Annotated in this window: 59 protein-coding genes and 1 tRNA gene (2 of these 60 only partly in view); 28 read left to right on the forward strand and 32 right to left on the reverse strand. The window is 70.2% G+C overall.

Annotation, left to right across the window (positions count from 1 at the left end):
• The 6 genes from BST44_RS09710 to BST44_RS09735 form a co-directional block, all read right to left on the reverse strand.
• Positions 1 to 950 carry the 5' portion of a 4Fe-4S dicluster domain-containing protein gene (locus BST44_RS09710; protein WP_083176905.1) on the reverse strand. 175 nt of this gene lie to the left of the window's left edge, so the window shows 950 of its 1125 coding nt (coding positions 1–950); its start codon is at positions 948 to 950; the stop codon falls past the left edge of the window.
• 59 nt (positions 951 to 1009) lie between these two features.
• Entirely contained in the window at positions 1010 to 1570 is a 561-nt protein-coding gene (locus BST44_RS29490) for an Rv1733c family protein (RefSeq protein ID WP_142274436.1), read from the reverse strand.
• A gap of 40 nt (positions 1571 to 1610) precedes the next feature.
• Entirely contained in the window at positions 1611 to 2609 is a 999-nt protein-coding gene (locus BST44_RS09720) for an Acg family FMN-binding oxidoreductase (protein WP_083176906.1), read from the reverse strand.
• A 110-nt stretch (positions 2610 to 2719) separates the two neighbouring features.
• Positions 2720 to 2986, reverse strand: a complete 267-nt coding sequence (locus BST44_RS09725; protein WP_083176980.1) for an Rv2628 protein family — start codon at positions 2984 to 2986, stop codon at positions 2720 to 2722.
• An 86-nt stretch (positions 2987 to 3072) separates the two neighbouring features.
• Entirely contained in the window at positions 3073 to 4257 is a 1185-nt protein-coding gene (locus tag BST44_RS09730; RefSeq protein WP_244184767.1) for a cation:proton antiporter, read from the reverse strand.
• 56 nt (positions 4258 to 4313) lie between these two features.
• Positions 4314 to 5606, reverse strand: a complete 1293-nt coding sequence (locus tag BST44_RS09735) for an MCE family protein (RefSeq protein WP_244184771.1) — start codon at positions 5604 to 5606, stop codon at positions 4314 to 4316.
• Positions 5607 to 5770: 164 nt separating this feature from the next.
• Here BST44_RS09735 and BST44_RS09740 point away from each other — a divergent pair, with 164 nt between their 5' ends.
• From BST44_RS09740 to BST44_RS09750, 3 genes are all read left to right on the forward strand, one after another.
• A complete protein-coding gene (locus BST44_RS09740; protein ID WP_083176981.1) occupies positions 5771 to 6259 on the forward strand; it encodes a glutathione peroxidase in 489 nt (162 codons plus the stop codon).
• 106 nt (positions 6260 to 6365) lie between these two features.
• Positions 6366 to 6872 (forward strand): DUF2267 domain-containing protein, encoded by a 507-nt coding sequence (locus BST44_RS09745; RefSeq protein ID WP_244184768.1) that lies wholly within the window; start codon positions 6366 to 6368, stop codon positions 6870 to 6872.
• Positions 6873 to 6917: 45 nt separating this feature from the next.
• On the forward strand, positions 6918 to 7805 hold the full coding sequence (locus BST44_RS09750; protein ID WP_083176909.1) for a universal stress protein: 888 nt from the start codon (positions 6918 to 6920) through the stop codon (positions 7803 to 7805).
• A 167-nt stretch (positions 7806 to 7972) separates the two neighbouring features.
• Here BST44_RS09750 and BST44_RS09755 read toward each other — a convergent pair whose 3' ends face one another.
• Entirely contained in the window at positions 7973 to 8506 is a 534-nt protein-coding gene (locus BST44_RS09755) for a TetR/AcrR family transcriptional regulator (protein ID WP_244184769.1), read from the reverse strand.
• A 167-nt stretch (positions 8507 to 8673) separates the two neighbouring features.
• Between BST44_RS09755 and BST44_RS09760 the strand changes: the two genes are divergently transcribed.
• The 4 genes from BST44_RS09760 to BST44_RS09775 all read left to right on the forward strand — a co-directional run bounded on the left by BST44_RS09760 (position 8674) and on the right by BST44_RS09775 (position 11751).
• Positions 8674 to 9492: an SDR family NAD(P)-dependent oxidoreductase gene (locus tag BST44_RS09760; RefSeq protein WP_083176911.1), complete on the forward strand. Its 819-nt coding sequence runs from the start codon at positions 8674 to 8676 to the stop codon at positions 9490 to 9492.
• A 60-nt stretch (positions 9493 to 9552) separates the two neighbouring features.
• Positions 9553 to 10491 (forward strand): alpha/beta hydrolase, encoded by a 939-nt coding sequence (locus tag BST44_RS09765; RefSeq protein ID WP_158086648.1) that lies wholly within the window; start codon positions 9553 to 9555, stop codon positions 10489 to 10491.
• A gap of 13 nt (positions 10492 to 10504) precedes the next feature.
• Positions 10505 to 11446: an NADP-dependent oxidoreductase gene (locus tag BST44_RS09770; protein WP_083176913.1), complete on the forward strand. Its 942-nt coding sequence runs from the start codon at positions 10505 to 10507 to the stop codon at positions 11444 to 11446.
• 86 nt (positions 11447 to 11532) lie between these two features.
• Positions 11533 to 11751, forward strand: a complete 219-nt coding sequence (locus BST44_RS09775; RefSeq protein WP_208619764.1) for a hypothetical protein — start codon at positions 11533 to 11535, stop codon at positions 11749 to 11751.
• Between the two features lie 100 nt (positions 11752 to 11851).
• Here the strand turns inward: BST44_RS09775 and BST44_RS09780 are convergent.
• From BST44_RS09780 to BST44_RS09795, 4 genes are all read right to left on the reverse strand, one after another.
• Positions 11852 to 11928, reverse strand: a tRNA-Met gene (locus tag BST44_RS09780).
• Between the two features lie 134 nt (positions 11929 to 12062).
• Complete coding sequence (locus tag BST44_RS09785; RefSeq protein ID WP_083176914.1) at positions 12063 to 12599, reverse strand: cupin domain-containing protein; 537 nt, start codon at positions 12597 to 12599, stop codon at positions 12063 to 12065.
• Positions 12600 to 12621: 22 nt separating this feature from the next.
• The gene (locus tag BST44_RS09790; protein ID WP_083176915.1) at positions 12622 to 13320 is read right to left on the reverse strand and encodes a nitroreductase family protein; all 699 of its coding nucleotides are present in this window, start codon (positions 13318 to 13320) and stop codon (positions 12622 to 12624) included.
• Positions 13321 to 13337: 17 nt separating this feature from the next.
• Complete coding sequence (locus BST44_RS09795) at positions 13338 to 13988, reverse strand: HD domain-containing protein (RefSeq protein ID WP_083176916.1); 651 nt, start codon at positions 13986 to 13988, stop codon at positions 13338 to 13340.
• A gap of 74 nt (positions 13989 to 14062) precedes the next feature.
• On the opposite strand from BST44_RS09795, the gene BST44_RS09800 reads away from it, so the two are divergent.
• The gene (locus tag BST44_RS09800; RefSeq protein ID WP_083176917.1) at positions 14063 to 15043 is read left to right on the forward strand and encodes a GlxA family transcriptional regulator; all 981 of its coding nucleotides are present in this window, start codon (positions 14063 to 14065) and stop codon (positions 15041 to 15043) included.
• Positions 15044 to 15172: 129 nt separating this feature from the next.
• Here BST44_RS09800 and BST44_RS09805 read toward each other — a convergent pair whose 3' ends face one another.
• Positions 15173 to 18163, reverse strand: coding sequence for a UPF0182 family protein (locus BST44_RS09805; RefSeq protein WP_083176918.1), 2991 nt, complete (start codon positions 18161 to 18163; stop codon positions 15173 to 15175).
• Between the two features lie 74 nt (positions 18164 to 18237).
• Entirely contained in the window at positions 18238 to 19260 is a 1023-nt protein-coding gene (locus BST44_RS09810; protein WP_083176919.1) for a YlbL family protein, read from the reverse strand.
• 76 nt (positions 19261 to 19336) lie between these two features.
• Between BST44_RS09810 and BST44_RS09815 the strand changes: the two genes are divergently transcribed.
• From BST44_RS09815 to BST44_RS09825, 3 genes are all read left to right on the forward strand, one after another.
• A complete protein-coding gene (locus BST44_RS09815) occupies positions 19337 to 20698 on the forward strand; it encodes a zinc-dependent metalloprotease (RefSeq protein WP_167380179.1) in 1362 nt (453 codons plus the stop codon).
• Between the two features lie 160 nt (positions 20699 to 20858).
• The gene (locus BST44_RS09820; RefSeq protein ID WP_083176921.1) at positions 20859 to 21086 is read left to right on the forward strand and encodes a hypothetical protein; all 228 of its coding nucleotides are present in this window, start codon (positions 20859 to 20861) and stop codon (positions 21084 to 21086) included.
• Positions 21087 to 21199: 113 nt separating this feature from the next.
• Positions 21200 to 22036: a TOMM precursor leader peptide-binding protein gene (locus BST44_RS09825; RefSeq protein WP_083176983.1), complete on the forward strand. Its 837-nt coding sequence runs from the start codon at positions 21200 to 21202 to the stop codon at positions 22034 to 22036.
• 3 nt (positions 22037 to 22039) lie between these two features.
• Here BST44_RS09825 and BST44_RS30370 read toward each other — a convergent pair whose 3' ends face one another.
• Complete coding sequence (locus tag BST44_RS30370) at positions 22040 to 22213, reverse strand: hypothetical protein (protein ID WP_167380180.1); 174 nt, start codon at positions 22211 to 22213, stop codon at positions 22040 to 22042.
• Positions 22214 to 22295: 82 nt separating this feature from the next.
• On the opposite strand from BST44_RS30370, the gene BST44_RS09830 reads away from it, so the two are divergent.
• On the forward strand, positions 22296 to 23639 hold the full coding sequence (locus tag BST44_RS09830; RefSeq protein WP_083176922.1) for a macrolide-binding ATPase MABP-1: 1344 nt from the start codon (positions 22296 to 22298) through the stop codon (positions 23637 to 23639).
• Here the strand turns inward: BST44_RS09830 and BST44_RS09835 are convergent.
• The 3 genes from BST44_RS09835 to BST44_RS09840 form a co-directional block, all read right to left on the reverse strand.
• Positions 23636 to 23905 (reverse strand): WhiB family transcriptional regulator, encoded by a 270-nt coding sequence (locus tag BST44_RS09835; protein WP_083176923.1) that lies wholly within the window; start codon positions 23903 to 23905, stop codon positions 23636 to 23638. The two genes, BST44_RS09830 and BST44_RS09835, sit on opposite strands and share 4 nt — an antisense overlap.
• A 133-nt stretch (positions 23906 to 24038) precedes the next feature.
• On the reverse strand, positions 24039 to 24203 hold the full coding sequence (locus BST44_RS30375) for a hypothetical protein (RefSeq protein ID WP_167380176.1): 165 nt from the start codon (positions 24201 to 24203) through the stop codon (positions 24039 to 24041).
• A 97-nt stretch (positions 24204 to 24300) separates the two neighbouring features.
• Positions 24301 to 26400, reverse strand: a complete 2100-nt coding sequence (locus BST44_RS09840; RefSeq protein WP_167380183.1) for an ATP-dependent DNA helicase UvrD2 — start codon at positions 26398 to 26400, stop codon at positions 24301 to 24303.
• A gap of 114 nt (positions 26401 to 26514) precedes the next feature.
• On the opposite strand from BST44_RS09840, the gene mrx1 reads away from it, so the two are divergent.
• Positions 26515 to 26772 carry a mycoredoxin Mrx1 gene (gene mrx1 / locus BST44_RS09845; protein ID WP_065445028.1) on the forward strand — a complete coding sequence of 86 codons (258 nt, stop codon included), beginning with the start codon at positions 26515 to 26517 and terminating at the stop codon, positions 26770 to 26772.
• Between the two features lie 75 nt (positions 26773 to 26847).
• On the forward strand, positions 26848 to 27516 hold the full coding sequence (locus tag BST44_RS09850; RefSeq protein ID WP_083176924.1) for a sensor domain-containing protein: 669 nt from the start codon (positions 26848 to 26850) through the stop codon (positions 27514 to 27516).
• A 9-nt stretch (positions 27517 to 27525) separates the two neighbouring features.
• On the opposite strand, the gene nudC is transcribed toward BST44_RS09850, so the two are convergent.
• From nudC to BST44_RS09870, 4 genes are all read right to left on the reverse strand, one after another.
• Complete coding sequence (nudC, locus tag BST44_RS09855) at positions 27526 to 28458, reverse strand: NAD(+) diphosphatase (protein ID WP_083176925.1); 933 nt, start codon at positions 28456 to 28458, stop codon at positions 27526 to 27528.
• A gap of 190 nt (positions 28459 to 28648) precedes the next feature.
• On the reverse strand, positions 28649 to 29719 hold the full coding sequence (locus BST44_RS09860; protein WP_083176926.1) for a potassium channel family protein: 1071 nt from the start codon (positions 29717 to 29719) through the stop codon (positions 28649 to 28651).
• 89 nt (positions 29720 to 29808) lie between these two features.
• Positions 29809 to 33087 (reverse strand): ATP-dependent helicase, encoded by a 3279-nt coding sequence (locus BST44_RS09865; protein ID WP_083176985.1) that lies wholly within the window; start codon positions 33085 to 33087, stop codon positions 29809 to 29811.
• Positions 33084 to 36215, reverse strand: a complete 3132-nt coding sequence (locus tag BST44_RS09870; protein ID WP_083176927.1) for an ATP-dependent helicase — start codon at positions 36213 to 36215, stop codon at positions 33084 to 33086. The genes BST44_RS09865 and BST44_RS09870 overlap by 4 nt, the downstream gene beginning before the upstream one ends.
• 109 nt (positions 36216 to 36324) lie before the next feature.
• Between BST44_RS09870 and BST44_RS09875 the strand changes: the two genes are divergently transcribed.
• From BST44_RS09875 to BST44_RS09885, 3 genes are read left to right on the forward strand one after another with little or no spacing between them, the layout of a single operon-like run.
• Entirely contained in the window at positions 36325 to 36528 is a 204-nt protein-coding gene (locus BST44_RS09875) for an Rv3202a family protein (protein ID WP_083176928.1), read from the forward strand.
• Positions 36529 to 36571: 43 nt separating this feature from the next.
• Positions 36572 to 37354, forward strand: coding sequence for an alpha/beta hydrolase (locus BST44_RS09880; protein ID WP_083176929.1), 783 nt, complete (start codon positions 36572 to 36574; stop codon positions 37352 to 37354).
• 2 nt (positions 37355 to 37356) lie between these two features.
• Complete coding sequence (locus BST44_RS09885) at positions 37357 to 37659, forward strand: MGMT family protein (protein WP_083176930.1); 303 nt, start codon at positions 37357 to 37359, stop codon at positions 37657 to 37659.
• Here the strand turns inward: BST44_RS09885 and BST44_RS09890 are convergent.
• The 3 genes from BST44_RS09890 to BST44_RS09900 form a co-directional block, all read right to left on the reverse strand.
• Positions 37656 to 38510, reverse strand: coding sequence for a TIGR02569 family protein (locus tag BST44_RS09890; protein ID WP_007168154.1), 855 nt, complete (start codon positions 38508 to 38510; stop codon positions 37656 to 37658). The genes BST44_RS09885 and BST44_RS09890 overlap by 4 nt on opposite strands.
• Positions 38511 to 38546: 36 nt before the next feature.
• Entirely contained in the window at positions 38547 to 39734 is a 1188-nt protein-coding gene (gene moeZ / locus BST44_RS09895) for an adenylyltransferase/sulfurtransferase MoeZ (protein WP_083176931.1), read from the reverse strand.
• A 148-nt stretch (positions 39735 to 39882) separates the two neighbouring features.
• Entirely contained in the window at positions 39883 to 40908 is a 1026-nt protein-coding gene (locus tag BST44_RS09900) for a DUF3152 domain-containing protein (protein ID WP_142274437.1), read from the reverse strand.
• Between the two features lie 201 nt (positions 40909 to 41109).
• On the opposite strand from BST44_RS09900, the gene fasR reads away from it, so the two are divergent.
• Entirely contained in the window at positions 41110 to 41796 is a 687-nt protein-coding gene (fasR, locus tag BST44_RS09905; protein WP_083176933.1) for an HTH-type transcriptional activator FasR, read from the forward strand.
• Here fasR and BST44_RS09910 read toward each other — a convergent pair.
• The gene (locus BST44_RS09910; protein WP_083176986.1) at positions 41783 to 42052 is read right to left on the reverse strand and encodes a DUF3107 domain-containing protein; all 270 of its coding nucleotides are present in this window, start codon (positions 42050 to 42052) and stop codon (positions 41783 to 41785) included. The genes fasR and BST44_RS09910 overlap by 14 nt on opposite strands.
• 205 nt (positions 42053 to 42257) lie before the next feature.
• On the opposite strand from BST44_RS09910, the gene BST44_RS09915 reads away from it, so the two are divergent.
• On the forward strand, positions 42258 to 42977 hold the full coding sequence (locus tag BST44_RS09915) for an MmpS family transport accessory protein (protein ID WP_083176934.1): 720 nt from the start codon (positions 42258 to 42260) through the stop codon (positions 42975 to 42977).
• 59 nt (positions 42978 to 43036) lie between these two features.
• Here the strand turns inward: BST44_RS09915 and BST44_RS09920 are convergent, their stop codons facing one another.
• Positions 43037 to 43744 (reverse strand): ferritin-like fold-containing protein, encoded by a 708-nt coding sequence (locus tag BST44_RS09920; RefSeq protein WP_083176935.1) that lies wholly within the window; start codon positions 43742 to 43744, stop codon positions 43037 to 43039.
• A gap of 255 nt (positions 43745 to 43999) precedes the next feature.
• Here BST44_RS09920 and BST44_RS09925 point away from each other — a divergent pair, with 255 nt between their 5' ends.
• Both BST44_RS09925 and BST44_RS09930 read left to right on the forward strand, forming a co-directional pair.
• Positions 44000 to 45496, forward strand: a complete 1497-nt coding sequence (locus BST44_RS09925; RefSeq protein WP_083176936.1) for a DEAD/DEAH box helicase — start codon at positions 44000 to 44002, stop codon at positions 45494 to 45496.
• A 7-nt stretch (positions 45497 to 45503) separates the two neighbouring features.
• Complete coding sequence (locus tag BST44_RS09930) at positions 45504 to 46718, forward strand: Rv3212 family protein (protein WP_083176937.1); 1215 nt, start codon at positions 45504 to 45506, stop codon at positions 46716 to 46718.
• A 45-nt stretch (positions 46719 to 46763) separates the two neighbouring features.
• On the opposite strand, the gene BST44_RS09935 is transcribed toward BST44_RS09930, so the two are convergent.
• The gene (locus tag BST44_RS09935) at positions 46764 to 47564 is read right to left on the reverse strand and encodes a ParA family protein (RefSeq protein WP_083176938.1); all 801 of its coding nucleotides are present in this window, start codon (positions 47562 to 47564) and stop codon (positions 46764 to 46766) included.
• Between the two features lie 133 nt (positions 47565 to 47697).
• On the opposite strand from BST44_RS09935, the gene BST44_RS09940 reads away from it, so the two are divergent.
• The 3 genes from BST44_RS09940 to BST44_RS09950 are packed head-to-tail and all read left to right on the forward strand — an operon-like array spanning position 47698 to position 49876.
• A complete protein-coding gene (locus tag BST44_RS09940; RefSeq protein WP_083176939.1) occupies positions 47698 to 48309 on the forward strand; it encodes an acid phosphatase in 612 nt (203 codons plus the stop codon).
• Positions 48310 to 48350: 41 nt separating this feature from the next.
• A complete protein-coding gene (locus tag BST44_RS09945; protein ID WP_244184772.1) occupies positions 48351 to 49403 on the forward strand; it encodes an isochorismate synthase in 1053 nt (350 codons plus the stop codon).
• Positions 49400 to 49876 carry a GNAT family N-acetyltransferase gene (locus BST44_RS09950; protein WP_083176941.1) on the forward strand — a complete coding sequence of 159 codons (477 nt, stop codon included), beginning with the start codon at positions 49400 to 49402 and terminating at the stop codon, positions 49874 to 49876. Before BST44_RS09945 ends, BST44_RS09950 begins: the two co-directional genes overlap by 4 nt.
• On the opposite strand, the gene BST44_RS09955 is transcribed toward BST44_RS09950, so the two are convergent.
• Entirely contained in the window at positions 49828 to 50298 is a 471-nt protein-coding gene (locus BST44_RS09955; RefSeq protein ID WP_083176942.1) for a hypothetical protein, read from the reverse strand. The two genes, BST44_RS09950 and BST44_RS09955, sit on opposite strands and share 49 nt — an antisense overlap.
• Positions 50299 to 50379: 81 nt before the next feature.
• Here BST44_RS09955 and BST44_RS09960 point away from each other — a divergent pair, with 81 nt between their 5' ends.
• Both BST44_RS09960 and whiB1 read left to right on the forward strand, forming a co-directional pair.
• Entirely contained in the window at positions 50380 to 51345 is a 966-nt protein-coding gene (locus BST44_RS09960; protein ID WP_083176943.1) for a diacylglycerol/lipid kinase family protein, read from the forward strand.
• A 281-nt stretch (positions 51346 to 51626) separates the two neighbouring features.
• On the forward strand, positions 51627 to 51881 hold the full coding sequence (whiB1, locus tag BST44_RS09965) for a transcriptional regulator WhiB1 (protein WP_007168139.1): 255 nt from the start codon (positions 51627 to 51629) through the stop codon (positions 51879 to 51881).
• 100 nt (positions 51882 to 51981) lie between these two features.
• On the opposite strand, the gene BST44_RS09970 is transcribed toward whiB1, so the two are convergent.
• On the reverse strand, positions 51982 to 53481 hold the full coding sequence (locus BST44_RS09970; protein WP_083176944.1) for a sensor histidine kinase: 1500 nt from the start codon (positions 53479 to 53481) through the stop codon (positions 51982 to 51984).
• A 56-nt stretch (positions 53482 to 53537) separates the two neighbouring features.
• On the reverse strand, positions 53538 to 53753 hold the full coding sequence (locus tag BST44_RS09975) for a biotin/lipoyl-binding carrier protein (protein ID WP_083176987.1): 216 nt from the start codon (positions 53751 to 53753) through the stop codon (positions 53538 to 53540).
• Between the two features lie 203 nt (positions 53754 to 53956).
• Here BST44_RS09975 and BST44_RS31680 point away from each other — a divergent pair, with 203 nt between their 5' ends.
• Positions 53957 to 54031 (forward strand): 50S ribosomal protein bL37, encoded by a 75-nt coding sequence (locus BST44_RS31680; protein ID WP_011728008.1) that lies wholly within the window; start codon positions 53957 to 53959, stop codon positions 54029 to 54031.
• A 6-nt stretch (positions 54032 to 54037) separates the two neighbouring features.
• Here the strand turns inward: BST44_RS31680 and rsrA are convergent, their stop codons facing one another.
• Entirely contained in the window at positions 54038 to 54340 is a 303-nt protein-coding gene (rsrA, locus tag BST44_RS09980; RefSeq protein WP_007168135.1) for a mycothiol system anti-sigma-R factor, read from the reverse strand.
• Positions 54337 to 54984 (reverse strand): sigma-70 family RNA polymerase sigma factor, encoded by a 648-nt coding sequence (locus BST44_RS09985; protein WP_167380181.1) that lies wholly within the window; start codon positions 54982 to 54984, stop codon positions 54337 to 54339. Before BST44_RS09985 ends, rsrA begins: the two co-directional genes overlap by 4 nt.
• Positions 54985 to 55288: 304 nt before the next feature.
• Between BST44_RS09985 and BST44_RS09990 the strand changes: the two genes are divergently transcribed.
• A protein-coding gene (locus BST44_RS09990) for an SDR family oxidoreductase (RefSeq protein ID WP_083176946.1) crosses the window boundary here: on the forward strand, positions 55289 to 55312 show its start. The gene runs 825 nt beyond the window's last position; the window shows 24 of its 849 coding nt (coding positions 1–24); its start codon is at positions 55289 to 55291; its stop codon lies off the right edge, out of view.

Below are 55312 nucleotides of genomic sequence, written 5' to 3' on the forward strand. Positions count from 1 at the left end.
CCGCCGCCGTGGATGTAGGTGAAATCGGGCTCGAAGCACGACGCCCAGTGCTGCCAGCGTTCCGCGTGGTCGCCGGTCAGGTCGCTGACGTCTTCGGTGCTGGTGCAGAAGCAGGTTGGACACACCATCGTGCAGTTGCCGCACGTCAGGCACCGGCCGGCGACCTCCTCCCACTGCGGCGACTCGCGCGAACGAAACAGCAAGTCACGCAGGTCCATGTCCGGCATCTGGCGACCCATCCGATGCGACGCATCCTGCACCGCGGCGCGCGCGGAACCGATCTCCGCGTCGTCGGCGGCGCGGTGCGGAACGGCCGCGAGCACGTCGGCGCCCTCTTGGGTGCCCACGTCGACCACGTAGGTCACGCTGTCGGCGTCGAGTCGCTCGGTCAGCGCCAGGTCGTACCCCGGACCGGCGGCGGGGCCGGTGCCCATCGAGGCGCAGAAGCACAGCCCGCCGGGCTCCGTGCAATTGACCGCCACCACGAAGATCTGCCGGTGCCGGCGCACGAAGGAGGTGTCGGGGAACTGGCCGCGGCCGAGCACCCGGTCCAGCGTCGCGATCGCGGCCAAGTCGCACCCGCGCACCCCGAGGAAGGCGTACCGGGGGGCCGGCTCGTCCGCCTCGGCGTCGCCGAAACCGTCCCGGGTGCCGGACCACACCCGGCGCCGCGGCGGGTGCAGGAACTGCTTCCATGACTGCGGCCCGGCCGAGTGCCCGAACACCGCGTCGTCATCGCGGCGGCGCACCCGATAGTGGCCGGGGGCGACGTCGACGCCCCACCCCCGCGGCAGGTCCGCGGCCGACTGAAGTTCGTCGAGGACGATCGCGCTGTCCCGCAGCGTCGGACCGATGACGCGGTATCCGCGCTCGATGAGCACCTCGACGAGGCGGTGTAATCCGGCGGTGCCGAACCGGGCGGCACCGGGGCTTCCGCCGTCTCCGCTCATCGACACATCATCCGCCGGTTCGACTGTGCTGTATAGGGGTTGGGCCGCGGGGTCACCGGTCACGAGGCCTCCGCGAGGAACTCGATGTCGCGTTCCCACAGCGCGTCACGGTTCCGGTCCAGCTGCGACCGGACGAGCGCGACGACCGCCGCCATCGCCATCGCCACCCCCAGCGCCGCCACCACCGCCACCCCGACCGCCTCGCCGGCGGCGAGCCACGTCGGGGTGGGCGGCACCACCGGGTTGCCGGCGGCGTCCACCCAGATTTCGACGGTTCCGCCCACCTTGGCGTGTTCGGCGGTCTCCAATGTTCCGCCCCGTTCGCCGCGCGGTCCCGGCCACTTCGCCTGCACCACAGTCACGCCCAAGTCCTCGGGCCGCGCGTCGACGACGGTGGCCATCAACCGGTGCCGTTGGTGCGCCTCTTGCGTGTACGCGCGTTCGCGCGCGCCGTAGGTGACCGCGCCGACGATGCCGGCGACGGGAACGGCGAGCAGCGACACGGCGACCGCGACCAGCACGACCAAGGCTTCGATGCGGTCTGCGCGACGGAGCAACGGGTTACGGCCGAATACGCGGGCGACCCGCCAGCAGCGCGGGTCCCAGATGAAGGTCTCCATGATGTCCTTTGCGCCGCAACCGTTTCAGGATTTCACCGTCTCAGTGGGCGACCTGGTGCTCGCGGTCGCCCATCCACTCCACGAAGTCGGCGAGGTCACGCCGCGGCGTCGCCGGCAACGGGTCCGCGTTGATCGGCGCCCAGCCGACGCGCAACAGCATCTGCGGATAGTTGCTGTCGCCGAAGATGTCGGCCTGGACCGCCGCGCGCGTTCCCGGCGTCTCCAGCGGCTCGGTGACCGGGCAACTGACCAGGCCCAGTGAGGTCGCGGTGAGGAGCACCACGCTGGTGGCCTCACCGGCACGAAGCTGGGCCAGGCGGTCGTCGTTGCGGGTGCCCAGCGCCAGGACGACCGCGTTGTCGTCGGCCGATGACGAGTCCGGCGGCATCGGCAGCACCGGGCCGGCGAAGTGCCGACCCGGAATCTTGGCCGTCGGATCGGGGGCGGGCGTGTTGCGCGCGGGAACGCCGGCCACCGACGCGTAGCGGCCGCTCCACGCCGTCAGCTCGGCGAGGTAGTCCTGGTTCAAGTGGTCCCGCACGGATTTGGCCACGATCTTGCGCAGGTTGTCGAGGTCTTCCACCTGGCACAGCGTGACCCCGCTGCGGGCGGCCCGGACCGCCATCAGGGCGACATCGCCCACGGGCACCGGCCAGGAGCTGTAGTAGCGCCGGTCGGTTCGCCGCCGCGGTATGGCCGCGGCCAGCGCGATGTCGACCGAATCGGCGCGGTGCGGCGAGAGTTCGATGGCCGCCAGGTGGCTGGGGTCGGCGGGGTTCGGCAGTCGGGTCACCTTGGAAAGCCACCCAACCGCCGCCAGCGCGACGACGCAGTGATGCAGGGCCGCACCGCAACTCAACATCAGATCCCGGCCGTCCGGGTCGATGTGGGGCAGTTGCCGGCTGTCGTCGGAGTAGAGGTGCAGGCTCGCCGCACCCACCCGCCACCGCCAGGGCTGGCTGTTGTGCACCGAAGGCGCCCGCGATGCCAAACTCAGGACCGTTCGGACGGTGCCGGCATCCGGAAAGCGGGTGTTCATGGCGGTCGTTCCCTTCGGTGTTGCGTCGTCTTGTCCACGATTGCGGATTGCGCACTGCCCCACGAGAGCACGACGGCTCTAGCCCGAGGGACTTTGGGCCAATCGCGCAGCTAAGCGGCCACCGCGATGACCACGTCGACGGAGAGCTGATCGCCGATGGCGTAGGCCGCCGACCAGTCGCCGACGCACGCCGCCCGCGCCAGCTCGTCGACCAGGGGGCTGTGGGCGCCCAGCTCCGCCAGCCACGCCGAGACGATGGGTGCGATCTCGTGGCCGGGCACCCGGACGGTGCGCCCGCCGTGCAGCCGATCGGTGACGCGGTACATCGTCGCGGCCGGCACGGCTCGCAGGTGGTGGCGTCGTGTGGCGAACCTCATCACGGCCTCCTCGATCGAGCGTGACCTCCATCCGACCACCCTGACGACCCGGACCACAGGGCCGAACGCAACGGGCGGCGAGTGCTTCAGTCGTGCTTTGGGGGATGCGGAGGTCCCGACGCGGGAGGGCCATTGGTCACCTGGCTCCGCGACGCCAGCACGCCCGCGGCCGAGGTGGCGGCGATGGTCAGCAGGGCGCCGAACATCAACGCGGACGCCTCGCCCGCGACCAGGAGGTGCTCCTCGGTGCCGATGGTGGCCGCGGCGACCGGCACCCCGAGCTGCGCGGCCGACAGCACCGCCAGGGAGATCGGCTGGCCGAGCAGCCTGCCGGCGCAATGCGCCAGCACCGCCCCGAAACCGAGTCCCACGCCCAACAGGATGAGTTTCGGGTGCGCGCCCAGTTCGCGCACCTGCAGTGAAGCGCCCAGCCAGACGAAGAACAGCGGGCTGAAAAACCCTTCGGTGATCCCGAACAGCTGGCGCGCCAGCCGGCGCGGTTCGCCGACCATGCCGACCACCAGACCCACCGCGAAGCCCGCCAGCATGACGGACACGTGCGTGCTGACGGCGAGCGCCGCCAGGGCGAACAGCACGATGAGGTTGGTCCGCAACTCCAGCGCGAACCGGTGATTCTCCGAGTACACGTGCATGCGACGCCGCCAGCTCTTGGCGTCGGATTGGCGCAGCACCACGAACAGCACCACCGCGCACCCCGCCACCGCCAGCGCGCCGAGTGCGGCGCTGGGTGCGCGCTGCAGGTCAATCACCAACGGCAGCAAGACGATAGAGGCGGCGTCGGCGACCGCGATCTGCGCGGTGACGGCGATCACCTGCGGCCCGCGCAATCGCAGCGAATCCATCACCGGCAGCGCCAGCGCTGCCGACGACGAGGCCATCAATACCGCGTACATCGCCGCGTGGCCGGTCCCGAAGGCCGCCGCCAGGCCCACGCCGAGGGCCGCCGCGACGACGCCTGCCAGCGCCGCACGCGCCAGTGCCTGCGGCAGCGACGACCGCAGCGCGCCGGCCCCGACGGGGACGTGGGTGCCCACGACGAACATGACCAGCGCGAAGCCGACGTTGGCGAGCAGCTGGAACGTCGGGTTCGTGACGTCGACGACGTTGAATCCGGTCCGACCGACGACGAGGCCCGCCATGAGCTCACCGATGATCACCGGTATCCGCAGGCCCGGCAGTGCGGCCAGCAGCGGACCGGCCAACCCGATGGCGGTCAGCAGCGCCAGGGTGTGAAACCCGAACCCCGACACGTCAGCGGTCCCTGCGCGGCGGCACGAAGACATTCTGCATTCTTGGCCGCGCAGTTCTAGGGATTGATCGTGTTATCCCCGACTTGGCGGCCCCAGACGTACTCGATCGCGTACGGCGATCCGGTGTCCAGGTGGTTGTACGGCGCGATGCTGTTCCCGGTGTCCATCACCAATTCCGGTGCGGGCCACAGGTGACGGGTGATCTGCTGCCAGCAACCCGGAGCGCCGCCCGGGCCGCCGTGGGCGTTCACCCGCGGCAGGTTCTCCGGGTAGGTGTACGGGTTCGGCGCGCCGCCGACGACCCCGGCCAGGCCCCCGACCAGGCTGGCGATGGTGGCCACCGCGGACACCGGGTTGGCCAGTAGGCCCAGCCCCGACAGCGCTTCGGTGTTCATGTTCAACGAGTAACCGTTGAAACCGCCTTCGGAGGCACCGGTGAGGGGCGCCACGTCGTGGTAGTTGCGCAGCGTGCAATAGATCGCGGGGCTGTAGGTGTCCAGCAGCTGGGCCGATGCCACCAGGTCATGGGCGCCGCGCGCCAGGTACGGGCCGCCCTTGTTGAAGACGTCGGCGCCGGTGTTGCCGAACCCGGCCGCCGCCAACAACGCCTGGTCCAAATCCTTCTGCTGGGCGTTGATGGTGCGCGACGTGATCACCGCGTTGTTCAGGAAGTCCAGCAGGTCGGGCGCCGCGTTGGCGTAGGTGTCGCCCAGCCCGGCCAGCAGCTGGATGTCGCGCCGCGCCTGCGGCATCTGCGGGTTGACGTCGTCGAGGATCGCGTTGGCATTGACCACCGACTGGCCGAACTTGTCACCCAACCCGGTCAGCGCCTGGGCGGCCGCGCTCAGCGTCAGGTTCAGCTTGACCGGATCCACCTTCTCGTTGATGGACACGATCGTCTGGAACAGCGTGTTGATCTCGGTGGTCACCGACCGCGCGTCGATCACGGTGTGCGGGTCGATCCGTTGCGGCGACGGGTTCTTCGGTGTCGTCAGCGACACGTACTTGCCGCCGAACACCGTGGTCGCCTTGATGTCGGCGTTCACGTTGGACGGGATCAGCGACAGATACCGCGGATACACCTCGAGGGTGAACTTCGCCGCGGGCTTGCCGTCGCGCACGGTCTCCGAGATGTTGCCCACCCGGCCGATCTCCACGCCGTTGTAGGTGACCTTCGAACCCGGATCCATCACCAGCCCGGCCCGCGACGCCAGCATCGTCAGGTTCGTCTTCGCGGTGAAGCCGCCGCGGAACTGGACGTAGACCATGATGAACACGATGGCCAAGGTCACCAGCACGGCGACGGCGACCCATCGGTACGGCGGGAGGCGCTGGGAGTTGATCTGCACCGGCGAAGACGTCGTCACCAGTGCCCCACCCCTCTGCGACTCTCTTCCCGGCCCTGCACACATATTCAATAACGAAGTCCACTGGAATGTACCTTGGCGGCCACCGCTCGTGCGAACCGGCGTTCGCAGATTCAATGGCCGCGCCGTGCGTTAGCGTCGTCGGGGTGACCCTCAAAGACATTCCCCTGACCACCCTCGACGGCCACCCGACCACGCTGGCCGAACTGTCCGGCGGCGCAACGCTAGTCGTCAACGTGGCCTCCAGATGCGGGCTCACGCCGCAATACACGGCGCTGGAAAAGCTGGCTAAGGACTACGGTGACCGCGGGCTGACCGTCGTCGGCGTCCCCTGCAACCAGTTCATGGGCCAGGAACCCGGCACGGCCGAGGAGATCCGGGAGTTCTGCTCGACGACGTACGGGGTGACGTTCCCGCTGCTGGCGAAGACCGACGTGAACGGCGACGGCCGCCACCCGCTGTACACCGAGCTGACCAAGGCGGCCGATTCCGCCGGCGAGGCCGGCGACATCCAGTGGAACTTCGAGAAGTTCTTGCTGTCACCCGGCGGTGAGGTGGTGCGGCGGTTCCGGCCCCGCACCGAGCCGGATGCTCCCGAGGTGATCAGCGCCATCGAGGCCGTGCTGCCCCGATAGGCATCAAACGGCCCGGTGGTGCCGGGGCCCGAGTGGCCGAAAGTCCTCCGGCGCGGAGTCCATCGCCCCTTCTTCGCTTCACGCGCGACGGAGTTGACTGAAAGTCGTGCGTGGCGTCATGTCGGCCCGCACCAAAGAGCAGTCCGACCTGCCGGTCGCATTCGTCCTCGAGGAGGCATCCGTGGCGACGAAAACCAAGGTGACAGCGCTCGATCACGCAATCGATTCCGCGCACACGTGGGTCAACGATGTGGCCAAGGAGTTCGACACCGAGGATCGCGAGTTCGCCTACCGAGTCCTGAGGGCCTGGCTACACACCCTCCGCGATCGGCTCACCGTCGAGGCGAGCGCCCATTTCGCCGCCCAGCTTCCCGACCTGATCCGCGGCGTCTTCTATCAGGCATGGAATCCCAACACCGTCCCGGACAAGTACGACGCCAAGGCCTACGCCGTCCGGTTCGCACGGGAGGCGAACATCGCACTCGACGAAGTCGACCGAGCCGCCTCGGCCACCACCGCGGCCGTCTTGCATCATCTGCCCGTCGCGTTGATCGACAAGGCGCTGGGTCAGCTCCCCATGGACATTCGCAAGGTTCTGCAACCCCGGCACTGACCGATGCGCGTCTGAATCGCTTAACGATCGAGGCAGGGGAACGAAATGTCCGAACGCGAAACACATCGTGGCATTTTGGTCGGCGTCGACCGATCAGCGTCGTCGATGGCGGCGGTCGCCTGGGCGGCTCGCGATGCGGCGATACGCAATGTTCCGCTGACACTCATGCACGTCATCGCACCGGTCGTGCCGGCGGTGGCGCCGTGGCCGGCGATCCCGATTCCCGAAGGCTATTTCGAGCGGCAGGACGAGAAGGCGCGGCAAATCCTCGAAGACGCGCGCAAGGTGGTCGCCGACAGCACCGCCGACCATGGCCCGCCGTTCGTGTACAGCGTGGTGGTACGTGGCCCGACCGTTTCCACGCTCGTCAATGAGTCCAAACTCGCGGACATGATGGTCGTGGGGTACCGGGGCGAGGGCGCGTTCAGCCGGGTCCCGTTCGGCTCGGCCAGCACCGGACTGGTGAACTACGCGCATTGCCCGGTCGCCGTCGTCCATGATGAGGCGCCGCCGCGCCCGCAGGCACCGGTGCTGGTGGGAATCGACGGTTCGGCCGCGTCAAAACTGGCGGCGGAGATCGCCTTTGACGAGGCCTCCCGCCGGGGCGTGGAGTTGGTGGCACTGCATGCGTGGTCTGACGTCAGCGTGTCGGAAGTGCCGGGTCTGGATCTCGAGATGATGGAAGTGCAGGCACGACAGTCGCTCGCCGAGTGGCTCGCCGGATTCCGGGAGCGCTGCCCCGATGTCGAAGTGCGGCCCGTGGTGGTGTGCGATGAGCCGGCTCGTCAACTCATCGAGCGCGCGGAGTCCGCACAACTCGTCGTCGTCGGCAGTTGTGGTCGCGGCGGTTTCGCCGGCATGCTCCTGGGCTCAGTGAGCACCGCCGTCGCGCATGCGGCGCAATCGGTGGTGATCGTCGCCCGCGAGTCGTAGCGGCGGACGCCTGAGTGTGAGTACGGCGGCGGCGCTGCGCGCCATGCCTTTTGACAGCAGGCCGGGGCCGTCTGCCCCTACTGTCCGGCCCAGTGCTATCGAACGCTCGCCGCGGCGGGTGCCGAAACCGCGCACCGGAGTCGTCCGAATTCCCCGCGTCAGCACTGTTAGTGGTCTTTGCGCAGCGCTTCGATTGCGGTGTCGAGGTGGCGGAGCGCTTGCTGGGCAAGCGCATTCATGGATTTCCGGTTTCCGGGTTGCAGCCAGCGCTGGAAGGCATCGGCGAGGGCGAGCGCGCCGACATTGGCGGCCAGGTTCGCGACAGGCGGTTTCACCCCGCGCGCGACCAGCGCCTCGGCCATCGCCGCTGTCAGGGCGGCGGCCTTGAGCAGGTCTCGCTCTTTCAGTTCGGGATTGGCGTCGATGACGGCCTGACGTTTGGCCAGAAATTCGCGACGGTCGTTTGCGAAGCCGGCGGAGAACGCGGTCAGCGCGGCGCCGATCGCTTCCATGGGGCCGGCTTCGGCGGGCGCAGCGGCGATGGCGTCGGCGAACATGCCCCGGTAGGCATCCTGGCCGCGGAAGAGAATCTCGCGTTTGTCGGCGAAGTGACGAAAGAACGTCCGTTTGGTCAATCCGGCACGCTCGGCGATCTCGACGACCGTGACGTTCTCATATCCACGGTCGGCGAACAATTCCACCGCCGCGGCCCCCAGTCGCTCGGCCGCGTTGGGTTCCCACCGACTCATAAGCGCATTCTAAGGTGCGCAGCCAGCGATGACACCAAGTGCCGTCTAGGTGTATGGTGATGACACCAGGTGCCGTACTTTCGGCTCCGCACCACACCTCTGCGCAGACGGGAACAGCAATGACGGATCTTCGCGCAGCCTACGGGCAGTACGCGCTTGTGACCGGGGCGTCCGCGGGCATCGGAGAGCAATTCGCACGGCAGCTCAGCGCCGCGGGCATCAACGTCGTCCTGGTGGCGCGCCGCAAAGATCGGCTGGAGGCCTTGGCCACTGAGCTCTCCCATGCACACGGCACCGACAACGTCGTGATCGCGATGGACCTGCTCTCCGACGCGGCAGTGGATGAATTGGCCCGTCGGGTCGGTGATCTCGACGTCGGGATCGTGGTGGCGAACGCCGGGATCCCTTCGGCGGGGGTGCTGGTGAACAGTTCGCTCGCCTACGAACTCGAGGTTCTCGCCCTGGATGCGGTGGTGCCGCTGCAGATGGCGCACGTTTTCGGCAACGTCTTGGTCCGGCGGGGTCGCGGGGCCATCGTCTTGGTGGCATCCAGCCTCGAAGCCAGCGCGGTGCCGTATGTGGCCAACTACGCGGCGGCCAAGGCGTACGTCTCCTCGCTGGGTCAGGCGTTGCACTACGAACTGAAACGGGACGGCGTCGACGTCCTGGTCCTGTCCCCGGGAATGACGGAGACCGACATCGCCAAGCGATCCTCCGGCCTTGACCTTCAGAAGATCAGCGGCCCAAGGATGGCGGCGGCGCCGGTTGTCGAGGCGGCGTTGAACAGCCTGGGCAAGCGGGCGCGTGTCGTACCGGGCGGCAGCAACCGCCTCGCCGATCTTCTGATCAAACACGTGATTCCACGATCGTTGTCGGTCAAGATGTTCGGCTGGCTATTCGGCCGCGCTCTCGTCGAGACCGCAGCGCATCAGCACTGATGCGGAAAACACTTTACTGCAATGTATTTCGAAAGGAGCCAGCCCTTGCATATTCCCGGCATGCCAGTCGACATCCCTGACGAGATGCTCTCCGCGGTGATCCGGCCCGAATTCGCCGACCTGCCGTCGGTCGAAGTCTTCCCCGGAGTCGCAAGCTATCTGGATCGCCCGTATGCCACCCTGATCGGGTTTCGGCAACTCACCATGGATCTGCACATCCCGCATCGCCCTGCGGCAACCCCGGTTCCCGTAATCGTGTACGCGCATCCGGGGGGCTTCTTCACCGGCATCAAACAGATGGGGCCGTGGCGATTCTTGCTCGACGCTGGGTTGGCTGTGGTGTCGGCCCAGTACCGACTCAGCGGCGAAGCCGTCTTCCCCGCCGCCATCCACGACGTCGCCGCCGCCGTGCGCTGGGTGCGGGCCAACGCGGATCGCTATGGCTTCGATGCTGAGCGCATCGTCGGATTCGGTTCCAGCGCAGGCGCTTACCTGATCAGCGCCGTCGCGCTCGCGGGCGATGGCAGCGACCTGGTCGGCGGCACCGAACCCTACTCGCAGCTGTCCTGCGGATTGGCGGCTGTCGTGGAGCACTACGGACCCACCGATTTCCTTCGACACGATGAGGACGCGCACCCCGATGCCATCGAACGAATGCACGGTCCGGACAGCACACTGGCGCGCTTCTTCGGATTCCTCCCCTCCACCCGACCGGAGGTGGTCGAGCGGGGAAACCTGTGCCGCCTCGCACACCCGGGCGCGCCCCCGTTCCTGATCGCCCACGGCGACCGCGACCGCCGCGTCGGCATGGAGCAGAGCCGACGCCTTCACCGCGCGCTCACGGCGGCGGGGGTCCGGGCAGACCTGGTCGAGATCCCCGGGGGTGACCACGGGTCTGCCCAATTCAACGCACCGCCGCTGCACCAGACCACACTGGCATTCCTCGAATCCGTTTTGGCACTGACCCTTCCCCACCCCGTTGACACACCACATCGCTGATCGGAGAACGTACATGCCCACTACGAGGCGAATCCAGTACCACCAATACGGTGGGCCGGAGGTGCTGCGGCTCGAAGACTTCGAACCCAGGCAACTCGGCGCCGACGACGTTCTCGTCCGGGTGTGCGCCGCCGCCGCCAACCCGATGGACTTCGGAATTCGAAGCGGCAGAATGAAGATGGTGACCGGCCGCAGCTTCCCGCGCGGGTTGGGCTACGACTTCGCCGGCGTCGTCGAGGCCATCGGTGAAAACGTCACCCGGCTCCGCGTTGGCGACGAAGTGCTCGGGGCGGCGTCGATGAAGGACTCGGGCGCATTCGGCGATGTGGTCGTCGCCGGCCAGGCGGGCGTGGTCCACAAGCCCGCCGGGCTGCCCTTCGACGCGGCCGCGACGCTCCCGATCGCCGCGGGCACGGCCTACCAGGCGCTCTTCCGGGTAGGGAGCTTGCAGCCAGGGGAATCGGTGTTCGTGCATGCCAGCCTCGGCGCGGTCGGCCGCTCAGCCGTCCAAATCGCGTCGACCCACGGTGCCACCGTGGCCGGCAGCTGCCGCCCCCGCTCCGAGCCCGAGGCACGCGAACTCGGTGTCGACCCCATCGTCGACTTCGATTTCGACCCCACCGCACTCAACCGGCGCTTCGACGTCGTGCTGGACACCGCCGGCACCTTGCCGATCAAGAAAGCCCGAAGAATGCTGGCCCGGGGAGGGCGCATCGTCAGCGTCAAGCCCAGTCCGGCGAACATGCTCAGAAGCGGCCTGCCCGGACCCTTCCATGTCGTGATCGGCAAGTTCGTCACAGCCGATCTCGAGGCCGTCGCACGCGCCGCCGGCGACGGCCACTTGCGGCTGCCGATCGCTCAAACGGTGCCGCTGGCACAAGCAATCCCCGCCCTGACGCAACTCGAACACAACGGATTCGCCAAGCGGGGCAAGCTCGTCATCGTGCCTGGCTGAGTCAGCCGGGCAGCGACACCACGCGCCCCGCATCCGACATCTCCGACCCGACAGCACCGAAGGCGAGTCCGCTCATCAGCGGATCGATGGGCCCGCGCATCACCACCCCCATCCAAAGCCTCTGCTACACCCGCGCCGACCATCAGATGGGTGACGCCACCATTCCCGACGGTTCGCGCGTCCTGCTGTCGTTCGGAGCGGCCAGCGAACTCATCGCCCGCGTCGGCGACACCACGCCCGAAGGCCCCACGACATGGTCGACCCATAGCTCGCTCCGCGGCCCCGCCCGGCTGACCGCGGCGTAACGCCGCCGACGACTGGTCCGGCGCCCCCAAGGCCCCCAACGGAAAAAACCGCGGACCCAAATTGGGTCCGCGGCTGTTCCGATGTCTTGCGACACCACATTGGTAGCGGGGACAGGATTCGAACCTGCGACCTCTGGGTTATGAGCCCAGCGAGCTACCGAGCTGCTCCACCCCGCGTTGGTGAATGCCAGGTTACCGAACCCGCATCACCGCGACCAAATCGCGCGGTCACCGGCGTTCCGGCGGCCGGATTGCCGCCACGGTCGTGGCGGGTGAGCCACCCACAGCCGCCACGGCAATTTCGGCGAGTTTTAATGCGACGGCGGGTTCAGCCCGTACCGCTGCGCGATGTCGTCCATCCAGTCGGGGGACCCGTAGGTCAGCCCGTATCTATCGGCCAGCTCGCCGAACTCGGGCAACTCGTGCAGGACCTTGCCGGCCGGGTCGGCGGCGTGCGCGACGAGCAGTTCCCCGAGCTCGCGGAAATAGTTCTCGAACCCGCCCGGGGTGATCACCTCGATGATGCGGCCCGGCTCGCTGCCGGCGTTCCACATCGCGTGCATCTGGCCGCGCGGCTTGGTGATGTAACCACCGGGTCCGAGGACAACCTCGCTGTCGTCGGAGCGGAAGCCGATCTCACCGGCCAGCACGATCGAGTGCTCGTCCTCCCGGGTGTGCATGTGCGCCGCCGTGAGCAGGCCGACCGCGAACGGGTGCTCGACGATGGAGACCTCACCGCCGTTGGTCTTGCTGGACAGCTTGAACACCGCCCCGAACCCGGGGAGGGCGACATGCTCGCCCTCCCCCGGCCGCACCACGGTGACCCTGGTTTCGTCCAATTCGGTCATGTGACTCGCCTTCCCGGGCCCGTCACCCCGCCGCGGCGAGGTCCGCCGTTCCGTGAGGCGGCCACAGCGGCTGCGGCACCTCGACACCGAACGGCTCGCCCCAGCCGTTCCGGGAGGAAACCTCATGCACGGGGCGCCGGTTCGCCGCCAGACCCCACTTGCCCAGCGGGTAGCCCAGGGTCAGCATGGCCGCCATCTTCCAGCCCTCCTCGACGGGCACGCCCAGCAACTCGTTCACCCGGTCCCGGGAATTGTTGAGGACCATCGTCAGCACGCCGCCGACGCCCTCGGCGCGCGCGGCGAGCAACGCACTCCAGATCGCCGGATAGATGTTGGCGCCGCCGAGGTCGTCGATGGCGAAAACGAAGAGCAACAGCGGGACCCGTTCGAAGTGGTCGGCCAAGTAGTCCCCGGAGCCCTTGATTCGGCGCATCGTTTCGGCGTGGGTGGCCGGGTCAGCACCGGGGGCCGGCATCACCATCGGGCCCTTCCCTGTCCGGAACTTCTCGTATTCCAGAGCGCGGGCCTCCCGGAACAACCGGGCGAACTTGCCGATCAGCTTGCGGTTGTCGACGGCCACAAAGTGCCAGCGCTGGGTGTTGCCGCCGTTCGGTGCCCGCACGGCCGCGTCGAGGATGCGCGCCTGGGTGTCCAGCGGAATCGGTTCCGGCCGCAACCGCCGCATCATCCTGGTGGTGTAGAGCGCCTCGTGAACGTCCATTTGCCTGCTCCTTCCCGCTATTCGGGCCAGCTGTTGTCAAGGATCGTGTCGACGAAGTCGACACGCTCGAAGGCGGGATCGAAGTGCGCCAGCACGTCGGCGTTCATGGTGCCGGCGGTGGTCAGCGGGCGGTGCTTCATCCCGTCGTTGAAAGCCGCGAGGATGCGGTTCTTGAAATCGGGGCGCGGGTGGGCGGCCGTCACCGCCGCGAGGGCATCGGGCGCCAGGGAGTCGCGGCCGACGCCGACCACGTCCACCTCGACACCGGCCTGCAGCAGAGCGATCTCGGGGTCGAGGAACTCCGGGACGCCGGGCGTGGTGTGCAACGCGATCCCGAGCCACACCTTGACGGCGTCGGCCGCGTCGACGCCACGGGTGGTCAGGAAGTCGCGGGCCGCGTTCGCCCCGTCGACCTCGAAGCGGATCGTGGAGCTGCGGTAGCGCTCCGTGAGCCCGATGTCGTGGAACATCGCCCCGACGTAGAGCAACTCCAGGTCCGGCCGCAGCCCGCGGCGCGCGCCCTGCAGCGCGCCGAACAGGAACACCCGGCGCGAATGGTTGAACAACAGGTCGTCCTCGACGTCGCGGATGAACTCGGTGGCCTCGCGCGCCAACGGCGAGTCGGGGATGCGGATGCCGGCGATGATTTCGGTGGACTGAGTGGTCATGACCGTTAGTGTGCGACCTTCCCGGCCCTCCGACCGTGGGTGTTCGCGCCGTCCTGTCCACAGAAAGCGACACAATGTCTTGCGTGGGTGAAGCGGGAGCGCGTTCGCGGACGGTGGTGATCGTCGTCTTCGACGACGTGACGCTGCTGGACGTCGCGGGGGCCGGCGAGGTGTTCGTCGAAGCCAACCGGTTCGGCGCCGACTACCGGCTCAAAATCGCGTCGGTGGGCGGGCAGGACGTGACGACGTCGATCGGGACCCGACTGGGCGTGACTGACGACATTTCGTCGATCGAGTCGGCCGACACGGTGCTGGTGGCCGGCAGCGACCACCTCCCCGCGCGGGCGATCGATCCCGCCCTCGTCGAGGCGGTCAGGTCGGTCTCGGCACGGTCGCGGCGGACGGCATCCATTTGCACGGGGTCGTTCATCCTCGCGCAGGCCGGGCTGCTCAGCGGCCGGCGGGCCACCACGCACTGGCACGACACCCGGTTGCTGTCCCGGGCCTTCCCGGACGTCACCGTCGAGCCCGACGCGATCTTCGTCCGCGACGGCGAGGTCTTCACCTCGGCCGGCATCTCGTCGGGCATCGACCTGGCGCTGGCGCTGGTCGAGATGGATTACGGGACCGAACTGGTTCGCAACGTGGCCCGGTGGCTGGTGGTCTACCTGAAACGAGCGGGGGGCCAGTCGCAATTCTCGGTGTTGTTGGAGGCCGACCCGCCGCCCCAGTCGCCGCTGCGGGCGGTCATCGACGCGGTCGCCGCCAACCCGGCCGCGAACCACAGCGTGAAATCCCTTGCCGCGCGGGCGTCGCTGAGCACCCGTCAGCTCACCCGGCTCTTCCAATCCGAGCTGGGGATGACCCCGGCCCGTTACGTCGAGCTGGTTCGGATCGACTTCGCCCGCGGCGCACTGGAATCCGGCCGATCCGTCAGCGAGACCGCGGGCATGGCCGGCTTCGGCAGCATCGAAACCCTGCGGCGGGTGTTCGTCAACCACCTGGGCATCAGCCCGAAGGCCTATCGGGAGAGGTTCCGAACGGCCTACGCCTGAGGATGGTCGACGTCCCGCCCGCGGGCCGCGCCGAGCGTGCGCAGAATGCCAGGCGTACCGGCGTGTCGCCGTACTGGGGGTACCTGCGCTTGCCGGGGGAACACGGACGCTCGCGGCGACTGAGGCGAGCTATTTGGTGTTGTTGTACTTGGTGATCGCGTCGTCCAGCCGCTGCAGCGCTGCGCCGTAGCCGGCGAAATCGCCCTTCTTCTGGGCGTCCTTGACCGCGCCCAGCGCCGCCTGGATCTCTTGCAGCGCAGCGGATTTCGCCGGCGACAGCGTCGTCGCACCGTCGGGAGCGGGCGGAACCGCCGCCGCGGGCGGCGACGGTGCTCCCGGCGTTCCCGCCGGCGCGGGCGGGGTGGCGGCGGGTGGGGCCGCCTGGGGGTTGCCGGCATCGGTCGGCTGGATGCCCGTCGCGGCCGCCCCGGCGCCGGGCCCGAAGAGCCCGGTCAGCGCGTCGCGCACGGTGGGGCCGTAGCCGATCTTGTCGTTGTACATCATCGCCACCCGGATCAACCGCGGATACGACGAGGCGGCGTCACTGGCCCCAGGGGAGGCGTAGACGGGTTCGACGTAGAGCAGGCCGCCCTGGCCCACCGGCAGGGTCAGCAGGTTGCCCCAGCGGATCCGGTTCTGGTTGTCGCGCCCGATCACGCCGAGGTCCTGGGACACCGCCGGATCGGTGGTGATGGCGTTGTTGGCCAGCTTCGGCCCGTTCACCTGACCGGGGATGGTCAGCACGGTGATCCTGCCGTACGTCGCCGGGTCGGAGCTGGCGCTGATGTAGGCGGCCAGGTAGTCGCGCTTGAACCGGTTCATCGCGCTGGTCAGCTGATACGACGCCGTATTGTCCTGCTTCGCAATGTTTTTCGCGACGATGTAGTACGGCGGCTGATAGCTGCTGGCTGTCGGGTTCGGGTCCAGCGGCACGTCCCAGAAATCGGACGTGGAAAAGAACGTCACGGGGTCGTTGACGTGGTACTTGGCCAGCAGCATCCGCTGCACCTTGAACAGGTCCTCGGGGTAACGCAGGTGCTCGGCGAGTTCGGGGGTGATGTCGCTCTTCGGCTTGACCGTGCCGGGGAAGACCTGCATCCACGCCTTGAGCACCGGGTCCTGCTCGTCCTGCTGGTACAGCGTGACGGTGCCGTCGTAGGCGTCCACCGTCGCCTTGACCGAGTTGCGGATGTAGGACACCTGCTTGTCGGGCGCCAGCTTGTTGAACGCGACCTCGTTGGAGTCGGCGGTGGCCGATTCGAGCGAGGTGAGTTCGGAGTAGGGATAGTTGTCCAGCGTGGTGTAGCCGTCGATGATCCACACCAGTCGCTTGTTGACGATCGCCGGGTACACCGAGCTGTCGGTGGTCAGCCACGGCGCGACCGCCTCCACCCGCCGCGCCGGGTCGCGATTGAACAGGATCCGGCTGTTGGAGCCGATCACGTTGGAGAACAAGAAGTTTCGCTCCGCGAATTTGGCGGCGAAGACACTGCGGGACAACCAGTCGCCGACGGGCACTCCCCCGAGCCCGGTGTAGGTGTAGTTCTTGGTGTCGGAGCTGGTCTCGTAGTCGTATTCGCGGTCGGCCCCGTTGCGCCCGACGATCGCGTAGTCGGCGGACGCGCTGGAAATGACGGGGCCGTAGTAGATACGCGGCTGGTCCAGCGGCGCCGGGCCGTCGGACACCACGTTGCCGTTGGCGCCGACGACGTTGACCAGGAATTCCGGGTAGCCGCCGTTTTGGTTGGGGTCGTTGGCTATTCCGCGCACCGTGTTGGCCGGCGAGGCGATGAACCCGTTGCCGTGGGTGTAGACGGTGTGCCGGTTGATCCAGTCCCGCTGGTTGTCGATCAGCCGGTCGGGGTTGAGTTCGCGGGCCGCGACGACGTAGTCGCGCAGCGCGCCGTTGCGGTCCAGGTACCGGTCGATGGACAGCTGGTCGGGGAAGTAGTAGAAGTTCTTGCCCTGCTGAAACTGGGTGAACGCCGGGCTGACGATGGTCGGGTCGAGCAGCCGGATGTTGGACGTGGTCGCCCGGTCGTCGGCCACCTGCTGCGCGGTGGCCTGCGTGTCGCCGGCGTAGGTGCGGTAGGTGACCACGTCCGACGTCAGCCCATACGCCTGCCGCGTGGCCCCGATGCTGCGGCTGATGTATTCGCTTTCCTTCTGCGCCGCATTGGGTTTGACGCTGATCTGTTCGACGATCATCGGCCACGCGGCGCCCACGATCAGTGAGGACAGCAGCAGCAACACCAGGCCGATGGCCGGGATCCGCAGGTCTTTCAGGACGATCGCGGAGAACACCGCGGCCGCGCAGATCAGCGCGATCGCCATCAGGATCAGCTTCGCCGGCAGCACCGCGTTGATGTCGGTGTACCCGGCGCCGGTGAACGGCTTGCCCCCGCGGGTGTGCGACAACAGCTCGTAGCGGTCCAGCCAGTAGGCGACCGCCTTGAGCAGCACCAGCATCCCCACCACGGTCACCAGCTGGATGCGGGCCGAGCGGCTCAGCGCGCCGGTACGGCCGGACAATCGGATCCCGCCAAAGATGTAGTGCGCCAACACGTTGGCCACGAACGCCAGGAAGACGGCCACGAACAGGTAGCTCAGCAGCAGCCGGTAGAACGGCAGGTCGAACGCGTAGAAGCCGAGGTCCTTGCCGAACTGCGGATCCCGGATGCCGAAGTCCCCGCCGTGCATGAACAGCTGGATGCGCACCCAGTAGCTCTGCGCGATGATGCCGGCCAGCAGGCCGACGGCGATCGGGACGCCGATGCCCACCAGCCGCAGCCGGGACAGGACGACGGCGCGGTAGCGGGCCACCGGATCGTTGTCGTTGCTCGGCACGAACACCGGGCGGGTGCGGTAGGCCACCGCAAGGCCGGCGAACACGATGCCGCCCACCAGCAGCCCGGCCACCAGGAAGACGATGAACCGGGTGACCAGCACGGTGGTGAACACCGAGCGGTAGCCCAGCTCACCGAACCACAGCCAGTCCACGTACGCGTCGATCAGCCGGGGACCGGCGAGCAGCAAAGCGATCACACCCAGCGCGATCAGGATCAAAATCCGGCTGCGCCGAGTCAGCTTCGGCATCCGTGCGGTGGGCCGCATCCCCACTGGCTACGCTCCCTGCTTGGTTGATCGACGGTGACAACTCTACGCATCGCGCGAACCGCGATCCGGGTCGAGCTTCAGCAGCTCGGCGCCTGACCCCCCGACGTGATCGCGTGCAGCGCGTCGACCGCCTGGCTGAGCGTGTCCACCTTCACCAGGCGCATGCCGGAGGGGTTGTCCGAGTTCGCCTCGTAGCAGTTCTTGGCCGGCACCAGGAACACGGTGGCGCCCGCGGCGTGGGCGGCGACCATCTTGTGCGTGATGCCGCCGATCTGACCCACCTTCCCATCGGCGGAGATGGTGCCGGTCCCCGCGATGAACTTCGACCCGGTCAGGTCACCGGTGGTCAGCTTGTCGACCACCGCCAGGCTGAACATCAAGCCGGCGGACGGTCCGCCCACGTTGGCGAGGTTGAAGTCGACGACGAACGGCGCCCAGGGCGCGGTGAGCACGGCGACCCCGAGGAAGCCGTAGTCGCGATCCTTGTTCGCGCCCAGCGTAATTTGCACGACGCCGGCCGGCTCGTTCTTGCGCCGGTAGTCGATCGTCACGGTCTGACCGGGTTTGGTGCCCTTCAGCAGCCCCGTGAACTGGTCGACGTCGGCGACCGGGGTGCCGTTGACCGCGTCGATCGCGTCGCCGCTCTTCAGCTTGCCGGCGGAGGGGCCCGGGTCGGTGACCTTGGCGACCGTCACCGCGGCCGGGTACTTCAGGTAGCCCAGCGCCGCATATTCGGCGCTGTCCTCCGACTCCTTGAAGTCCGCGGTGTTGGCCTTGTCGACCTCGTCGCGCGACTTGCCCGGCGGGTAGATCAGGTCGCGCGGTACCAGCTGCTCCTGGCCCGAAAGCCACAGCGTCAGCGCCTCGCCCAGGGTCAGTTCGTCCCGCTGGGACACCGTGGTCATGTTCAGGTGCCCCGTGGTCGGATGCGTCGCGGTGCCCTCGATCGCCACCACCTGCTTGCCGTCGACCTCACCGAGCGTGTCGAAGGTGGGGCCGGGACCCAGGGAGACGAACGGCACCGTCACCACCGCGAGCAACACGCCGAAGACCAGGATCGGCACCAGCGCGACCATCAGGGTCAGAATCCGCCTGTTCACGCCGATTACACTAGACGGAGCCCGCGGCGCCGGTTCAGCCACAAGCTGACCCGAGACCGCCCGGCCGGTTCCGCCGGTGAGTACCGTTGACGGTATGGCTGACCTGCCTTTCGGCTTCTCCCCAGGGGAAGACCCCGACAAACCCGGGAAGAAAGATCCCAATTCGGGCTCCGGCGGCTCCGACCCGTTCGGCGCATTCGGCATGGGCGACCTGGGACAGATCTTCACCCAGCTGGGCCAGATGTTTTCCAGCGCGGGCACCGTGATGGCCGGGGGCGAGACGTCCGGACCGGTCAACTACGAGCTGGCGCGCCGGGTGGCCACGAACTCGATCGGGTTCGTCGCGCCCATCCCGGCCACCACGCACTCGGCGATCGCCGACGCCGTGCACCTGGCCGAGACCTGGCTGGACGGCGCCACGGCGCTGCCGGCCGGCACCACCAAGGCGGTGGGCTGGACCCCGGCCGACTGGGTCGACAACAGCCTGCAGACTTGGAAGCGGCTGTGCGACCCGATGGCAGAACAGATTTCGACGGTGTGGGCGTCGTCGCTGCCCGAGGAGGCCAAGAGCATGGCCGGCCCGCTGATGGCGGTGATGTCGCAGATGGGCGGCATGGCCTTCGGCTCCCAGCTGGGCCAGGCGCTGGGCCGGTTGTCCCGTGAGGTGTTGACCTCGACCGACATCGGCCTGCCGCTGGGGCCCAAGGGTGTCGCCGCCGTCCTGCCCGACGCCCTGGAGTCGTTCGCCGCCGGGCTCGAACAGCCCCGCAGCGAGATCCTGACGTTCCTGGCCGCCCGCGAGGCCGCCCACCACCGGCTGTTCAGCCACGTGCCCTGGCTGTCGAGCCAGGTGCTCGGCGCCGTCGAGGCCTACGCGCGGGGCATGCAGATCGACATGAGCGGGATCGAGGAGCTGGCCCGCGACTTCAACCCGGCGACGCTGTCCGACCCGGCGGCCATCGAAAACCTCTTGGGACATGGTGTTTTCGAGCCGAAGGCCACCCCGGCGCAGACGCAGGCGCTGGAGCGCCTGGAGACGCTGCTCGCGCTGATCGAGGGCTGGGTGCAGGTGGTGGTGACCGCGGCCCTGGGCGATCGGATACCGGGCGCGGCCGCGCTCAGCGAGACGCTGCGCCGCCGCCGCGCCACCGGCGGTCCGGCCGAGCAGACCTTTGCGACGCTGGTGGGCCTGGAGCTGCGGCCCCGCAAGATGCGGGAAGCCGCCGCGCTGTGGGAACGCCTCACCGAGGCCGCCGGCGTGGACGCCCGAGACGCCATCTGGCAACACCCCGACCTGCTGCCCGACGCCGAGGACCTCGACGAGCCGGCCGGCTTCATCGACCGGGTCATCGGCGGCGATACCAGCGGCATCGACGAGGCGATCGCCAAGCTCGAGGAAAATCCCGAGGACCCGGGCGCCGGCCCGGTGAATGGCTGATTGTCGCGGCCAACCCATTCGACGAAAGCACGGACGCACAACGCAATTCGCGTGCAGTGCACGGCTGCGCGATGCCCGGCTCAGGTCGCTCACCGCGGCCCGGTGCACTAAACTAGCAACGCGGTGCTGGCTAACGGACGCTAGATTTTTAGGTGGGGAAATGCGCAAACAACCAATCATCGCTGCGGGGCTCGCGACAGTCGCCCTGGCGTTCGGCGCGGGGGTCGCGCAAGCGGATCCGGCTCCGGACCCCAATGATCCCGGCAACGAGGCCAACTGGCCGTGCGGCGTGACGGTCGGACCGGTCACCACGACGAACGGAACGGTCATCGGAATACGCGGCGGCAAACCGTGCCCACCGCCGCCCCCACCGGCCGAACAACCCTGACGGTCACGGCCCGTCCAAGCTTGGCGGCAACGTGCGGGCTCTTGATCCTCGGGCCGCGGTGCTGTGGATAACTGACCGGGCCCACCGCGCCCGGCGTGGCACAGTCGGCGTCCATGCCGCAGACTCTCTACGCGCTGGACCCGGCGATGCCGGTGTTGTTGCGGCCAGACGGCGCGGTCCAGGTGGGCTGGGATCCGCGCCGCGCCGTGCTGGTCCGTCCACCTACGGGCCTGGCGGCCGCGGGGCTGGCCGCCCTGCTGCGGTCGATGCGGTCGCCGACGCCATTACCGGAACTCCAGCGGCGCGCCGCCGACCGCGGCTTGCGGGACGCCGGGAGGCTGAACGACCTGGTCGCCCGGCTGGTCGGTGCCGGCGTGGCGGCCGAATGCGCGAAGTCCCGCGGTAGGGCGCCGTCCATCCGGATCCACGGCCGCGGCCCGCTCTCGGAGCTGCTCGTCGAGGCGCTGCGCTGCTCGGGCGCCCGGATCGCCCACAGCCGCCAACCCCACGCCGCCGTGACCGCCGGCGCCGTCGACCTGGTCGTGCTGGCCGACTACCTGGTCGCGGATCCGCGCGTGGTCCGCGACCTGCACGCCCAGGGCGTCCCGCACCTGCCGGTCCGGGTCCGCGACGGCGTCGGGCTGGTCGGCCCGCTCGTCATCCCGGGCACGACGAGCTGCCTGACGTGCGCCGACCTGCATCGGCGGGACCGCGACGCGGCGTGGCCGGCCATCTCGGCGCAGCTGCGGGAAACCATCGGGGTCGCCGACCGTGCCACCCTGCTGGCGACTGCCGCGCTGGCGCTCAGCCAGGTCAACCGGGTGATCGCCGCCGTGCGGCAGCAGGAGGCGGTACCGCCCCAAACGCTGAACGCCACACTGGAATTCGATCTCGGCGCGGGTGCCATCGTCGCGCGGCAATGGACCCGGCACCCGCTGTGCGCCTGCTGAAAGCTAGCCCAGCCGCCCCTGTTCCGGGACGTTCGCCGACACCGACTCGTATGCCGTGGCGAGCTCGTGCAGGACCTCAGCGGTCAAGGTGCCGTCGTTGCGGTGTCTGTCCAGCGTCTCGATGATCGCCCGGAACAGGGAGTCCGCCGCGTCGTGCTGCGATTGCTTTGCTGCCATGGGAGACAACCTAGGGCGCCGCGCCGCCGGCCGCCCGGCGGCGGGGTGTTGCGAAGATCAAGCGCGAGCGGGGCCGGCCGTCATGGATGATGGATACGTGGCAGACATCAAACGCGGCCGTGCGGCGCGGAACGCGAAGCTGGCCAGCATCCCGGTCGGCTTCGCGGGCCGGGCGGCTCTCGGCTTCGGTAAGCGGCTGACCGGCAAATCGCGGGACGAGGTCCAGGCCGAGCTGATGGAGAAAGCCGCCAACCAGCTGTTCACCGTCTTGGGCGAACTCAAGGGCGGGGCGATGAAGGTCGGCCAGGCCCTGTCGGTGATGGAGGCCGCCATCCCCGACGAGTACGGCGAGCCGTACCGCGAGGCGTTGACCAAGCTGCAGAAGGACGCCCCGCCGCTGCCCGCGAACAAGGTGCACCGAGTGCTCGACGGCCAGCTGGGCACCAAGTGGCGGGAGCGGTTCAGTTCGTTCGACGACAAGCCCATCGCTTCGGCCAGCATCGGCCAGGTGCACAAGGCGGTCTGGGCCGACGGCCGCCCGGTGGCCGTCAAGATCCAGTACCCGGGCGCCGACGAGGCGCTGCGCGCCGACCTGAAGACCATGCAGCGGATGGTGGGCGTGGTCAAACAGCTCGCCCCCGGCGCCGACGTCCAGGGCATCGTCGACGAACTCGTCGAGCGCACGGAGATGGAACTCGACTATCGGCTGGAGGCCGACAACCAGCGGGCCTTCGCCAAGGCCTACGAGGGCCACCCGCACTTCGCGATACCGCACGTCGTGGCCAGCGCGCCCAAGGTCGTCGTCCAGGAGTGGATCGAGGGGCTGCCGCTGGCCGAGATCATCCGCGACGGGACCCGCGAGCAGCGCGACCTGATCGGCACCCGGTTGCTGGAGCTGACCTTCGACGCGCCGCGCCGGCTGGGAATGCTGCACGGCGACGCGCACCCGGGCAACTTCATGCTGCTCCCGGACGACCGGATGGGCGTCATCGACTTCGGCGCCGTCGCACCGCTGCCCGGCGGCTACCCCGTCGAGCTCGGCATGACGATCCGCCTGGCCCGAGACAAGAACTACGACCTGCTGTTGCCGACGATGGAGAAGGTGGGCTTCATCCAGAAGGGCCAGCAGGTGTCGGTGCGCGACATCGACGAGATGCTGCGCCAGTACGTCGAGCCCATCGAGGTCGAGGAGTTCCACTACACCCGCAAGTGGCTGCAGCGGATGACGGTGGGCCAGATCGACCGCTCGGTGTCGCAGATCAAGACGGCCCGGCAGATGGACCTGCCGCCCAAGCTGGCCATCCCGATGCGCGTCATCGCGTCGGTCGCCGCCATCCTGTGCCAGCTGGACGCGCGGGTGCCGATCAAGGCGCTCTCCGAGGAGCTCATTCCCGGCTTCGCCGAGCCCGACAGCGCGATCGTCTAGGCCGCGACACCGTCTTTGCGGGGACGTCCGCGCGGCCGTTTGAAGCTCAAAATCGACCCGCGGTCGAGGATTTCGCCGCCCCACACGCCCCACGGCTCGGCCCGCTCCAGCGCCGACGCCAGGCACTGGCGCCGGATCGGGCAGCCCGCGCAGAGCGCCTTGGCGCGCTCGAGGTCGGCCGGGGTCTCGGCGAACCAGAGGTCCGGGTCGCCAACGTGACACGGCAACACCGGCGACGGCCGCCGGGGGACTGTCAGTGCCGACATGTCCTGCTCACCTGCTTCCTGGTCGGGGCTTGAATCTTGGTGATCCGGACCGGGGAGCGGGCGTGCGCCCGAAAAGACTATGGCCACGGATCCTTGACTTCGGGTCCGTGGCCATTCGGTGAAAACCGGGGAGTTAGGCAGCCATTCGGTGGACCTCGAGTCTTGCGGACGCGTTCGTCGCGGCGGCGGCGCGATGCTTCAACGCCTTTGCCGAAACGGCAACATCGGCACTGTGGGCGGCATGCTTCAACGTGGCCGCCGCGGCGGCCACGTTCACACCGAACGCGTCGTTGATCATCGTGGCCACCTCCCTTCGTCGTGCCAAAACGCAGCTTCGAGGGTAAACCGTCGCCGACGTCCGGGACAAACGATTTTCTGACCTGCACCTTTCGGTGTCAGCCGCCGCGCACCAGCTCCAGCACGTCGGGCCCGTACTGCTCGAGCTTGCGCGCGCCGATGCCGGGGATCGCGATCAGCGCGTCCTCGTCGCCGGGGCGCAGCTCGGCGATCGCGATCAGCGTGTTGTCGGTGAACACGACATACGCGGGCACCTTCTGTTCCTTGGCGACGTCGAGGCGCCACGACTTGAGCCGCAGCAGCAATTCCTCGTCGACGTCGCCCGCGCAGGTTTCACAGCGCCGCAACATCACCGCCGCCGCGGAGGACAGGTCCTTGTTGCAGACCCGGCAGCGCGCCGCGGGCCCCCTATTGCGCCGGGACTTGTTGGGGCCGCCGTCGGCGCGCGCCTGCGGCGCGATCCCGTTGAGGAACCGCGACGGCTTGCGGCCCTGCCGTCCGCCGGGGCTGCGCGCCAGCGCCCAGCTCAGCGCCAAATGCATTCGGGCCCTGGTGATCCCGACGTAGAGCAGCCGGCGCTCCTCCTCGACGGCCTCGCTTTCGGGGCCGTGCGCCAACGCGTGCGAGATGGGCAGCGTGCCGTCGGCCAACCCGACCAGGAACACCGCATCCCACTCCAGGCCCTTGGCGGCGTGCAGCGAGGCCAGCGTGACGCCCTGCACCACCGGCGGGTGCCGCGCGTCGGCGCGCAGGCGGAGTTCACCCAGCAGGCCCGCAAGGTCCAGCTGCGGGCGCTGGGCCACCTCGTCGTCGACCAATTCGGCCAGCGCGGTCAGCGCATCCCAGCGCTCGCGGGCGCGGCTGCCGACCGGCGGCTCGGCCGTCAACCCCAGGGGCTCCAGGACCGCGCGCACGACGGCGGGCAGCGGACCCTCGGCGCCGCGCTCGGCCGCACGCTGCACCGCCAGCAGCGCCTGCTTGATCTCCTGGCGGGTGAAGAATCCCTCGCCGCCGCGGACCTGATAGGGGATGCCCACCTCGGTCAGCGCCTCCTCGTAGGCCTCGGACTGGGCGTTGACCCGGTACAGCACCGCGATCTCCGACGGCGGGGTGCCCGCCTCGATCAGCCGGGTGATCGACGCGGCGACCGCGGCGGCCTCGGCCGGTTCGTCGGTGTGCTCGTGGAACGACGGCGCGGGGCCGGGCGGGCGCTGCCCGGTCAGGTGCAGCTTGCTGCCGGCCACCCGGCCGCGGGCGGCGGCGATCACCTGGTTGGCCAGCGACACCACCTGCGGGGTGGAGCGGTAGTCGCGCTCCAGGCGAACCACGGTGGCGTCGGGGTAGCGGCGCGAGAAGTCGAGCAGGAACCGCGGCGAGGCCCCGGTGAAGGAGTAGATCGTCTGGTTGGCGTCGCCGACGACGGTCAGGTCGTCGCGGTCACCCAGCCACGCCTGCAGCACCCGCTGCTGCAGGGGCGTGACGTCCTGGTATTCGTCGACGACGAAGCAGCGGTAGCGGCCCCGGAACTCGTCGGCCACGGCGGCGTCGTTCTCGATCGCGGCCGCCGTGTGCAGCAGCAGATCGTCGAAGTCGAGCAGCGTCACCGATTCGTCCCGGGCCTTCAGCGCCTCATAGGCGGCGTAGACGGTCGCGACCCGGGCGGCGTCGAGCGGGATGTCCCGCCCGGCCGCGGCCACGGCGGCCGGGTACTCCTCGGGGGTGATCAGCGACGCCTTGGCCCACTCGATCTCGCCCGCCAGGTCGCGGACGTCGTCGGTGCTGGCGTTGATCCGGCTGCGGCTGGCCGCCCGGGCCACCACCGCGAACTTGGTGTCCAGCAGCTGCCAGCCGGTGTCACCGACCACCCGCGGCCAGAAGTACCGCAGCTGCCGGTGCGCGGCGGCGTGAAACGTCAGGGCCTGCACCCCGCCCACGCCGGTGTCCGTGCCCGCCGCGGCGTCCAGCGTCCGCAGCCGGGAACGCATCTCCCCCGCCGCCCGCTGGGTGAAGGTGACCGCCAGCACCTGCCCGGCCGCCACGTGGCCGCTCGCCACCAGCTGCGCGATCCGGTGCGTGATGGTGCGGGTTTTGCCCGTTCCCGCGCCCGCGAGGACACACACCGGTCCGCGCGGAGCCAGCACCGCCTCGCGCTGCTCGTCGTCCAGTCCGGCGGTCAGGGCGTCGGCGACCATCGGCATGGCGTCCATCTTGGCAGCGGTGGCCGACAAACGCGCCCCCGCCCACCGCGCGTCGGCGAGTTGTCGCGGTGCCGCGGCGCGGAACACATTGCCGCCCGGCTACGTTAACGGGCTATGACCACTGCCCCGATCACCGTCTACACGACCTCATGGTGTGGCTACTGCCACCGGCTGATGACCGTGTTGAAGTCCAACGGAATCCCTTACGAGGCGGTCGACATCGAGCACGACCCCGCGGCGGCCGAGTTCGTCGGCTCGGTCAACGGCGGCAACAGGACCGTTCCGACGGTGAAGTTCGCCGACGGATCGACACTGACCAACCCGAGCGCGGCCGAGGTCAAGGCCAAGCTGGCCGAAGCCGGCACCGGATAGGCGGCCGCGGCCGCACCGACACGGCGCCACCACGTGCCGCGCCGGCTGCCGGCCCGGGCCTTACCATTGGGGACCATGGCGTCGAGTCTTCGGTACGCCCGTTTGCTGCGGCGTCTGTCGGCGGCCGGCGTGGCTTGGGCCGCCATCGCGTCCGTGGCCGCGGCGTGCTCGCACTCCCCGACCAGCACGACGTCGCCCCCTTCCGCCCACGACTACGCCGAGTCGCTGGTCATCAGCCTCGACGAGGCCCGTCGCATCGCCAATTTCGAAGGCTTGCAACCGTATTCGTATGCCGACCGCGACCATCCGCCGCGGCGGGCCGTCGGCAACCCGCCGGGTCCGTGCCGCGCGGTGGGGACCACGGACCTCACCTTCGCCGGGGGCTGGAAAGAGTACCGTTCGGTCGGCTACAGCGGCTCGACCGACGACTTGCGGCCGGGCGGCGTCGCCCCGATCAACGAGGTCACCAACGCGGTTGTCGTCTATCCGGACGCGGCCGCAGCGCGGGGGGCCCTCAACCAGTTGCACTCCACCCTGGACCAGTGCGTCGCCCTGCACCACAACGCCTACGACTTCGCCCTCAACAAGCCGGACACCGAGACGGTCAAGCTCGACTCCGACGGCTGGGTCCACCTGTACACCGTCAGGTCGTCGGTCCTGGTGTCCGTCGGCGTGCTCGGCATCGAACCGACGCAGCAGGTCGCCGACAACCTCCTGCAGACGGTGACCGGCCGCATCAAGTAGCCGCCCGAATCAGTCGACCGCGGCCCAGGATTCGATGATCACGCGCGCGATCGAAATGGACCCCGGCAGCAGCAGTTTCGACTCCGCCGAACTGGACCAGTCGCCGGCGGCCAGCGCCTCGCGCACCTCGTCGCGGCTGAACCAGGCCGCCTCGACGATCTCCCCGTCGTTGAAGGAGAAGCCCTCGCCCGGATCAGCGACGGCGTGGAAGCCGACCATCAGTGACCGCGGGAACGGCCACGGCTGGCTGCCCAGGTAGCGCACGTCGCGGACCGTCAACCCGATTTCCTCGCGGATCTCGCGGGCGACGCAGACCTCGAACGATTCACCGGCCTCGACGAACCCGGCCAGCAGCGAGAACATCCGCTCCGGCCACGCCGCCTGGCGGGCCAGCACCGCGCGGTCGCCGCCGTCGTGGACCAGGCAGATCACGGCGGGGTCGATGCGCGGGAACTCCTCGTGGCCTGTGACGGGGTTGACCCGCGCCCAACCCGCCCGCGCCGGCCGGGTCGGCGAGCCGTCCACCGCGCTGAACCGCGCGGAATCATGCCAATTGAGCAGCGCCACGGCCGACGAGACCAGTTGACTGCTGGTGTCGTCGAGGATCGCGCCAAGGCCGCGCAGGTTCACCACCTCGGCGCGCACATCCGCGTCCTCGGGCGCCTCGAGCGCGCCGCGGATGGCCCACACGTGCCGGTCGTTGTCGAGGCGTCCCAGAAACACCGCTTCCGGTGGCGGCCTGTCGGCCAGCTTGGCCGCGGCGCCGAGCACGACCCGGCCGTCGGCGACCAGCACCTGGCTGCGCGAATCCACCCGCAACAGCGCCGCGTCCGCCCAGCCCGCGGTGGCCGCCTCCACGTCGGTGCGCAACTGGTCGGCCCGGTCGGCGCCGACGCGCGAGAGCAACGGAACCTCGCGCAGCCGAAAGTCAGCGATCGCCACTACGCCCTCCCCTCGTGGCGACCCGCTTCGACCGGTCCCCCGCACGCGGGAGGTGCCCCCACCGCCGCTCTCGCGATCGCCACCGGTGACTCGTGGCGACCCGCTTCGACCAGCTTCGCCGCTCTCGCGATCGCCACCGGTGACTCGTGGCGACCCGCTTCGACCGGCTTCGCCGCTCTCGCGATCGCCACTAGTGCCCCGCGTGGCGGATGTAGAGCAGCCGGTCGTTGGCCTCGACCGCGTCCACCTCGGGCGCGCCGATGCGCAGCAGGTGGCCGTCACGCACGACGCCGAGGACGATGTCGCGCAGATGCCGCGGGGAACCGCCGACTTCGGTCGGCTCCACCTCACGCTCGGCGATCGCCAGCCCGACGTCCGGGGTCAGCAGGTCCTCGATCATCTCCACGACGCTGGGTGTGGTGGTGGCCAGGCCGAGCAGCCGACCCGCGGTCGCCGAGGAGACCACCACGGAGTCGGCGCCGGATTGCTGGAGCAGGTGCTGGTTCTCGGCCTCCCGGATCGACGCCACGATCTTGGCGTTGGGGGCGAGCTCGCGTGCCGTCAAGGTCACCAGCACGGCGGTGTCGTCGCGGCTGGTCGCGACGATGATCGACGCGGCGTGCTGCGCCCCGGCCAGCCGCAGCACATCGGCCTTGGTGGCGTCGCCGTGCACGGTGACCAGCCCCGCGGTGGCGGCGTGCTCGAGGGTGGTGCGGTCGGTGTCGACGACGACGACGTCGCCCTGGGCGGCCTCGTCACCGAGGATGGCGGCGACCGCCGTCTTGCCCTTGGTGCCGTAGCCGATCACGATCGTGTGGTTGCGCACTCTGCTCCTCCAACGCTGAATCTTCCACCCTTGGCGGGACCGCTCGGAGAGCACCTCGAGGGTCGTGCCGACCAACACGGCCAGGAACGCGATCCGCAGTGCGGTGAAGATCAGGGTGTGCACCAAACGTGCGGTCTCGGTGAACGGGGTGATGTCGCCGTAGCCGGTCGTCGACAGTGACACCGCGGAGAAGTACAGGCAGTCCAGGAAGGTCAGCGGCTGGCCCCGCACGTCGCGGTACCCGTTGCGGTCGAGGTAGACGATGACGGCCGCGGCGAACAGCACGACCAGCGCGATGGCCACGCGGCGGGTGATGACGCGGATAGGGCTGGCGTGATCCTCGGGGATGCGCACCACGCCGATCAATTGGTGGCCTCGCTGCGCGGTCAGCGCCTGGTCCAGACCGTTCAGCTGCCGGGATCTACCGTTGGGCACGGCGGTCCGTCATCGGCTCGGCGCCAGCGCGGGAGACAGCACGACTCAATGTAACCACGATCGCGAGCCCGGTACTCGGCCAGCGCGGGTCACCCGCCGGCGGGGCCGGCCAGCAACCCGGCCAGCTCCGCCGGGGCGGGCAGATCATCGGGGGCCACGGTCGCGCGGGCGCGCACGTAATAGAAGGCCGTCCGCACCGACGATTCCGGCATACCGGACAGGGCGGCCCACGCCAGGCGGTACACGGCGAGCTGCACGGCGGCCTGCCGCATGGCCTCCGGCCCGCGCGGCGGCTCGCCGGTTTTCCAGTCCACGACCGTGGCGCCGCCGTCGGGGTCGGCGAACACCGCGTCGATGCGCCCCCGCACCAGGGTGTCACCGATCGGCATCTCGAAGGGCACCTCGACGGCGATCGGGGTGCGCGCCGCCCACGGTGATTCGGTGAATGCCGCCTGCAACGCGCCCAACTCGGGGGTGTCGCCGATGTCGGCGTCCGCCGCACCAGGCAGGTCGGCGAGATCGAAGAGGCTCTCGGTCCCGTAGAATCGCTGGACCCAGGCGTGAAAGGCGTTGCCCAGCAAGGCATGCGGATCGGGCCGGGTCGGAAGCCGATGCCTGAGCCGCTGCGCGGCGCCGGCGGGGTCGCGGGCCAGGTCCACCAGGCCGCTGACCGACAGCTGCCCGGGCAACGCCCCGGTGGGCGGCTCCGCCGAAGGCGCGCGCTCGGCGAGCAAGGCGTCGACATCGGCGGCCCAGCCCTCGACGTCGACCGTGGGCTCATCCGGGTCGCCCGACATGGCCCGGGCCACCAGATCAGCGCCGCGTTCGACCTCGCCGCGGCGGCCGGCCAGCGGGTCGGCCGGCCAGATTGCCTCGACGGTGTTGTCACGCAACGGGTTCGGGTCGCCGTCGGCCGGCGCGGGCGCCCACTGGTCCACCACCCCGCAGGGCTCCCCGGCCGCGGCCGAACGGTCGATGACGTCCTTGATCTCGCACAGGAAATCCGAGGGTCCGCGCGGCTTGATCCCGGTGGCACCCCAATGGTGACCCGACACCAGCAGGGTGTCCTCGGCGCGGGTGACGGCGACATACAACAGCCGGCGCTCCTCGTCGACCCGCCGCTGGTCGAGCTGGCGGCGATGCTCGGAGATCTTGTCGGACAGTTGCTTCCGGTTGGTGACAGCCGAAATGTCCAGCACCGGCACGCCCAATGTGCCGGCCGCGGCCCGGTCGCCCCGCAGCAGCGGCGGCAGCTCGGACGCGTCGGTGAGCCAGGTGCTCCGCGACGCCGTCGACGGAAAGACACCGCCCGACAGGTGCGCCACCGCCACCACCTGCCATTCCAGCCCCTTCGCGGAGTGCACCGTGAGCACCTGAACGCGGTCGCGCGCGGCCACCAATGGGGCCGGCGGCAAACCGTTCTCGACGGTCGCCGCCACATCCAGGAACGCCAACAGGCCCGCCACCGACGCCGTTGCGCAGCGGTCGGCCGCTCCCGCGGGGTCGGCCCGTTCGGCGTAGCCGGCGACGACGTCGGCAAACGCGTCGAGGTGCTCGGTGCCTGCCCAGCCCGCGTCCGATCCCGCCGCGGCGCGGACGTCACAGTCGACGCCCAGCGCGCGGCGCACCTCGGCGACCAGATCCGGCAGGCAGTGACCCAGGTGGCCGCGCAACGCGCGCAGTTCGGCGGCCAGCGCGGTGATGCGCTGGTATCCCGCGGCCGAATACGGTTCGGCCGGGCCGGGATCCGCGAGGGCGTCAGCCAGGCACGGGGTGTCGGCGTCGGGGCCGGCGGCGAGCGCGATCGATTCCGGCGCTCCTCCCCCGCCCGACCCTTCGCCGAGTTGCCGGGCGCGCCGCCACAGCGCGGCGATGTCGCGGCCCCCGAGGCGCCAGCGCGGGCCCGTGAGCACTCGCATCGCCGCGGCGCCCGCGGTCGGGTCGGCGACGAGTCGCAGCATGGCGACCACGTCGGCCACCTCGGGGATGGACAGCAGCCCCGCGAGCCCGACGACCTCGACGGGGAGCCCGCGGGCGCGCAGGGCATCGGCGATGGGGGCGGCGTCGGCGTTGCGGCGCACCAGGACGGCGGCGGTCGGCGGGCCCCCGCCGTCGGCCCGGGCCGCCCGGTACCGCGCGGCGAGCTCGTCGGCGATCCACTCCCGCTCGGACTGCACATCGGGAAGCAGTGCGCAGCGGACGGTCCCGGGCGGGGCATCCGGGCGCGGCCGCAACGCGTGCACCGCGACCGACCGGCGGCGCGCCTCCGCCGAGATGGCGTTGGCCAGCTGCAGGGTGCGCGGCGGGTTGCGCCAGCTGGTCCGCAGCTCCAGGGCCGGCGCGGGCGTGCCGTCAGACCGGGGGAAGTCGGTGGTGAAGCGCGGCAGGTTGGTCGCCGAGGCGCCCCGCCAGCCGTAAATCGACTGAATCGGGTCGCCGACCGCGGTCAGGGCCAGCCCGTCGTCGACGCCGCCGCCGAACAACGCCGACAGGGCGATCCGCTGGGCGTGGCCGGTGTCCTGGTACTCGTCGAGCAGCACCACCCGATAGCGGCCGCGCAGGTCCCGGCCGACCTGCGGGAAATTCGCGGCCAGCCGTGCCGCGCAGGCCATCTGGACGCCGAAGTCCATGGTTTTGGCGGCACGCATGCGCGCGCTGAGCGCGTCCAGCAGCGGGACCAGCTCGGCGCGCTGGGTCTGGGTGGCCAGCAGCCGCAGCAGCCACTGGCTGGGGCCGCGGTCGCGCTGATACGGGCCCGCCGGCAGGGTGTGGATCAGCCGCTCCAGCTCCACGTGGGTATCGCCGAGCTGGCCGGTGTCGACCAGGTGCTCGGCCAGCTGCCCCCACAACCGCAGCACCATGGACGTGACCGCGGCCGGCGTCTTGTCGGTGCGCAGCTCCCCGCGATAGCCGCTGACCACGTCGAAGGCGAGCTGCCAGAGCTCGGTCTCACCGAGCAGCCGGGTGTCGGGCTCGACGGGCAGCAACAGCCCGTAGTCGCGGATCAGCGAACCGGCGAACGCGTGGTAGGTGCTGACCGTCGGGGCGCCCGCCGGTTCCTCGGGAGCAGGGCCGCCGGGCCCCAAGCCGACGCCGGCCAGCCTCGCCAGCCGGGACCGCACCCGCCGCAGCAGCTGTCCGGCGGCCTTGCGGGTGAACGTCAAGCCCAGCACCTGGCCCGGTTCGGCGTAGCCGTTGGCGATGAGCCACACCACCCGCGCAGCCATGGTCTCGGTCTTGCCGGCGCCGGCGCCCGCGATGACGACCAGCGGCCCCGGCGGCGCGGCGATGACGGCGGCCTGCTCTTCGGTGGGCGGGAAAAGTCCGAGCGCACCGGCCAATTCGGCGGGACTGAAGCGCGGGATCATCGCGCCGCCCCGTCGGCGTGGGCCGGGCACGAGGGCCGCAGTGGGCAGTGCGAGCAGCCGTCGTTGCGCCGGGCGACGAACCGCGGCCCGGCGGTCGCCTCGGCCGCGCGCCGGACCAGCCGGCGCCATTCGTCACGGGCGGCCGGTGTCAGCGGGTCCTGCTCGCGTTCGGTGACACCGGAGGCCCCGGACTTGCCGAGGTAGACCAGCCGCGCGCCGCCGGGCTCGGCGCCCGCTTCGACCATCCCCTCGGCCACCGCCAGCTGATACATCGCCAGCTGGGCGTGTTGTTGGGCGTCGTCCTTGCTGACCGGGGTCTTGCCGGTCTTGATGTCGACGATGACCAGCCGGCCGGCGGCGTCGCGCTCCAGCCGGTCGACGCGGCCGCGCAGCCGGACTTCCCCCTGGTCGCCGGACGCCGCCAGGGCACCGTCGACCTCGACCTCGACGCCCACCTCGGTCAGCGCGCTCCGGGTCTGCGCCCGCCACTCGAGGAAGGCCTCGATCATCGCGCGGTGCCGCGCCAGCTCGTTCGCCGAGTGCCACTCGGCCTCGAAGGGCAGGTGCCGCCACGCGCGGTCCAACTCGGCCAGCATTTCGGACTCACTGCGCCGGGGTTCGGCGACCAGGGCGTGCAGCACCGAACCGATCGTGGAGCGCAGATCACGCGGGTCGGTGCCGCCGTGGCGTTCGGCCAGCCAGCGCAGCGGACAGTCGTTGAGCATCTGCAGGGTCGACGGGGTCAGCGTCACGGCGTCGCCGTCGCCGCGCAGCGGTTCGGCGGTGCTGACGGGGATCAGCCCGTGCCAACCGGCCGGGTCGGCGCCCGCCACGCCGGCGCGGGCCAGGCGCGCCAATTGCGTGGCCGCGCAGGCCCGGGCGGCGTCGTCGACCGCGCCGCCGGGGGCGCAAACGACACCGCGCAGGCGACCGACCAGCGCCGCCGCGGACAGCACCCGGGGCGCTGAAACGGGTTGCGGCGCTGCGACATCGTCGTCGCCGACCGCTTGCGCGAGCTCGTAGTAGAACGGCGACGGCAGCGCCGCCTCCCCGCCCGCGCCGCCCGTGTCGCCGTCCACGGCGGTCACCAACAGCCGCCGGCGCGCGCGGCCCATCGCCGCCACCAGCAGCCGCCGCTCCTCGGCCAGCAGCGGCGCCCGCACCGACGCGTCCCCGGTGACGCCGTCCAGCACATCCAGCAGCCGCTGGGTGCCCAGCACACCGCCGCGCGGAACCGTGTTGGGCCACAACCCCTCCTGCAGCCCGGCGATGACCACCAGGTCCCATTCGTGTCCCAGGGCGGCGTGCGCGCTGAGCACCCGGACCTGCTCCACGGTTGACACCGGCTCCTGGTGCACGCTCGGCAGGTGCAGCGCGGCGACGTGCTCGACGAGCCCGCGCAGCGACGCACCCGACGTGCGCGACACGTACTGATCGGTGATGTCGAACAACGCCGTCACCGCCTCCAGGTCCCTGGCGGCCTGCGCGCCGCCGGGGCCGCCGCGCTCGGCCGCCGACAGCCAGCGACGCTGCAGGCCGGAACGCTGCCACGCCGCCCACAGGATGTAGCGCGGGTCTTGGCCCGCACGATGGCAGCGCGCGGCCGCGTCCAGCACCGCGCGCACCCGCTGTACCGGGCGGAGTTGCGGGCCCGAGGGCGACGGCGCGGCACCGGCCAGCGCGTCGGCCAGCAGGTCCGCAAAATCCGCCGGCGCGCGATCGGGGTTGGCGCGCTGCAGCGCTCGGCGCAGCTGCCGCAGCGAAACCGGGTCGACGCGACCGATGGGGCCGGTGAGCAGCGCCAGGGCGCGTTCGCCGTCGAGCCCGTCGGCGGTCGCGGCCAGGACGGTGAGCAGCGCCCGGGCGGCCGGTTCCCCGGACAGCGGTCCGCTCGCCGCGGGAGCGGCCACCGGCACCCCGGCGGCGGCCAGCGCGCGCGGCAATCGCGCGCCGGCCCGCGGCACGGAGCGGACGACGACCGCCATCTGCGACCAGGGCACGCCGTCCACCAGGTGCGCGCGCCGCAGCGCGTCGGCGATCATCGCCGCCTCCGCGTGCGCCGACGCGGCCAGGCGCACGGTGACCGAGCCCTCCTCGGGTCCGGTGCCCTCGATCCGCCTGCCGCCGCTGCCGCCGGGCAGCCGGCGCGCGATGCCGCTGACGGCGCGCGCCACCGCCGGCGCGCAGCGATGTGAGGCCGTCAATGTCACCGACGGCGCGTCGCCGTCCACCAGCCCGGCGGGTTCACCGCCCCGAAAGCCGAACACCGCCTGATTGGGATCCCCGGCGACCAACGCCAACTCCGCGCCCGCCGCGAGCACCCGGACCAGGCGGGCCGCCTGCGGGTCGAGCTGCTGGGCGTCGTCGACCAGCAGCACCCGCACCCGGGCCCGCTCGGCGGCCAGCAGCTCGGGATCGATCGCGAAGGCCTCCAAGGCCGCCCCCACCAGTTCCGCGGCGCCCAGCGCGGGTGTCGTCGCCTGCGGCGCCGCCGTCCCGACCGCGGCCCGCAACAGCATCACCTGCTCGTACTGGCGGGCGAACTGGCCGGCGGCGGTCCATTCCGGCCGCCGGCACCGGCGACCCAGCCGCTCCAGTTCCCGCGGGTCCACACCACGTTCGGCGCAGCGCGCCAACATGTTCCGCAGTTCGGTGGCGAAGCCGGCGGTGGCCAGCGCGGGTCGCAGATGCGCGGGCCACGCCGCCGCCGCCCGCGGCCCGTCCTCGAGGTCGCCGGCCAGCAGCTCCCGGATGATGGCGTCCTGTTCGGCGCTGGTGACCAGCCGCGGCGGAGCATCGCCGGCGCGCTCGGCGGCCCGGCGCAGCACGGCGTAGGCGTAGCCGTGCACGGTGCGGACCAACGGTTCCCGGACGGCGGCACGGCCGGCGCCCGCGCAGCGCGGCCGCAGCAACGCCGTGGTCAACGCGCTGCGGGCCTGCACACCCAGCCGGCCGGAACCCGTAAGCAGCAGAACCGATCCCGGGTCCAGTCCCGCGTCGATCTGGGCGACCGCGGCCGCCACCAGCAGGCTGCTCTTGCCGGTGCCGGGCCCGCCCAGCACCCGAACCGGCCCGCGAACGCCGGGCTCCAGCAGAACCCGCGCCTCGGGCTCCCAGGTGTACGACATGGCTGCATGCAATCACCCGGGTCCGACAAGCCGGCCCGGCGTGCGCCGCCGCCGACCCCTAGGCTGGAGCCGCGAGCAGCCAGACGAACGGCGAGGAGGGTACGTAATCGTGACGGACGTCGAACCCGGCTTTCCCAACGACGAAGCGCCCGAAGGCGACGCCGTGGAGCAACTGCAACCCGTCGACTTCGACGAGGAGGTCGGCCTCGACACCGACTACCTGACCGCCGCCGACCGCGAGGCGAACGAGGCCGACGTGATCGAGCAGGCCTACGTCGTCCCCACCGAGGACGACTGGGACGACGTCCGCTGAGCCGCCCGCGCGGGCCCGTGGCGGCGGCTGGCACGATCGAGGGGTGACCGCCGACCTCCACGTGCACCGCTACGGCCCGCCCGGTCCGGTGCGAGTGCTGGCGCTGCACGGGCTGACCGGCCACGGGCAGCGGTGGCAGCAGCTGGCCGGCCTGCTGCCCGAAATCACGTTCGCCGCACCGGATCTGATCGGCCATGGGAGGTCGTCGTGGGCGGCGCCGTGGACCATCGACGCCAACGTCGCGGCGATGGCCGCGCTGCTCGACGACGAGGCGCGGGCACCGGTACTGGTGGTGGGGCACTCCTTCGGCGGCGCGCTCGCCATGCGGCTGGCCGCGACACGGCCGGACCGGGTGGCGGCGCTGCTGCTGCTGGACCCCGCGGTCGGGTTGGACGGCGAGTGGATGCGCGAGATCGCCGACGCGATGTTGTCCTCACCCGACTACCCCGGCCCCGCGGAGGCGCGGCTGGAAAAGCTGCACGGCTCCTGGTCGGACGTGGACCCGGCCCTGCTCGACGCCGAGATCGACGAGCACCTGATCGCGCTGCCGGGCGGCCGGTACGGCTGGCGCGTCAGCCTGCCGGCGATGATGTCGTACTGGAGCGAGTTGGCCCGCGACGTCGTGCTGCCCCCGGCCGGCACGGCGACCGTGCTGGTGCGGGCGAAGCGCACCTCGCCGCCCTACGTCGGCGACGGGCTCATCACCGGACTGCAGGAACGGCTGGGATCCGATTTCCGGCTGCTGGATTTCGACTGCAACCACATGGTGCCCTACGCCGCGCCGGCCGAAGTCGCGGCGCTGACTCGCGAGCTGCTCGAGGTCTGATCGTGGCGCCGGTGACCGACGATCAGGTCGAACGGGTGCGCGCGCTGGTCGCCGCGATCCCGTCGGGCAGGGTCGCCACCTACGGCGACATCGCCGCTGTGGCAGGGCTTTCCAGCCCGCGCATCGTCGGGTGGATCATGCGGACCGACTCCTCGGACTTGCCGTGGCACCGGGTGATCACCGCCTCGGGGCGCCCGGCGCGTCATCTGACCACGCGACAGCTGGAGCTGCTGCGCTCCGAAGGGGTGCTGGCCACCGACGGCAAGATCGCGCTGCGCGAGGTCCGGTACGACTTCGGGCGCTAGAGCACCAGCCGGACCAGCGCCGCCGTGCGGGCTAGCCCGGGAAAGGCCTCGGCGGTCGACCGCGGGTGCAAAGCATGCACGGCAAGCCGAAACATCAAGGCGCGCAACAACATCTGCGGCCACTCCGGCAGCGCGTTCCAGCGTTCGATGAGTCCGTCGTCGGCCTCGCCCCAGGACAGCGCGTCGACGACGACGACGCCGGCGGCCCATGACGCGGGTCGCCAGTAGGGGGTGATGTCGGTGATCCCCGGGGCGGCGGTACCGATGAAAAGCACTGTCCCGTAGAGGTCCCCGTGCACCAACTGGTTCGGGCTCTTGGTGGGCCGGCGCAAGGTGGCCAGCTGGTTGATCAGTTCCACCGACCGCTCGGCGTCGGCCGTCGGCGGGGCGGTCCGCGCGCCCGGGGGTACCGACGCCAGCGGCCGTTCCTCCCAGGCGGCACGGTCGGCGGCGATGAAGATGTCCACGTCGCCCCAGGGGGCGGTGGGTCCCTGGGTCAGAAACCGGGGGCGTTCCAGTTTGCCGGTCGCCTCGTGCAGGCGCACCGCCGCCGAGACCACCTCGTCATGCCGCGGCTCGGGGGTGCCGGCGACGAAGGTGTCCGCCCGCCAGCCCGACGCCACATAGCGTCCGTCCGTCGAGCGGACCGGGCGGGCCAGCCGGACGCCGTCGACGAACAACGTCTCGCGGACCCGGGCCGACCAGGCCGCCCTGGCGTGGTCGGCCACCAGCGACAGGACCACCTCGCCGCAGCGCCAGCCGCCCTCCCAGCTAGCCCCCAGATAGACGGGCTGCACACCGGTCAAACCAAACGCCGCCAGCACATGCTCCGGCGGTGGCTCGACATTCACACCGGTAGCCTAGACGAGGCCGACTCGCGGACCGGCTCAGTACATCACCATGTCGGGCTGCATCTGCTGCGCCCACGCCACGATGCCGCCCTGCAGGTGTACCGCGTCGGCGAATCCGGCCTTGCGCACCGCCGTCAGCGCCGCGGCCGAGCGCACCCCCGTCTTGCAGTACAGCACCGGGACGCGGTCGTGCGGCAGCTTTGCCAGACCTTCCCCGGAGTCGATCGACGACTGCGGGATCAGCTGGGCCCCGTCGATGTGGTTGATCTCCCACTCGGCGGGCTCCCGGACGTCGATCAACGCCAATCTCGTGCCCGAGTCCAGCAACTCGCGCAGTTGCAGCGGGGTGATGGTAGAGCCGGTGACGACCGCACCGGAATCGGCGGGCGCCGCACCGCAGTACTGCTCGTAGTCGATCAGCCCGGTGATTCTCGGCGACGACGGATCCTTGCGGATCTTGATGGTGCGGTAGGACATTTCCAGCGCGTCGTAGATCATCAACCGGCCGAGCAGCGACTCGCCGATCCCGGTGATGAGTTTGATCGCCTCGGTGCCCATCACCGACGCGACGGACGCGCAGACGATGCCCAGCACGCCACCTTCGGCGCAGGACGGGACGGTGCCGGGTGGCGGCGGCTCGGGGTAGAGGTCGCGGTAGTTGAGGCCCCGGCCGCCCGGTGCGTCCTCCCAGAACACCGAGACCTGCCCCTCGAACCGGTAGATCGACCCCCACACGTACGGCTTGCCGGCCAGCACGGCCGCGTCGTTGACCAGGTAGCGGGTGGCGAAGTTGTCGGTGCCGTCCAGGATCAGGTCGTACTGCTCGAACAGGCCGACGGCATTACTCGAGTCCAGCCGGAACTCGTGCAGGCGCACCTGCACCAACGGGTTGATGGCGGCGATCGACTCGCGCGCCGACTGGGCCTTGGCGCGTCCGACGTCGGCGGTGCCGTGGATGATCTGGCGCTGCAGGTTGGATTCGTCGACGACGTCGAAATCGACGATGCCGATCGTCCCGACCCCGGCCGCGGCCAGGTAGAGCAGCGTCGGCGCGCCCAGGCCGCCGGCGCCGATCACCAGCACGCGAGCGTTCTTGAGCCTCTTCTGCCCGTCGACGCCCAGGTCCGGAATGATCAGGTGGCGGCTGTAGCGGGCCACCTCATCGCGGGTCAGCTGGTCTGCCGGCGCCACGAGGGGCGGCAGTGCTGTCTGCGGCGTCGACACGCTGGAACACCTCCTCGGTCTCGCAGTGCGGTTGGTCGTCCACCACCATCTCAGCAGCCGTCGCGGGGGACGGCAATGAATTCAACCGGCCCGCCGCCGAGCGCCGCGCTGGCGTGACGCTCGGGCCTGAGGCGTCGCGCGCGCCGCGCTACGCGATCGGGAACGGCCAGGGATTGAATCGGCAGGTCTTCCCGTCCGCCTTGACGAAGTCCGGGTCGAACTGGGCGGCGTCGTTGTTCGACGTGGAGAACGTCTGCTGCATCATCACCGGCGCCAACGCGCCCTGCTGCTCGCACGGCTCGTGGCGCACGTACCCGATGGCGTGGCCGACCTCGTGGTTGATCACGTACTGGCGATAGGACCCGATGTCCCCCTCGAACGGGACGGCCCCTCGCACCCAGCGCGCCTCGTTGATGAAGACCCGCGATTGCCGGTCCTTGCCGAAGGACGGGTTGTAGCAGGAGGTCTCCAGCCGGAATTCGTAGCCGCAGCCCTCTCGGACGGTCACCGGGGACACCAGGGAGATCCGGAAATCGGGGTTCCCGTTATCGATCCGGATGAACGCGAACTGCGGGTTGTGGGTCCAGCCCTTGGGGTTGGCCAGCGTCTGGTCGACCATCTGCGCGAAGGCATTGTCGCCGCCGAACATCGTGGGGTCGATGCCGTTCTCCACCTCGACGGTGTACCGGAACACCTTCACGGTGCCCTGACCGATCTGCGGCGTCGTACCGGGCACGACGTGCCACGTCTTGTCGCCCGCCTCGGTGAACGGGCCGCCATCCGGAAGCGTCCCGGCCGGCAGGTTGGCGTCGAACGCGGCGAGCCCGCGCGGCGGCGCGTCGATGATGGACGTGCCCATCGCGCCGACCTCCTGCGGGCTCTGGATGGGCTGGTTGGCCGTGGGCTTCGTCGCGGCAGTGCCGGTGACCGTCTGGTAGACGACCACCGCGGTGAGCGCCACCAGCGCGGGCAGCGCGTAGGCGCGCCAGCCGTAGGTCGAGACGAACCGGCCCAGGCGCGTCTGCTTGCGCCACTGGTTCGGCCGCTCCCGGTCGGCCCGGGTTCGTCCGCCGTCGCGGGCGATCGGGTCACGCAGGGCCCGCAGCGGTTCCCGCCACTCGTCCCGCAGCACCGGGACGCGACCGGTGCCGCGAGAAGGCCGCTGGGAAGTCATTTCCCCAGGATTACACAGCGGGCGCCGGGGCCGTCCTTGGCGCGCCCGAATGCACCGCCCGACACCACTTTCTGCCAGCGGCGACGGCCGCGACGGCGATCACCGCAACCGCACGGGTAGTAATGTCTGTCGCAACGAGCCGCGCGCGGCTGGCCCGAGCAGTGCCGGCGGCCGGACGCCGACAGACCAGATGAGGACTCGATGAGCGAACTCGCCAAGCCCGCGGCGCGGCGTGCCGTCAAGTCGGCCGACCGCACTCGGCCCGGGGACGGCATCGCGGCCACCAGCCGGCGCGGCAACCGGTTGCCGCGTGACGAGCGTCGCGGTCAGCTGCTCATCGTCGCCAGCGATGTCTTCGTCGATCGCGGCTACCACGCGGCCGGCATGGACGAGATCGCCGACCGCGCCGGGGTGAGCAAACCGGTTCTGTATCAACACTTTTCGAGTAAGCTCGAACTCTACCTGGCGGTGCTCGCCCGGCACGTCGAGAACCTCGTGTCGGGGGTTCAGCAGGCGCTGAACACCACCACCGACAACCGCAGGCGGCTGCACGCCGCGGTCCAGGCGTTCTTCGACTTCATCGAGCACGACAGCCAGGGCTACCGGCTGATCTTCGAGAACGACTACGTCACCGAACCCGAGGTGGCCGCGCAGGTGCGGGTCGCCACCGAATCGTGCATCGACGCGGTGTTCGCGCTGATCAGCGAGGATTCGGGCCTGGACCCCCACCGCGCCCGGATGATCGCGGTTGGGCTGGTCGGCATCAGCGTCGACTGCGCCCGTTACTGGCTGGACTCCGACCGCCCGATCTCCAAAGCGGACGCGGTCGAGGGCACCGTCCAGTTCGCCTGGGGCGGCCTGTCACACGTGCCGCTTACTCGCCTTTAGCGCCCTTCCCGGGGAGTTTGGTGACCTCGGCGCCGATACCGAAGCCGACCCGGCGGGCATCCGCGGGACCGATCTCGACGTAGGCGATCTTGCTGGTGTGGACGAGGAAGCGACGCCCCCGCTCGTCGGTCAGCCTCAGCAGGCCGGGACCCTCGCTCAGTGCGGCGCTGACGAGCTCTTCGACTTCGGTCGGCGTCTGCGCGCTGGAGAGGACCAGCTCGCGCGGACTGTCCGTGATACCGATCTTGACCTCCACGGTCACCCCTTCCGTTGGAATTGAAGTCGACGGCCCTGCCACTGCAGGCTAGTGGACGCGGGCGGCCCGCATCGGCGACGGCCCCCACGGCGCGGTTCGCGGTGAGCGAAACGTCGGTCGCGAGCAGATAACGATTCGCTTGCAGCTGGTCTCAGACCCGGTTTCGACACCCGATCTGTGCTTTCACATCGCTAACTTCGGCCCCATGGGTACCACACTGGCCGACCTCGACGAGATCCGGGACTATCCCGAGGACGAGACCGATGAGCTGTACCGAGCCGGCTCCTACCCCGAGGGTGACTACAACTGGACCGGCTGGCCGGCCGAGCTGCGCTGGCGTCCGGTCACGGCGATCGTCGGCGCCGTGGTGGCCGTCGGCGCGATCGCCACGGCCGTCATCATCAACAGCGGCGACAGCGCCTCGACCAAGGCCACCGTCGGACCGGCCCCCCAGCCGGTGACGTCCGCGCCGGCCACCACGAAGGGCACCGCCCCGCCCAGCGCGCGGCCCACCCCCTCGGTCACGCAGCAATTGCCGCCCGAGACAGTTACCACCGTGACCACGCCCAGCGTCGCGCCGAGCCTGGCGCCGACGGGAACCCCCACCGCCGCGCCGCCCCTGACACTGACGCCCCCGCCGGCGGCCGCGCTGAACCCGCGCACCGTCGTCTACAGCGTGACCGGCAGCAAGCAACTGCTCGACCTGGTCAACATCGTCTACACCGACGGTCAGGGCCGCTCCCAGACCGAGTTCAACGTGTCGCTGCCGTGGACCAAGGCGGTGATCCTGAACCCGGGCATCCAGAACCCATCGGTGGTGGCGACCAGCTTCTACGGCCGGCTGAACTGCTCGATCGTCAACGCCGCCGGTCAACTGGTCACGGCGCAGGCCAACAACTCGAGCCTGGCGAGCTGCACGCGCTGAGTCTGATGGCCGTGACCCGCAGCGCCCGGCTGCGCCGCGCTTGCGATCACGGCTGAGCCTCAGCTCAGGCCGAGTTCGCGCATCCGACGGTCGTGCGTCTGCTGTAGCCGGTCGAAGAAGGCGCTCAGCTGGCCCAGGCCGCCGGCGCCCGACATCACCAGGTCAACGAGCTCGTCATGGTCGGCCAGCAGGTACTGGGCCTGCGTGATCGCCTCCCCGAACAGGCGGCGCGACCACAACGCCAGCCGGCTGCGCTGCTTGCCGCTGGTGGTCACGGCGGCGCGCACCTCGGCCACCACGAACTGCGAGTGCCCGGTTTCCGACAGCGCCGCGCGCACCACGTCGGCGATCTCGTCGGGCAGCCCGTCGGCGATCTCCAGGTACAGGTCGGCGGCCAGCGCGTCGCCGACGTAGGTCTTCACCAAGGCCTCCAGCCAGGTGCTGGGCATCGTCAGCCGGTGGTAGTTCTCCAGCGCCGAGACGTATTTCGACATCGCCGACACGACGTCGACGCCCCGGCTTTCCAGGGCGTCGCGCAGTAGTTCGTAGTGCTGCATCTCGGCGGCGGCCATGCTCGCCATGGAAATGCGTCCGCGCAGGTCGGGCGCCATCCGCGCCTCGTCGGTGAGCCGATAGAAGGCGGCGATCTCCCCGTACGCCAAGACCGCGAACAACTCGTTGACGCCCGGGTGATCGGCCGACAGACGAGGGGCGGGCGAATCCTCCACCTGATCGGCGGACGCAGGCTGGCAAGAGGGCCGGGTCATGGCAACACTGTAGTCGGCGGAACCGGCGCAAAACGGGGGCCAGCTGTCGACCGGCTATCATGTACGTAGATAGCGGCTGCATTCCTCCGGGAAAGCCGCTATCGGCGAAATGTGCGTGCACAGCTGGCCCGCCCGAAATCGAGCAGGGGCCCGCGACTCGGCGACGTCATCGGAGTCGGAACTCGTGCGCGCGTGACCGCGACAGAGAAACACCGACACAAACCGATACGTCACCGAAAGGTTTCCCACCCCCGCATGAGCACACTCACCGACACAACTGAACTGACCTTTGCCAATCTCGGCGTCCGCGACGAAGTCGTCCGCGCCCTCGCGGAGAAGGGCATCGAGCGCCCCTTCGCGATCCAAGAACTGACCCTGCCGCTGGCGCTCGCCGGCGACGACCTGATCGGCCAGGCGCGCACCGGCATGGGCAAGACCTTCGCGTTCGGCGTGCCGCTGCTGCAGCGCATCACCGCGGGCGCCGACGCCCGCCCGCTCAACGGAACGCCCCGCGCCCTGATCGTGGTGCCGACCCGCGAGCTGTGCCTGCAGGTCCACGGTGACCTCTCCGACGCGGCCAAGTACCTCAAGGCCGAGGGCGACCGCCCGCTGAGCGTCGTCTCGATCTACGGCGGCCGGCCCTACGAGCCCCAGATCGAGTCCCTGCGCGCCGGCGCCGACGTCGTGGTGGGCACCCCGGGCCGGCTGCTCGACCTGAGCCAGCAGGGTCACCTGCAGCTCGGCGGCCTGTCGGTGCTGGTGCTCGACGAGGCCGACGAGATGCTGGACCTGGGCTTCCTGCCCGACATCGAGCGCATCCTGCGCCAGATACCCGTCGAGCGGCAGTCGATGCTGTTCTCGGCGACCATGCCGGACCCGATCATCACGCTGGCCCGCACCTTCATGAACCAGCCCACCCACATTCGCGCGGAGGCGCCGCACTCGGCGGCCACGCACGACACCACCGAGCAGTTCGTCTACCGCGCCCACGCGCTGGACAAGGTGGAGCTGGTGACCCGCGTGCTGCAGGCCGAGGGCCGCGGCGCGACGATGATCTTCACCCGCACCAAGCGCACCGCGCAGAAGGTGGCCGACGAGCTCGCCGAGCGGGGCTTCAAGGTGGGCGCCGTGCACGGCGACCTCGGCCAGGTGGCCCGCGAGAAGGCCCTCAAGGCCTTCCGGTCCGGGGAGATCGACGTGTTGGTCGCCACCGACGTCGCCGCGCGCGGCATCGACATCGACGACGTCACCCATGTCATCAACTACCAGATCCCCGAGGACGAGCAGGCCTACGTGCACCGCATCGGCCGCACCGGCCGCGCGGGCAAGACCGGGGTCGCGGTCACCCTGGTCGACTGGGACGAGCTGCCCCGCTGGTCGATGATCGACAAGGCGCTGGGCCTGAACTGCCCCGAGCCTGCCGAGACCTACTCGAACTCGCCACACCTCTACGAAGAGCTGGGCATCCCCGACGGGACGACCGGCACGATCGGCACGCCGAAGAAGCCGCAAGGCCCGCGCCGCAAGACCGAGCGTGACGGCCAGAAGACGGAACGGTCCGGGCGTGCCCGCTCCGGCGCGCCGCGCCGGCGCACCCGCGGTGGTCAGCCCGTCACCAGCCACCCCGGCGGGAACGCCGCGGCCGGCGGCACCAACGGCGAAGCCACCGCGGAGGGGTCGGCCAACTCCGGGACCAGCCGGCGCCGCCGCCGGCGCCGCAAGCCCGCCGAAGCCGGCGCGCACACCAACTAAGCCACGGATGGTCAGGCCCGAACGCCGCACCAGGGGTGACGTCCTGGCCGCCGCGGCGATCGCGGTCGTGGTCGCCGCCGTCGCCGCGCTGATCTGGTGGACCAGCGACGCCCGGGCGACCATCAGCCGGCCGGCCGCCGAGCCCGCGCCCAACCCGAACCCGGCCCGACAGGTGCCCGCCACGCTCGAGCAGTTGTGGACGGCGGCCAGCCCGGCCACCACCGCGCCCGTGACAGTCGGCGGGACGGTGGTCACCGGCGACGGCCGCCGGGTCGACGGGCGCGACCCCGGCTCGGGGCAGTCCCGCTGGAGCTACGAGCGCGACAGCGCCCTGTGCGGGGTCTCGTGGGTCTACCACTACGCCGTCGCCGTCTATCGCGACGACCGCGGCTGCGGCCAGGTGAGCACGCTCGACGGGTCCACGGGCCGCCGCGGGCCGGCCCGCAGCGGCTACGCCGACCAGCGCGTGCGCCTGTCCTCCGATGGCACGACGGTATTGTCGGCCGGCGACACCCACGTGGAGCTGTGGCGCTCGGACATGGTCCGGATGGTGGCCTACGGCGAGACCGACGCCCGGGTGAAGCCCTCGGCGCGCGGGCTGCACTCCGGCTGCAGGCTGGTCTCGGCGGCCGCCAGCTCGTCGGCGGTGTCGGTCCTGGAGAGCTGCGCGAACCAGGCCGGCGTGCGGCTGGTCCTGCTGCGACCGGGCAAGGATGACGACGAACCACAGCAACGCACCGTGGACGAAACGGGAATCACTGCGGATTCGGGCGCCCGGGTGCTGGCCGTCTGGGAGAACAACACCGCGGTGTACCTGCCGTCACCGCGCCCGCGGGTGGACGTGATCGACGAGACCGGCACGACCGTGTCGAGCACCCTGCTGGCCAAACCGCCGTCGAGCCGCGGCGCGGTCTCGCACGCGGGCAGCCTGATCACCTGGTGGACCGGCGATTCCGTCATGGTCTTCGAAACGGGCAACCTGTCACTGCGCTACACCATCGCCGCGGGCGACAAGACTGCGCCCCTGGGGCCGGGCGCCATGATGGCCGGGCGGCTGTTGATCCCGGTCACCGGCGCGCTCGGCGTGTACGACCCGGTCAGCGGCGCCAACGAGCGCTACATCCCGGTGAACCGCGCGCCGAGCGAGTCGGCGGTGGTCCCGGCCGTCGCGGGCTCCCGGGTGTTCGAGCAGCGGGGCGACACCCTGGTGGCCCTGGGCTGAGGGCGCGGCCGAGCAAGCGGGGGTGCCCCGCATTTGGCGCTCGGGCTACACCTCGACGGCGAACGTCGGCAGCGGCTTGCCGGTCTTCCAGTGCTTGAGCAACGCCTTCGCCAGGTCCGCGTAGGCCGACGCGCCCTTGTTCCTGCGCCCGGACATCACCGACGAGCCGGACGCGCTGGCCTCGGCGAAGCGCACGGTGCGCGGGATCGGCGGGGCCAGCACCGGCAGGTTGTAGCGGTCGGCGACGTCCACCAACACGTCGCGGGTGTGGGTGGTCCGCGAGTCGTAGAGCGTCGGCAACGCGCCCAGCAGCCGCAGATCCGGGTTGGTGATCTGCTGGACGTCGGCGACCGTGCGCAGGAACTGGCCGACGCCGCGGTGCGCGAGGGTCTCGCACTGCAGCGGCACGATCACCTCGTCGGCGGCGGTCAGCCCGTTGAGGGTGAGCACACCGAGCGACGGCGGGCAGTCGATGATGACCACGTCGAAGTCGTCGGACAGCTTGGCCAGCGCGCGCTTGAGCGCATATTCGCGGCCGGCCCGCATCAACAGCATCGCCTCGGCCCCCGCCAGGTCGATGTTGGCGGGCAGCAGCGTCATGCCCTCCATCGTGGTGACCAGCGCGGCTTTGGGCTCGACCTCACCGAGCAGCACCTCGTGCACGGACACCGGGAGTTTGTCGGGATCCTGGCCGAGCGAGAAGGTCAGGCAGCCCTGCGGATCCAGGTCGACGAGCAGCACCCGCTTGCCCTCGTCCATCAGCGCCGCGCCCAGCGAGGCCACCGTCGTCGTCTTGGCGACGCCGCCCTTTTGGTTGGCCACCGCCAATACCCGGGTCTTACTCACCAGCGCCCGCCCCTCTCATCGCCTGGCACAAGCATCATTGCCGCCGCGCGGTAACAGTGCCCATCCTGGCATGTTCGATCGCCGCGCGCTGCGGCCGACGGGCCCGGTATGCCGTCCGGCAGAATCGATCGATATGGGCCTGCACAACCATCGACTGGTATTGCTCCGCCACGGCGAGACCGAGTGGTCGAAGTCCGGCCAGCACACCGGCCGGACCGACCTGGAGCTCACCGACACCGGCCGCGTTCAGGCCGAGCTCGCCGGCCGCGTCCTGCGCGAACTGAATCTCGTCGACCCGCTGGTGATCAGCAGCCCGCGCATCCGCGCTCTGACCACGGCCAAGCTGGCCGGGCTGGCCGTCGACGAGGTGTCTCCCCTGCTCGCCGAGTGGGATTACGGCGTCTACGAGGGGTTGACCACCCCGCAGATCCACGAATTGGTGCCCGACTGGCTGGTCTGGACGCACGGCTGCCCCGGCGGCGAAAGTGTGGCCCAGGTCAGCGACCGCGCCGATCGGGCCGTCGCGTTGGCGTTGGAGCACATGAGCTCGCGCGACGTGGTGTTCGTCGGCCACAGCCATTTCTCGCGCTCGGTGATCACGCGCTGGGTCGAGTTGCCGCTGGTGGAGGGCAGCCGCTTCTGGATGCTGGCCGGCTCCATCGCCGTGTGCGGTTTCGAGCACGGCGTGCGGCAGCTCGCCGCGCTCGGATTGACCGCCCAACCGCAGGCGATCAAACCCGGGTGAGCACCCAACCACCGTTCGCGCTGTGCGGACCGACGCAAACCATGGTCGCCGACGGGGTGCGGGAACGCTACCGCGACGCGGCGACGGCGCAGCGCGCGCTGCGATCCGGTGCCTCCCCAATAGTGTTGGGCGCGTTACCTTTTGACGTGGAACGGCCCGCGGCGCTACTGACGCCCGGCGGCGTGCGCCGCACCGCCGGGCCGCCGGACTGGCCGACCGGCCCGCTGCCGCCGGTGCGCGTCGCCGCCGCCGACCCGTCGCCGGCGCAGTACCGCGACCGGATCCGCCGCGCCCGCGATCAGCTCGCCGCCCCGGACAGCCCGCTCAGCAAGGTAGTGCTGTCGCGCGCGCTGCGACTGGTCGCCGACGCCCCGCTGGACGCCCGCGTCATCCTGCGCCGGCTCGTCGCGGCGGACCCGGCCGCGTACGGCTATCTCGTCGACCTGACCGGTGCCGGCGACGGCTACGCCGGCGTGGCGCTGGTGGGGGCCAGCCCGGAGCTGCTGGTGGCCCGCTCCGGCGATCGAGTCACCTGCCGGCCCTTCGCGGGTTCGGCGCCCCGCGCCGCCGACCCGGAAGCCGACGCCGCCAACGGCGCCGCGCTGGCCGGTTCGGCCAAGGACCGCCACGAGCATCAGTTGGTCATCGAGACCATTCGCGCCGCCCTCGAGCCACTGTGCGACGAGTTGACGATCGCCGACCAGCCCGAATTGAGCCGCACCGCGGCGGTGTGGCACCTGTGCACACCGATCGGCGGACGGCTGCGCGACATGTCAACGACCGCAATCGATTTGGCCTTGGCGCTGCATCCGACCCCGGCGGTCGGCGGAGTGCCAACCAAGGCCGCGGTCGAGCTGATCGCCGAGCTGGAAGGCGACCGCGGGTTCTACGCGGGCGCGGTGGGCTGGTGCGACGCCCGCGGCGACGGCCGCTGGGTGGTGTCGATCCGCTGCGCACAGCTGTCGGCGGACCGCCGCACCGCGCTCGCCCGTTCCGGCGGCGGCATCGTCGCCGAATCCGACCCCGACGAGGAAGTCGCGGAAACCACAACGAAATTCGCCACCATCCTCGACGCATTGGGCGCCGAGCGATGACCATTCGCCGCGCCAGGCCCGAAGACGCCGCCGCGATCACCGCGATGATTCACGCGCTGGCCGAATTCGAAAACGCCGCCGAGCACTGCACCGTCACCGAAAAGCAAATCACCGCCGCGCTTTTCGGTGACACCCCGACCGTGCACGGGCACGTCGCCGACGTCGACGGCGAGGTCGCCGCGATGGCGCTGTGGTTCCTCAACTTCTCCACGTGGGACGGCGTGGCGGGCATCTACCTCGAAGACCTGTTCGTGCGCCCGGGGTTTCGCCGCCGTGGCCTGGCCCGCGCGCTGCTCACGGAGCTGGCCGCCGAATGCCTCGACAAGGGCTACACGCGGCTGTCCTGGGCTGTGCTGAACTGGAACGCCGACGCCATCACGCTCTACGACGGCGTCGGCGGCCAACGGCAGGGCGAGTGGACCACCTATCGGTTGTCCGGTCCGCGGTTGGCCGAATTGGCGGAATCGCGCTGATCGCCGGCGGCCCAGCGCACGCCCGCGGGACTGAACAGCAGGCCCAGCACGGCCAGCGCCACGACGCCCACCGGAACCCCGAGGCCCGGCCGGTACGAATCCACCGTCAGATACCACGCCACCGGCAGCAGCAGCAGCTCGGTGATCACGGCCAGCCCGCGCCCCCAGCGCTTGCCGAGCGTGAGCGCCCGCCCGGCCGCCAGCACCGCCGCGCCGGCCAGCGCGAAGAAGACCGTCGTGCCCTGGGCGTACCACCCGCTTGCAGGGGAGCCGTGGACCACCTGCTGGTCGGCCCCGGCGATGCCCCGCGCCACCAGCACCACCGCCACCACTAGCGCGGCCACCCCCTGCGCCGCCAGGAGCAGCCCGGCGCCGCGCACCACGGCCGGCGCCGCCGCTGGCTTGCGGCCGAAGACTGTCACCCGCGTCAGCGTAGTCACCCCGGCCCACGGGGGCAGTTCCCCACAGCGCGGCCTTAATCGACCCGCATAAGCTCGTGCCTCATGCGCGCCGTGCTGATCGTGAACCCCACCGCCACCTCGACCACCCCGGCCGGTCGCGACCTGCTGGCGCACGCGCTCAAGAGCCGCCTGGAACTCACCGTCGAACACACCAGCCACCGCGGTCACGGCACCGAACTCGCCGAGAAGGCGGTCGCCGACGGTGTCGACCTGGTCGTGGTGCACGGCGGCGACGGCACGGTGAGCGGGGTGGTCAACGGCCTGCTCGGCTGTCCCGGATCGGTGCCGACGGGACCCGTTCCCGCGGTCGCGGTGGTCCCCGGCGGCTCGGCGAACGTGCTGGCGCGGTCGCTGGGCATCTCGCGCGATCCGGTGGCCGCCACCAACCAGCTCATCCAGCTGCTCGACGACTACCGCCGCCACCACACCTGGCGCCGCATCGGCCTGATCGACTGCGGCGAGCGGTGGGCCGTGTTCAACACCGGGATGGGGGTCGACGCGGAGGTGGTGGCCGCGGTCGAGGCCGAACGCGACAAGGGCGGCAAGGTCACGGCGTGGCGGTACATCCGCGCGGCGGTGCCCGCCGTCTGGGGATACACGCGCCGCGAGCCGATGCTCACGCTCGAATTGCCCGGCCGCGCACCGATCCCGGGGGTGAGCTTCGCGTTCGTGTCCAATTCCAGCCCCTGGACGTTCGCCAACGACCGGCCGGTCTGGACGAACCCCGGCTGCACCTTCGAGTCGGGGCTGGGCGTGTTCGCGCCCAAGACCCTGAAGACGATCCCCACCCTGCGCATCGTGCGGCAGATGTTCGCCAAGCGGCCCAAGTTCGAGTTCGACCACCTCATCACCGAGGACGACGTGCCCTGCCTGCGGGTCACCTCGACCGGGGGGCCGGTGGCCTGCCAGTTCGACGGCGACTACCTAGGGGTGCGGGAAACCATGACGTTCCGGGCGGTGCCCGACGCGTTGGCGGTGGTCGCGCCGCCCCGAAAAAATCGGCTCTGAGCTGCGGAAACGAAGCGCACGGAAGCCCGGCGGCGAAAAATTTCCCCGATATTGGCCCGCCAGTGTAGTACAACGGAGTAATGGCTCGGCTACGGAATGATCAAAGTGAGATAGCCCACGAGCGAACTCACGCTATTGACTTCTGTTGAGCCTGTGAAACGATCAAAAGGTTGCATGCAGAAATTTAGATAGGGGTGCGGACCCTTTTCTTGTGCACGCGTTAACAGCCGAAGAAAATTGGCCGTGCGCCTTGCTGCGCACTCAGTGAGGAGTAAGAACGTATGGATTGGCGCCACAAGGCGGTGTGTCGCGACGAGGACCCGGAGCTGTTCTTCCCGGTCGGGAACAGCGGCCCGGCGCTCGCGCAGATCGCTGACGCGAAACTGGTCTGCAATCGGTGCCCGGTGACCACGGATTGCCTGTCCTGGGCCCTGAACACCGGCCAGGACTCGGGCGTCTGGGGCGGCATGAGCGAAGACGAGCGGCGCGCACTCAAGCGTCGCAACGCCCGGACGAAGGCCCGCAGCGGAGTCTGACACAGTCAGAGCACACAGTGCGGCCCCGGCGAAAGTCGGGGCCGCACTGTCGTGTACGGCGCGGTTGTGTACGGCGCGTCCCCGCGCGGGTGGGTCATACCTATAACACCAATCGCGCCCGCCGGCCGATCGGCACTCGCAACACCACGTCGGTGCCGCGGGCCGGCGCCTGGCGCATGCCCAGCGTGCCGTCGAGTTCCGCCGACACCAGCGTGCGCACGATCTGCAGGCCGAGGCTGTCGGAGGTCTCCAGGCTGAAGCCGTCGGGCAGCCCGCGGCCGTCGTCGTGGACGACGACGTCGAGCCAGCGCGCCGAACGCTCGGCGCGGATGGTCACCGAGCCCTCTTCGACGGCCGGGTCGAACGCGTGCTCGATCGCGTTCTGCACCAGTTCGGTGATGACCATGATCAGGGCCGTCGCCCGGTCGGAGTCGAGCACGCCCAGGTCGCCGACCCGGTTGATCCGGATCGGCCGGTCCACCGACGCCACGTCGTTCATGATCGGCAGGATCCGGTCGATGACCTCGTCGAGGTTGACCTGCTCGTCCACCGACATCGACAGCGCGTCGTGCACCAGGGCGATGGACGACACCCGGCGGACCGACTCGATCAGGGCTTCGCGGCCCTCGGCGTTGGCCGTCCGGCGGGCCTGCAGGCGCAGCAGCGCCGCCACCGTCTGCAGGTTGTTCTTCACCCGGTGGTGGATCTCGCGGATCGTCGCGTCCTTGGAGATCAGCGCCCGGTCGCGGCGCTTCACCTCGGTGACGTCGCGGATCAGCACCGCCGCACCGGCGCTCGCGCCGTCGACCATCAACGGCAGCGTCCGCAGCAGCACGGTGGCGCCGCCGGCGTCGACCTCCATCCTCATGCTCTTCCCGCCGGCAAGCAGGTCGAGCACGTGCTCGGCCAGCTCCTGCGCCTCGAACGGGTCGGAGATCAGCGGCCGCGTCACCTTCACCAGGTTGCGGCCCTCCAGCTCGCTGGTCAGGCCCATCCGGTGGTAGGCCGACACCGCGTTGGGGCTGGCATAGGCGACGGCGCCGTTGACGTCCAACCGGATGAAGCCGTCGCCGGCCCGGGGGGTGGAGCGCGACATGACCACGTCGCCCACGTCGGGAAAGGTGCCGTCGGCGAGCATGTGGACCAGATCGCCGGCGCAGTCCCGGTACGCGGTCTCCAGCTGGCCGGACGTGCGGTCGGCCGCGACGGCGGTTTGGTGCCGGGTGAGCACGGCCACGACCTGGGCGCCGTACCGCACCGGGGAGGCCTCCACGTGCGGGCCGGGGAGCCACGAATCCTGTTGCGCCCCTTCGCCGTCCCGCTGGGCGGTGCCGGAGTCGAAGGTCTCGGCGACGAGCGCCAGCCGGTCGGCGTCGACGACGCTGCCCACCGAGTCGGTGACGAGCACCGTGGGCGCGGTGTTCGGGCGGCACTGCGCCACGCACACCAACTTGCCGTCGTCGCGGCGAACCCACATCAGGTAGTCGGCGAACGACAGGTCCGCCAGCAGCTGCCACTCCCCCACCACCGCGTGCAGGTGGTCCACCGCGTTGCCCGGCAGCACGGTGTGTTCGGCGAGCAGATCACCGAGAGTCGACATCGCTCACTCCCCGGGCCATCCCCGGCAGCAGATCGGGCGGTCCAAGCTTTTCGGGGCTAGCTGATCACGGCGATCAGGTCGCCCGCCTGGATGACGTCGCCCACAGCGACGCTCACCTTGCTGACGGTGCCGTCGACCTCGGCCAAGACGGGGATCTCCATCTTCATCGACTCCAGTAGCACCACGACGTCGCCTTTGCCGATCTGGTCACCCTCGGTCACTACGACTTCAAGCACGCTGGCCACGATCTCGGCGCGCACGTCCTCGGCCATCATCACCCCACTCGTTTCGGCCATAGCGCAGGCTGGCTGCTCGTCAAGCTTTCGTCAGGCTCGGTCTATATCGAACCACAGGACCGCTCGAGGCCGCGTCGCACGGGCCGTTGTCGCCACGCCCGACTTCCGTGAGAGACTGGGCGGCAGGCTGACGGGCGCGCGGCGCCCGCATCGCAGACCACTCAACGGAGGTTCGACCCATGGCCAAACGAGGCCGTAAGAAGCGCGACCGCAAGCACAGCAAGGCCAACCACGGCAAGCGGCCCAACGCCTGAGGACCGCTACCGCGTCTCCCGGATGATGGTGGTCCGCCGGATCTCCAGACGTAGCCGCTCACGCAGGCCCTCCGGGGCTTTCTCGCCCCGGCATTTGGTGGCGATCAACGCCTTGATCCGCTCCTCGAGGCCGTAATGCTTGAAGCAACCGGGGCACGCTTCGAGGTGGCGGCGCAGCTGATCCCGCGACTCCGGCGTGCATTCGCCGTCGAGCAGCAGCCAGACCTGCCGGATGACCTCGGCGCAGCCTACGGCGCCGTGGTCGTCGTCGTTGGGGCACGTGTCGCTGGAGCCGGAAAGCTCGCTCATGACGACACCTCCTCGTGCGCCTGGTGGCCGCGGTTGAAGCCCCGCTCCTTGGCCACGTCGGCCAACAGCCCACGCAGTTGACGTCGGCCGCGGTGCAGCCGTGACATTACCGTCCCGATGGGCGTGTCCATGATCTCGGCGATTTCCTTGTAAGGGAAGCCCTCGACATCGGCGTAGTAGACGGCCATCCGGAATTCCTCCGGCAACGCCTGCAGCGCTTCCTTGATCTCGGTGTCCGGCAGCGCCTCGAGCGCCTCGACCTCGGCCGAGCGCAGCCCGGTGGACGAGTGCTCGGCGTTGGACGCCAGCTGCCAGTCGGTGATCTCCTCGGTCGGGTATTCGGCCGGTTGACGCTGCCGCTTGCGGTAGCTGTTGATGTAGGTGTTGGTCAGGATCCGGTACAGCCACGCCTTGAGGTTGGTGCCGGCCCGGAACGAGCGAAAGCCCGCATAGGCCTTCACCATGGTTTCCTGCAGCAGGTCCTCCGCGTCGGCGGGGTTGCGCGTCATGCGCAGCGCGCCGCCGTAGAGCTGGTCCAGCAGGGGAATCGCGTCGCGCTCGAAGCGCGCCATCAACTCCGCGTCCGTCTCCTGCACGGCGGGATCGGGAATCTCCTGTGCTGCCGCGCCGTCTGTGTCGGCCATGTCGATTACCCCGGTCCCTTCTGCTGCGGTGTCGCCGGGCAGCGCTGAAAGCGCCACCGGGCTTGCCAGAAAGCAAGCCCCCCGCTCGGCACCCATTGGACGGTCCAACAGGCTCGTCGCCGCTGACACCAAACCGCTCCTCCCAATCTAGAGGCTGCCACCGACAGTGTCTGCCCGGGTGCGCCCGCATAACATCAGAGACCGAACGGTTCAACAGCGGTGGCCGACGTGCTATTTCCCGGCGTGATCGGGGCCCGCCCGTCCCCCGGCCCGGCCGGCGACGGCAGGACGTTAGTGTGACGCCATGTCCCTGAACGGCAAGACCATG

Source organism: Mycobacterium scrofulaceum, from assembly GCF_002086735.1.
Taxonomy (GTDB): Bacteria; Actinomycetota; Actinomycetes; order Mycobacteriales; family Mycobacteriaceae; genus Mycobacterium; species Mycobacterium scrofulaceum.

Bases quoted from the DNA above. Each gene is read 5' to 3' on its own strand.
- BST44_RS09900 (WP_142274437.1), bottom strand. From the start codon at position 40,908: ATGACTTCCCAGCGGCCTTCTCGCGGCACCGGTCGCGTCCCGGTGCTG.
- BST44_RS09945 (WP_244184772.1), top strand. From the start codon at position 48,351: ATGGTCGCCGACGGGGTGCGGGAACGCTACCGCGACGCGGCGACGGCG.
- BST44_RS09785 (WP_083176914.1), bottom strand. From the start codon at position 12,599: ATGACCGAATTGGACGAAACCAGGGTCACCGTGGTGCGGCCGGGGGAG.
- BST44_RS09915 (WP_083176934.1), top strand. From the start codon at position 42,258: ATGGGTACCACACTGGCCGACCTCGACGAGATCCGGGACTATCCCGAG.
- BST44_RS09750 (WP_083176909.1), top strand. From the start codon at position 6,918: ATGTCCGAACGCGAAACACATCGTGGCATTTTGGTCGGCGTCGACCGA.
- BST44_RS09865 (WP_083176985.1), bottom strand. From the start codon at position 33,087: ATGATCCCGCGCTTCAGTCCCGCCGAATTGGCCGGTGCGCTCGGACTT.
- BST44_RS09725 (WP_083176980.1), bottom strand. From the start codon at position 2,986: ATGAGGTTCGCCACACGACGCCACCACCTGCGAGCCGTGCCGGCCGCG.
- BST44_RS09870 (WP_083176927.1), bottom strand. From the start codon at position 36,215: ATGTCGTACACCTGGGAGCCCGAGGCGCGGGTTCTGCTGGAGCCCGGC.
- BST44_RS09770 (WP_083176913.1), top strand. From the start codon at position 10,505: ATGCCCACTACGAGGCGAATCCAGTACCACCAATACGGTGGGCCGGAG.
- BST44_RS09850 (WP_083176924.1), top strand. From the start codon at position 26,848: ATGGCGTCGAGTCTTCGGTACGCCCGTTTGCTGCGGCGTCTGTCGGCG.
- BST44_RS09950 (WP_083176941.1), top strand. From the start codon at position 49,400: ATGACCATTCGCCGCGCCAGGCCCGAAGACGCCGCCGCGATCACCGCG.
- BST44_RS09940 (WP_083176939.1), top strand. From the start codon at position 47,698: ATGGGCCTGCACAACCATCGACTGGTATTGCTCCGCCACGGCGAGACC.
- BST44_RS09960 (WP_083176943.1), top strand. From the start codon at position 50,380: ATGCGCGCCGTGCTGATCGTGAACCCCACCGCCACCTCGACCACCCCG.
- BST44_RS09975 (WP_083176987.1), bottom strand. From the start codon at position 53,753: ATGGCCGAGGACGTGCGCGCCGAGATCGTGGCCAGCGTGCTTGAAGTC.
- rsrA (WP_007168135.1), bottom strand. From the start codon at position 54,340: ATGAGCGAGCTTTCCGGCTCCAGCGACACGTGCCCCAACGACGACGAC.
- BST44_RS09820 (WP_083176921.1), top strand. From the start codon at position 20,859: ATGCGCAAACAACCAATCATCGCTGCGGGGCTCGCGACAGTCGCCCTG.
- mrx1 (WP_065445028.1), top strand. From the start codon at position 26,515: ATGACCACTGCCCCGATCACCGTCTACACGACCTCATGGTGTGGCTAC.
- BST44_RS09835 (WP_083176923.1), bottom strand. From the start codon at position 23,905: ATGTCGGCACTGACAGTCCCCCGGCGGCCGTCGCCGGTGTTGCCGTGT.
- BST44_RS09930 (WP_083176937.1), top strand. From the start codon at position 45,504: ATGGTCAGGCCCGAACGCCGCACCAGGGGTGACGTCCTGGCCGCCGCG.
- BST44_RS09795 (WP_083176916.1), bottom strand. From the start codon at position 13,988: ATGACCACTCAGTCCACCGAAATCATCGCCGGCATCCGCATCCCCGAC.
- BST44_RS09825 (WP_083176983.1), top strand. From the start codon at position 21,200: ATGCCGCAGACTCTCTACGCGCTGGACCCGGCGATGCCGGTGTTGTTG.
- BST44_RS29490 (WP_142274436.1), bottom strand. From the start codon at position 1,570: ATGGAGACCTTCATCTGGGACCCGCGCTGCTGGCGGGTCGCCCGCGTA.
- BST44_RS09920 (WP_083176935.1), bottom strand. From the start codon at position 43,744: ATGACCCGGCCCTCTTGCCAGCCTGCGTCCGCCGATCAGGTGGAGGAT.
- BST44_RS09970 (WP_083176944.1), bottom strand. From the start codon at position 53,481: ATGTCGACTCTCGGTGATCTGCTCGCCGAACACACCGTGCTGCCGGGC.
- BST44_RS09775 (WP_208619764.1), top strand. From the start codon at position 11,533: ATGGGCCCGCGCATCACCACCCCCATCCAAAGCCTCTGCTACACCCGC.
- whiB1 (WP_007168139.1), top strand. From the start codon at position 51,627: ATGGATTGGCGCCACAAGGCGGTGTGTCGCGACGAGGACCCGGAGCTG.
- BST44_RS09790 (WP_083176915.1), bottom strand. From the start codon at position 13,320: ATGGACGTTCACGAGGCGCTCTACACCACCAGGATGATGCGGCGGTTG.
- BST44_RS30375 (WP_167380176.1), bottom strand. From the start codon at position 24,203: ATGATCAACGACGCGTTCGGTGTGAACGTGGCCGCCGCGGCGGCCACG.
- BST44_RS09800 (WP_083176917.1), top strand. From the start codon at position 14,063: ATGTCTTGCGTGGGTGAAGCGGGAGCGCGTTCGCGGACGGTGGTGATC.
- BST44_RS09760 (WP_083176911.1), top strand. From the start codon at position 8,674: ATGACGGATCTTCGCGCAGCCTACGGGCAGTACGCGCTTGTGACCGGG.
- BST44_RS09985 (WP_167380181.1), bottom strand. From the start codon at position 54,984: ATGGCCGACACAGACGGCGCGGCAGCACAGGAGATTCCCGATCCCGCC.
- BST44_RS09720 (WP_083176906.1), bottom strand. From the start codon at position 2,609: ATGAACACCCGCTTTCCGGATGCCGGCACCGTCCGAACGGTCCTGAGT.
- fasR (WP_083176933.1), top strand. From the start codon at position 41,110: ATGAGCGAACTCGCCAAGCCCGCGGCGCGGCGTGCCGTCAAGTCGGCC.
- BST44_RS09830 (WP_083176922.1), top strand. From the start codon at position 22,296: ATGGATGATGGATACGTGGCAGACATCAAACGCGGCCGTGCGGCGCGG.
- BST44_RS09765 (WP_158086648.1), top strand. From the start codon at position 9,553: ATGCCAGTCGACATCCCTGACGAGATGCTCTCCGCGGTGATCCGGCCC.
- BST44_RS09840 (WP_167380183.1), bottom strand. From the start codon at position 26,400: ATGCCGATGGTCGCCGACGCCCTGACCGCCGGACTGGACGACGAGCAG.
- BST44_RS30370 (WP_167380180.1), bottom strand. From the start codon at position 22,213: ATGGCAGCAAAGCAATCGCAGCACGACGCGGCGGACTCCCTGTTCCGG.
- BST44_RS09925 (WP_083176936.1), top strand. From the start codon at position 44,000: ATGAGCACACTCACCGACACAACTGAACTGACCTTTGCCAATCTCGGC.